Source organism: Streptomyces sp. V4I2 (genome assembly GCF_030817655.1).
In the GTDB taxonomy this organism is placed as follows: domain Bacteria; phylum Actinomycetota; class Actinomycetes; order Streptomycetales; family Streptomycetaceae; genus Streptomyces; species Streptomyces plumbiresistens.
This window is the reverse complement of the sequence record NZ_JAUSZM010000003.1, coordinates 6606862-6664089: the sequence shown is the minus strand read 5'-3', so window position 1 is coordinate 6664089 and position 57228 is coordinate 6606862. Positions and strand designations below refer to the sequence as shown.

Sequence of the window (57228 nt, the reverse complement as noted above, 5' to 3'; positions counted from 1 at the left end):
GCTCGCCCGCAAAGGACAGGACGCGCGCGGCGTTCGCGACGCGCGGGTCGCGGCCGTACGCCCGCAGCGCCGAAAGGATTCGGTGGTCGATGTCGTCGAGATCGTCCATGTGGACTCACTGTTCACGTCAGCGCCGCCGGGGCTCCGGCAATATAGGTCGACATCCCATTAATCACCCATTTCGGGTATGAGGTGAATGTTTCAAAACCAATCGCCCACAAAGGGGCGATACGGTCACCGACATGCCTGCCGACACCGCTTCCGTCACCGGCTGGGGACGCACCGCTCCCACCACCGCCCGCCTGATCCGCCCACGGACGTACGAGGAGGCCGCGGCCGCCGTCCGGGACTGCGGGGCCCGCGGAGGCATCCCGAGGGGCCTGGGGCGGGCCTACGGGGACGCGGCGCAGAACGCCGGCGGGTCCGTGCTCGACATGACGGGCCTCGACCGCATCCACGCGATCGACGCCGACGAGGGCATCGTGCTGTGCGACGCGGGCATCTCCCTGCACCGGCTGACGGAAGTGCTGCTGCCGCTCGGCTGGTTCGTGCCGGTGACACCCGGCACGCGCCATGTCACTGTCGGGGGCGCGATCGGCGCGGACATCCACGGCAAGAACCACCACGTGTCGGGTTCCTTCTCCCGGCACGTCCTCTCGCTCGAACTCCTCACCGCCGACGGCGGGGTCCGCGCGGTCGGCCCCGGCACGCCCCTGTTCGACGCGACGGCCGGCGGCATGGGACTGACCGGCGTGATCCTGACCGCGACGGTCCGGCTCCAGCCGGTCGAGACCTCGCTCATGTCCGTCGACACCGAGCGCGCGCGGGACCTCGACGACCTGATGGCCCGTCTGACGGCCACCGACCACCGGTACCGCTACTCGGTGGCGTGGATCGACCTCCTGGCGCGCGGTGCGGCGACGGGCCGCGCGATGCTGACCCGGGGCGACCACGCTCCCCTGGATGCGCTTCCGGAGCGCACGCGCGCGCGGAGGGACCCGCTGGCCTTCCGTACCTCCCGGCTCCCGGCCGCCCCCGCCTTCCTCCCCGAGGGCCTGCTCAGCCGGACGACCGTGGGCCTCTTCAACGAGCTCTGGTACCGGAAGGCCCCCCGCGCGCGTACCGGCGAACTTCAGAGGCTCTCCACCTTCTTCCACCCCCTGGACGGGGTGCCCCACTGGAACCGGGTCTACGGCCGCGGCGGTTTCGTGCAGTACCAGTTCGTCGTCGGACACGGCCAGGAGGACGCCGTACGCCGGATCGTGCGCCGTATCTCGCAGCGCCGGTGCCCGTCCTTCCTCGCCGTCCTCAAGCGCTTCGGGGACGCCGACCCGGGCTGGCTGTCCTTCCCCGTGCCGGGCTGGACGCTGGCCCTGGACATCCCGGCCCGCCTGCCCGGCCTCGGCGCCTTCCTCGACGAACTGGACGAGGAGGTCGCCGCGGCCGGCGGGCGCGTCTACCTCGCCAAGGACTCCCGTCTGCGGCCCGAACTGCTCACCGCGATGTACCCGCGCCTGGCCGACTTCCGCGCGCTGCGGGCGGAGCTGGACCCGCGCGGGGTGTTCGTGTCGGACCTGGCCCGCCGTCTCGGTCTCTAGGCAACCTCAGGCCCCCGGGCCTTCGTTAGGAGCTGTTCGTGAAGGACGCCTTCGGTACCCCCCAGTCCCTGCTCGTCCTCGGCGGCACGTCTCAGATCGCGCTCGCCACCGCACGCCGGCTGATCGCCCGCCGCACCCGCACGGTGTGGCTGGCCGGACGCCCCACACTCGCCCTGGAGACGGCCGCTTCGGAACTGCGCGCCCTGGGGGCCGACGTGCACACCGTCGCCTTCGACGCGCTCGACCCCGACTCCCACGAGACGGCCCTCGGCAAGGTCTTCTCCGAGGGCGACGTCGACATGGTGCTGCTCGCTTTCGGGATCCTCGGCGACCAGGCGCACGACGAGCGCGAACCGGCGAGCGCGGTGCGCGTCGCGCAGACCAACTACACGGGAGCGGTGTCTGCGGGCTTGGTCGCCGCGCGCGCCTTGCAGACCCAGGGCCACGGCTCGCTCGTGGTGCTCTCCTCCGTGGCCGGCGAACGCGCCCGCCGCTCCAACTTCATCTACGGCTCCAGCAAGGCCGGCCTCGACGCCTTCGCCCAGGGCCTGGGCGACGCCCTGCACGGCACCGGCGTGCACGTCATGGTCGTACGCCCCGGCTTCGTCCGCTCGAAGATGACCGCGGGCCTTGAGGAGACGCCCCTGGCGACCACGCCCGAAGCCGTCGCCACGGCCATCGAGCTGGGACTGCGCCGCCGCTCGCAGACGGTGTGGGTGCCGGGAGCGCTGCGGGTGGTGATGTCGGCACTGCGGCATGTGCCGCGAGGGGTCTTCCGGCGGCTGCCGGTCTAGGAGAACCGGGTCACGGGGATCGCGGCTGCCGGTCCAGGAGGCCGGTGTCAGGGGGCGGGGATCGGGCCGCGCTCCACGCGGGCCGCCTGCGGCGGCACGACCGCGCCCCCGAAGACGTACTCGCGCAGCTTGCGCCACTCGCCGTCGGCGCCCTGTTCGTAGAGCGCGAAACCGGTGCAGGGCCACTCGGCGTGGTAGTCGGCGAGTTCCTCGAAGGCGCGGTCCATGGCCTCGTCGTCGATGCCGTGGGCGACCGTGACGTGCGGGTGGTACGGGAACTGCAGGTCGCGCGCCACGGGGCCCGAGGCGTCCCGGACCTGCTTCTGCAGCCAGGTGCAGGCCTCGGCGCCCTCTGCGACCTGGACGTAGACGACGGGCGACAGCGGCCGGAACGTACCCGTGCCGGACAGCCGCATGGGGAACGGCCGGCCGGCCGCCGCGACCTCCGTCAGGTGCATCTCGACCGCCGGCAGCATGGCCTCGTCGATCTCCGTCGGCGGCAGCAGGGTGACGTGCGTGGGAATGCCGTGAGCCGCCGCGTCGCCGAAGCCCGCGCGCAGCTGTTGGAGCAGGCTGCCGTGAGGCTCCGGGACCGCGATCGACACGCCGATCGTTACGGTCCCCACGTCGTCTCCTGTCGTCCTGTTCGAGTTCGTTCCAGCCGTCCGGCTATCGACTGTACGGCCACGGCTGTGTTGGTGGGCAGGCGCAACCGTAGTGATGTGCAGCGCTCTGCGCAGTGGTACGCCTGTGCGGTGGTGCGCCTGTGGTGGTACGGCTCAGTGTTTGGCGGGCAGGAAGCCCACCCTGTCGTACGCCTGGGACAGGGTCTCCGCGGCGACGGCACGCGCCTTCTCCGCGCCCTTGGCGAGGATCGAGTCCAGCGTCTCCGGGTCGTCGAGGTACTGCTGGGTGCGTTCGCGGAACGGCGTCACGAACTCGACCATGATCTCGGCGAGGTCCGTCTTGAGCGCGCCGTAGCCCTTGCCCTCGTACTTCTGCTCGAGGTCGGCGATTCCCTCGCCCGTGAGAGTCGAGTAGATGGTGAGCAGGTTGCTGACGCCCGGCTTGCGCTCCGCGTCGAAGCGGATGACGGTGTCCGTGTCGGTGACCGCGCTCTTGACCTTCTTGGCGGTGGCCTTGGGCTCGTCCAGGAGGTTGATGAGCCCCTTCGGCGTGGACGCCGACTTGCTCATCTTGATCGACGGGTCCTGGAGGTCGTAGATCTTGGCCGTCTCCCTGAGGATGTACGGCTTGGGGATGGTGAAGGTCTCGCCGAAGCGGCCGTTGAAGCGCTCGGCGAGATCGCGGGTGAGCTCGATGTGCTGGCGCTGGTCCTCACCCACCGGGACCTCGTTCGCCTGGTACAGCAGGATGTCCGCGACCTGGAGGACCGGGTACGTGAACAGGCCGACGCTGGCGCGGTCGGCGCCCTGCTTGGCGGACTTGTCCTTGAACTGGGTCATGCGGGACGCCTCGCCGAAGCCGGTGAGGCAGTTCATGACCCAGGCGAGCTGGGCGTGCTCGGGGACATGGCTCTGGACGAAGAGCGTGCAGCGCTCCGGGTCGAGACCGGCCGCGAGGAGCTGGGCGGCGGCCAGGCGAGTGTTGGTCCGCAGGTCCGCGGGGTTCTGCGGGAGCGTGATCGCGTGCAGGTCGACGACCATGTAGAACGCGTCGTGGGACTCCTGCAGGGCCACCCACTGGCGGACGGCGCCGAGGTAGTTGCCGAGGTGGAACGAGCCTGCGGTGGGCTGGATTCCGGAGAGCACTCGGAATTTGGGCAGCGGCGCGGAGCGCCCCGCTTGAGGGCGGTGGTGGGCGACGGGTGGGCGGTCAGAGGCCATGCACACCATTCTCTCAGGTCCCGGGGGGCGATCCGGAACTGGTCGGAAACAGATGGGACACGGGTGGGAACCGATCCACGCCGAGCGGTGTACCAATCGTGTGAGGACGCGGGAGGGGGGCCGCATCGTCGATGAGGCCGCGGTGATCGCCCGCGTACGCGCCGGAGAGCCGGAGGCGTACGCGGAGCTGGTGCGAGCCCATACGGGCCTCGCGCTCAGAGCGGCCGCCGCGCTCGGGGCGGGTGCGGACGCGGAGGACGTGGTGCAGCAGGCCTTCGTCAAGGCGTACTGCGCGCTGGGCCGGTTCAAGGACGGCGCGTCGTTCAAGCCATGGCTGCTGTCGATCGTGGCCAATGAGACGAGGAACACAGTGCGGACGGCGGCCCGGCAGCGGACGCTCGCCGGTCGCGAGGCGGCCTTCGCGGAGGCGGAGCCGCTGATACCGGAATCGGCCGACCCGGCGGTGGCCACGCTGGAGACGGAGCGCCGCGCCGCCCTGCTGACCGCCCTGGAGAAGCTGAGCGAGGAACACCGCCTGGTTGTCACCTATCGCTATCTGCTGGAGATGGACGAGTCCGAGACGGCCCAGGCCCTGGGCTGGCCCCGGGGGACGGTGAAATCACGGCTCAACCGCGCCCTGCGAAAGATGAGCCGACTGTTGCCGGATTTTCAGCCTCGGGAAGGGGGTGATGAGCGTGAGTGAGGAGCCGGAGCGGGGTGCGTACGACGCGTACGACGGTGAGGGCGGCCCCGATGACGTGGCTGAGGGACGCCGTGGTGACAGTGACCTGGGTGCGGGGCGCCGCCGTGGCGAGCCCGCCCGGCTGCCGCAGGAGCTGCGGGCGCTGGGGCGTTCGCTGGACCCACCGGGCGGCGCCGGGTCCGACTCGATGGTCGAGCGGGTGTTGCAGCAGATAATCGCCGAGCACATCCCGGTCCCGGTGGCCGAGCCGACGGGGACCGGTGAGCGGCTGCGGGCGGCCCGGTACTGGACGCGGGCGCGGTGGCGGTCGCTGACCGCTGCGCTGTGCGGCTTGCTGACGGTCCTCGCGTTCACGCCCCCGGTGCGGGCCGCGGTCCTCGACTGGTTCGACTTCGGCGGGGTCGAGGTGCGGTACGACCCGTCGGCGGCGCCCTCGACCGGCGCCGAGGTGCCCGGCTGCGAGGGGTCGCTGTCGCTCCCGGGGGCGGAGCGCGAGGCCGGCTTCGAGCCGCTGGTTCCGCCGGCGCTGGGCGCGCCGGACGCGATGTCGGTGACCGACGAGCCGCAGGGGCGGTTCCTGGTCAGCCTGTGCTGGCGCGAGCAGGGGCGCACGATCCGGCTGGACCAGTACCCGGCCGGCCTGGACATCGGCTTCGCCAAGAGCGTGTCCGAGCAGCCCGTGTGGATCTCGCTGAGCACGGATCCCGCGGACGCCGGCACGCCGAGCAACACGGCCCTGTGGTTCCCCCGGCCGCACCTGCTCAGCTTCTGGCTGGTGGACGCGCACGGCTCCCGCTACACCCGCGAGGAGCGGACCGCCGGGCCGACGCTGCTGTGGATGCACGACTCCGGCGGTACGGACGTGACGCTGCGGCTGGAGGGGGTCGCGTCGGAGGGACGGGCGGTGGAGATCGCGAAGTCCCTCGACGGGGCGCCGGAGAAGTCCCCGAAATAGTGCGCGCGGGGTGGGAACCCCGGCGGGTCGGGCGGTGTACCAGAAGTGACAAGCGGCTCGCGGACGGGCCGCACGGGGATCGTCTGACTTTGTATGGGGGTTCGGATGCGCAGGCTCGGGGTCGGGTGGAGCGGCCGGTGTCGTGAACTGACGGCGCTGACAGGGGTGTTGGTGATGACGTCGGCGCTGATGCTGTGGGGGGCTTCCTCCGCGTCGGCGGGCGGACCGACGAGCGTGCTCGTGGTCTCGCCGCAGAGCACGGAGACGGCGGCGCTGTACTACTCCGACGAGGAGTACGGAGAACTGGAACAGCTGCTGGGCGCCCCCCGCACCGGCGTCCGCGACAAGCCGCCGGAGGCCAATCTGACGGCCGCCCGGCAGATCAACGTCACGTGGATGGTGCACGACGTGTCGCCCTGGCGCCTCGACCGGGTCTTCCCGCTGACGGACGGCGACGGCGTCTGGATACACACGGCCGCGAACCTCCCGGAAACGGTGAACGGCCAATGGCACCGCGCCCAGCACCCCGGCCAACTGCGTGAACTGCTCAAGGACCTTGGGGTGATGGGCAAGACGTCGGACGAGGGCCACTCCGCGATCTTCCCGGCACCTTGGGAGACGGGCGAGTCCGGCGTCGGCGGCGAGACCGGCACGGGCGCCGACGCCGACGCCGGCACCACGGACACAGCGACCGACGCGGCTGTCGCGCCGACTGCGCAAGCACGGCCAGGCGAGGACACCGACTGGTGGTGGGTGGTGCCCGGCGCGGCTGCCGGAGCCGCCCTGGCACTGGTGCTGCGGCCCTTCGCCACGCGGATGCGGTGGAGGCCGTGGGACCGACCGCGACGGGAGCCGGGGCCACGGCAGGAATTGCGGGACGTGTGAACGGCCGGGGGGCGACGGCTGCCAGGAGCGACATGTAGGGGGACGGATGGCGATCGGGAGCAAACGTGGGGGCTACGGATGATGGCGTGGCGAACGCGGGCGCGCGGGTGAGGACCCGGAGTACACGGGTGAGGGGGCACGGATGAGGGCCAGGATGAGGTCCGGCACACCGGCGGGGGCGCGAATGGCGGTCCAGAGCGCCGGCGGGGGCGTGCGGGTGGCGGCCCCCCGTGCGGATGTGCGGGCATGGGGGTGAGGGCCACGTGCAGACGTGCGGGCGCGCACGTGGCGGTCCGGTGCAGGCGTGCGGGCATGGGGGTGAGGACCACGTACAGACGTGCGGGCATTCGCGTGACGGCCCGGTGCAGACGTGCGGTTGTCCGGCTCGCAATCATCGTGCCGATGTCGGTGGCCGCCACCCTGTGCGGGATGCCGGCCGCGGACGCGGTCCCGCACGGGACGGGCCGGGACGCCCCGAATGTGGCGGTGGTCGTCGCGGGCGGTACGGGCCGGACGTCGGCGGTGCGCTCGGGCGAGCCGGACTTCGCCCGCCTCTGGCAACTGCTGGAGCCGATGTACGCGGGGACGGAGCGGGTGTCTCAGGCGTGGGACGAGGGCCGGTATCCACCGGTGCGGATCACCGTGATGTGGGGGCTGACGGGGATCGGGGGCTGGCCGCAGACAGACGCGGCGCCGGGTGGAGACGTGGCGATGGAGCGGCAGGACCAGCTGTTCCTGGCCGGGGACGGCACGCCGTGGGTGCGCTCGGATGCCGCGCCGGACGTGGATGACGACGACATCCGCTGGCATCGGGCTCCGCGCTCGGTCTTCGAGCGGATGAGCTGGGCCGCGTTGCTCGGCGAGGCCGACGAGAGGGCGGCGGCCGAGAGTCTGGGCGATGCCGGCGGGCCCGGCGGCAGGCACAGGTCTGCGGCGAGCGGCGTCTGGTGGGCGATACCGGGCCTCGCGGCCGGGTTCGCGGCCGGGGTGGGCGGCACCCTGCTGATACGCCGCGCGGCGGCCCGGCCGGGGACCGGACCGCCGCGGGAGGAACGACGACAGGAGCTGATCGATCTCTGATGCGGGCCGGGCGTCAGCCCAGGTCGATCTCCGGGTACAGCGGGAAACCGGCCACGAGGTCGGTGGCTCGGTGGGCGACCTCGTCCGCGATCTTCGGGTCGAGGACGTGCTGGGCCTTGGAGGGGGCGCCCTTGCCGGTGGTGCCGGGCTCGGTGGAGGTGAGCACGCGGTCGATGAGGGCCGCGACCTCGTCCATCTCGGCGGTGCCGAGACCCCGCGTGGTCAGGGCGGGGGTGCCGATGCGAATGCCGGAGGTGTACCAGGCGCCGTTGGGGTCGGCCGGGATGGAGTTGCGGTTGGTGACGATGCCCGAGTCGAGCAGGGCGGCCTCGGCCTGGCGGCCGGTGAGGCCGTAGGAGGAGGCGACGTCGATCAGGTTGAGGTGGTTGTCCGTGCCGCCGGTCACCAGGGTCGCTCCCCGGCGCATCAGGCCTTCGGCCAGTGCGCGGGAGTTGTCGACGATGCGCTGGGCGTAGTCCTGGAAGGAGGGCCGGCGGGCCTCGGCGAGGGCGACGGCCTTGGCGGCCATGACGTGCGGGAGCGGGCCGCCGAGGACCATCGGGCAGCCGCGGTCGACCTGGTCCTTGAGGGAGTCGTCGCACAGGACCATGCCGCCGCGCGGGCCGCGCAGCGACTTGTGGGTGGTGGTGGTGACGATCTGGGCGTGCGGGACCGGGTCGAAGTCGCCGGTGAGGACCTTGCCGGCGACGAGACCGGCGAAGTGGGCCATGTCCACCATGAGCGTGGCGCCGACCTCGTCGGCGATCTCGCGCATGATCCGGAAGTTCACGAGACGGGGGTAGGCGGAGTAGCCGGCCACGATGATCAGCGGCTTGAACTCGCGGGCCGTGGCACGCAGGGCCTCGTAGTCGAGGAGACCGGTGGTGGGGTCGGTGCCGTAGGAGCGCTGGTCGAACATCTTGCCGGAGATGTTCGGGCGGAAGCCGTGGGTGAGGTGACCGCCGGCGTCCAGGGACATGCCGAGCATGCGCTGGTTGCCGAAGGCCTGGCGGAGCTCGGCCCAGTCGGCCTCGGAGAGGTCGTTGACCTGGCGGACGCCGGCCTTCTCCAGGGCGGGGACCTCGACGCGCTGGGCGAGGACCGACCAGAAGGCGACGAGGTTGGCGTCGATGCCGGAGTGCGGCTGGACGTAGGCGTGGCGGGCGCCGAAGAGCTCGCGCGCGTGCTCGGCGGCGAGGGACTCGACGGTGTCGACGTTGCGACAGCCGGCGTAGAAGCGGCGGCCGATGGTGCCCTCGGCGTACTTGTCGCTGAACCAGTTGCCCATCGCGAGGAGGGTGGCCGGGGAGGCGTAGTTCTCGGAGGCGATCAGCTTGAGCATCTCGCGCTGGTCGGCGACCTCCTGGCCGATGGCGTCGGCCACGCGCGGCTCGACGGCGCGGATCACGTCGAGGGCGGCACGGAAGGCGGTGGACTCGTGGGAGAGGGGTTCGGCTGGCATGGGGACCTCCGGACGTCGTGTTCAGCGTTCACGGTACGGCCCAGGCGCACGGCACTCGGTGCTGGACACAGTCCAGGGGCCGCTCCCCGATGGTTCATCCCATCCCAGCGCGCCAGTCACGGCCCGCCGGTCAGCCTACCGGGCACGCCGCGTCGCCCAGGTCCCGCGTCCACCATCCGAGCGACGATAGGAAGGAGGCCACCGCCACCTCAGGGAGATCCCGTGAACGCTATGGAGGGGCTCGTCGCCGCGGCCGAAGCCCACAGTGCGCACACCTACCACCCGCTGCCGGTGGTGATCGCCACCGCGGACGGTGCCTGGATGACGGACGTGGAGGGGCGCCGGTATCTGGACCTGTTGGCCGGTTACTCGGCGCTCAACTTCGGGCACCGCAACCGGCGGCTCGTCGAGGCGGCGAAGGCGCAGTTGGAGCGGGTGACGCTGACGTCGCGGGCGTTCCATCACGACCGGTTCGCCGCGTTCTGCGAGGAACTCGCCGAGCTGTGCGGCATGGAGATGGTGCTGCCGATGAACACCGGTGCGGAGGCGGTGGAGACGGCGGTGAAGACGGCCCGGAAGTGGGGGTACCGGGTCAAGGGCGTGCCGTCGGAGATGGCGAAGATCGTGGTCGCCGGCAACAACTTCCACGGGCGCACGACGACGGTCATCAGCTTCTCCACGGACTCCGAGGCGCGGGCGGACTTCGGGCCGTACACGCCGGGCTTCGAGATCGTGCCCTACGGGGATCTGACGGCGATGCGCTCCGCGCTGACCGAGAACACGGTGGCGGTGTTGCTGGAGCCGATCCAGGGCGAGGCGGGGGTGCTGGTGCCGCCGGCCGGTTACCTGCCGGGGGTGCGGGAGCTGACGCGGGAGCGGAACGTGCTGTTCGTGGCGGACGAGATCCAGTCGGGGCTGGGGCGGACGGGGCGGACGTTCGCGTGCGAGCACGAGGGCGTGGTGCCGGACGTGTATGTGCTGGGGAAGGCGCTCGGCGGCGGGATCGTGCCGGTGTCGGCGGTGGTGTCGAGCGCGGCGGTGCTCGGGGTGTTCCGGGCCGGGGAGCACGGGTCGACGTTCGGCGGGAATCCGCTGGCCTGTGCGGTGGCGCTGGAGGTGATCGCGATGCTGCGGACGGGCGAGTACCAGGCGCGGGCGGCGGAGCTCGGCGAGCGGCTGCACCGGGAGTTGGGAGCGCTGGCCGGGACGGGGCGGGTGACGGGAGTGCGCGGGCGTGGGCTGTGGGCGGGCGTCGACATCGAGCCGTCGTACGGCACGGGACGGGAGGTGTCCGAGAGGCTGATGGACCTGGGGGTGCTGGTGAAGGACACGCATGGGGCGACGATCCGGATCGCGCCGCCCCTCGTCATCGGTGAGGAGGATCTGGACTGGGGGCTGGCCCAGCTGCGTGCGGTGCTGGGGCTGTAGGTAGTCCGCGGAGTGCAGGGGTTTCTCAGAGGATCACGTGCGGCAGGAAGCGGGCGTACTCGTCGGTGACCAGGCCGGAGGACTCGCGGATGCCGAGGCCCGCGGACTCGTTCTCCACGACCCAGGCGCCGAGGACGACACGGTTGCCGTCGAAGTCGGGAAGGGGGGCCAACTCCTGGTAGCAGCAGGCCTCTTGGCGTACCACGGGTATCGGGTCGGCGCCGGGCTCGTGGACCGTCACTCCCGCGCCCTCCCTGCCCAGCAGGGGCTTGGCGACGTAGCCGGTCGTCGTCGCCAGCTCCCGGGGGCCGTCCAGGTAGGCGGGGAGGAGGTTCGGGTGGCCGGGAAACAGCTCCCAGAGGATCGCCAGCAGGGCCTTGTTGCTGAGCAGCATCTTCCAGGCCGGTTCGATCCACAGGGTGCTGCCCGTGCCGCCGCCGTTGTCGAGGGTGCCGAGGACGTGGTCGGCGAAGCGGTCGGTGGTGAGCCATTCCCAGGGATAGAGCTTGAAGCAGCTGCGGATGAAGCGGAGTTGGTTGTCGACGAAACGGCCGGAGAGGCGGTCCCAGCCGATCTCCTCCATGGAGATCCAGTCGGTGTCGAGGCCGGCCTGGTCCGCGGTCTCCTTGAGGTAGGCGACCGTCATCAGGTCCTCGCCGAGTTCGTCGGCCGATGAGTGGGCGAAGTACAGGGGGCTGCCGGGCGGGAGGAGGGCGGCCTGGTTCTTCCAGGCGGCGACGAGGCGTTCGTGGAGGGAGTTCCACTGGTCGGCGCCGGGGAAGCGCTCCTCCATCCAGAACCACTGCGGGGAGGCGGCCTCGACGAGTGAGGTGGGGGTGTCGGCGTTGTACTCCAGGAGTTTCGCCGGGCCCGTGCCGTCGTGGCGGAGGTCGAAACGGCCGTAGACGGAGGGGAGTTCGGCGCGGCGGCGCCAGGCCTCGGCGACCGACTCGGCCACGCGGGGGTCGGTGATGCCGAGGTCGGCGAAGCGGTCGGTGGCGACGATGTGCTCGGCTGCCGTCAGGCACATCCGGTGAAGTTCCTCGACGACCTCCTCCAGGGCCTCGACCTCGGGGAGGGTGAAGGAGTAGTAGGCGCTCTCGTCCCAGTAGGGGCGCAGGGAGTCGTCGGGATAGCGGGTGAGCGGGTAGATGAGCCCCTGCTCCTCGACGGTCTGCTGCCAGCCGGGGCGGGGCTCGATGGTGTGGCGTTTCATGGGGGTCCTGAGGGCGGGGTTCCGGAGGGGTCGATTGGTCAGCCGCCGGAGCTGCCGCCCTTGCCGACGCTTCCGCTGTCGCCGCTTCCGAAGCCGCCCCGGTCGACGCCGCCACTGCTGCCACTGGTGCTGGTGCCACCCGTGCTACTGCCGCTGGTGCTCGAACTGCCGGAGCCCTTGCCGGACTTGGTGAAGGAGCCGCCCTTGACCCAGCTGGACTTCTTCTTGCCGCCGTAGTAGTAGGCGCCGTTGACGGAGGTGACGGACTTGCAGTTCTTGTCGGCGACGACCTCGTAGCCCTTGGAGGCGTTGTAGCTGTCGCGGTCGACGCAGCGCTTGTCCGGGTCCGAGGAGCAGGCGGTCAGGGCGGCGGCGAGCAGTCCCACGCCACCGAGTGCGACCGTGCCCGAGCGGAGTTGCCGACGCGCGTCTGCCATGTCCATGTCTCCCCGTTGGTCGGGCCGGTGGCCCGGTGTGCGTTGTCCGGCGGACAGCCTAGAGATCAGTGAGAGCGGGCGTGCGGGCGGCCCGCCCGTCATGACCTCACCTAGAGTCGCATTGTGCTCTTTGGATCGGTATGCGCCCTTGGTGGTCGAGGTGGTGGTACGACTGATCAACTAGGCCGCCCTCCCGGACCTGGTGCGAGATCCGGCGGCGTACGCCCTGCTGCCGGGCGGCGCGGGGGCGCTCCTGTCCCTGACCTCGGGGCTGCGCACGGGCTCGGTCACAGCCACCACCGCCGGCATGGTGACCGGCGAGACGGTCGGACCGGCGGCGGTGGGCGTGCTCTGGCTCGGCGAACCGCACCCGGGAGGCTTTGGCGTGGGTGGCGGTGCCGGGGTTCCTCATCGCGGGGGTCGGGGCGTTGGCCCTGACCGGCTTCGGGGAGGCACTGGCACCGATGGCCGCCGATGCGGGGTGAGGGGGCAGGGGACATACCGGGGCGAAGACCGCCCCCCCGTCAACGGAACCGGAAGTCCCGCCCCGCCCCCACTCCGAGCCCCCTCCTCCCTCTCCTCCCCTCTCCGTCTCCCTCTCACCTCACCTCGTCCATCGCCGCCGTGATCCCGTCCCACAGCCGGACCCTGGCCTCCAACGCGAGGTTCGCCGTCTCGATCGCCTCCTGCCAGCGGATGTCGTCCGTGCCGCAGAGGTCGGCGACCATCTGCATGGCCATGGGGGTGTGCTCCTCGCCGTCGACCTCGATGTGGCGGGCCAGATAGTCGCAGAAGAGGGGGAACCGGTCGGTGCCCTCCTTCTTGATGACCTGGTCGAACATGTCGGGGATGAGGTCTTCGCGGGAGAAGGCAAAGGCGGCGGCGCGGCAGTGCAGCGGCCGGCCAGCGATGATCGTGAAGGTCGTGCGGACGAACTCGGCCGCGGGAGCGGGGACTTGGGCGACCCTTAGCGCCGAGGGAACGTCGTGGCCCTCCGCGATCAGCGCGAGGACCGTGTCGATCGGGGCGGTGTCGGCCGAGGCCTCGGCCATGGCGGCGCGGTACAGCTCGAAGTGGCTGGTGAAGCCGCCGTTCAGCTCGTCGCTCTCCTCGACCAGCACGATGTCGTTGATCAGGCGTCGGCTCACGTCGGAGCCGCGCGGCACCCAGGGGACGTCGACACAGGTCAGTTCGCGTTGCAGGGACTTGAGCAGGGACATGAAGTCCCACACCGCGAACACGTGGTGCGTCATGAACGTCGCCATGCGTTCCCGGCTGCTTATCCGCTGGTAAAGGGGATGAGCGGTGACTTCTTTTCGTGCGGGTTCGATATCGGCCCGAGCCCGGTCGATTCCCTCGTGATGCATGTTCCAGTCGTACCTGGACATGGAACTCCTTAGATCGGGGAAGGCGATGGTGCAACTTTTACCAACTCCCCGGCAAGCGCTTCCGTGAATTCGATCAAAGTTACCCGCAGTACCCCCGGACGCACGAGCCCAAGGATGCCGAAAGGCACACAAAGAGCCACGTTCCGGACAGCCCAAAAACTTCGTTGAATATTTGAACGGCCCCGCTCTTATGCGCGTACTCGACTGAGTGACCAGTAATCCCGTCACCGTCACCGTGGCCTATCACGTGGCGCCGGGCCACGAAGGAGACTTCCGCTCCTGGGGGTGGGCCATGCTGGGCGCGAGTGCGGAGCAGCCAGGTTTCCTGGGGGGTGGTGTCCTTGTCGACGGAGAGGCGGAGTGGCATGTCGTCTATCGCTTCGTCAGTGAGGGAGCTGCCCTGGCCTGGGAGAACTCCACCACCCGCAGACAGTGGGACCTTCGCGCGGAGTCGATCGCCCGGCAGACGGGCCGCCGGAGCGTCCGGGGTGCGAAGGCGTGGTTCGACGCCCAGACCGACCGGCCCCCCGCGCCGCCGGCCCCTCCGTCGAAATGGAAACTATGGTTTGTGAATATGAGCGCCGTGTTCCCGCCGGTGCTTCTGTTCAACCTGATTGTGTTGCCCTATCTCGGCGACCTCAATCCGTTCATCCGTACGCTGCTGTTGTGTCTGTGCGTGACGGCTGTCGTCACCTGGATTCTGATGCCGCGCCTTCAGCGTTTCTTCAAGAAATGGCTGTATCCACCGCTCCGGGCGCTCCGCGGACGGCACAAAAGGACCGCGTAGACCAGAGAACAACGCAAGGGAGGTGGGCCGGTGAAGACCCTGCTCATCGACAATTACGACTCGTACACGTACAACCTGTTCCAGCTGATCGCCGAGGTGAACGGCGAGGAGCCGGTGGTGATCCTCAATGACACCCCCGGCGACTCGATTCCGGATCTTGCGGAATTCGACAACGTGCTGGTGTCGCCGGGCCCTGGGCACCCGGCGCAGGGCCGCGACTTCGGCATCAGCGCCCGCCTGCTGGCCGAGTCCCAGGTGCCCGTGCTGGGCGTCTGCCTGGGCCACCAGGGCATCGCCCTCGCGGAGCGCGCCCGGGTGGGACCGGCCCCGAAGCCCCGGCACGGGCACCTGACCTCCGTACGGCACGACGGCCAGGACCTGTTCGAGGGGGTGCCGCAGGGCTTCACCGCGGTCCGCTACCACTCGCTGGCCGTGCGCGAGCCGCTGCCCGACACGCTGGAGGCCACCGCGTGGGCCGAGGACGGTGTACTGATGGGGCTGCGACACCGCACCCGCCCGCTGTGGGGCGTGCAGTTCCACCCGGAGTCCATTCTGACCGAGCACGGCCACCGCATGCTCGTGAACTTCCGCAATCTCACGGCGGAACGGGCCCGCAAGCCGCGCACGAAGAACACGGCCGTACCCCCGACCGAGGCGGCGATCCCCCGCCCGCCGGCCACCGCGGCACCGGCGGCCACCACCACGCCGTCCGCCACGGACACACCGCCGCCCTCCCGTGTGTCCATCCCGCGCCCCCGACGTTCCGGCGGCCCCTCCTACCGGCTGCACACCCGCCGCATCGCCGGCGCGGTCGACACGGAGGCGGCCTTCACACGGATGTACGCCGCCGCCGAGCGGGCGTTCTGGCTGGACAGTTCGCTGGTCGAGCCGGGCCGGTCGCGGTTCTCGTTCCTCGGGGACGACAGCGGGCCACTCAGCGAGTTCGTGCGGTACGACGTCGGCACCGGACGCTGTGAGATCGAACGGGCGGGGCGACCGCCGCGCAAGGTCACGGCGAGCGTCTTCGACTATCTGAAGCGGCAGTTGGCCAGCCGGCGGGTGGACGCCACCGGTCTGCCCTTCGACTTCACCGGCGGCTACGTCGGCTACTTCGGCTACGAGACGAAGGCCGACTGCGGCTCGCCGAACCGACACTCCTCCGACACACCGGACGCCTGCTGGCTGTTCGCCGACCGACTGATCGCGGTCGACCATCAGGAGGACTTCACCTACGCGGTCTGCCTGGCGGAGGACACCCCGCAGGCCGGGCGGGAGGCCACGGACTGGCTGGACGGCACGCTTGCCCGACTCGCCTGTGTCGGGGCCGACATGAGCCCCGCAGTCGAGGCGCCGTCCCGGTCCGCGCCGGTCCCCGAGCCCGACCTCCTCGCCGCCGAGCCCTGGCTGGTGCGCGACCGGGCGACCTACCTCGCGGACATCGAGGCCTGCCGACGGGAGCTGCGGGCGGGCACCAGCTACGAGGTCTGTCTGACCGACGCCGCCCGCTTGCCCGCCCCGCCCGACGCCTACGACTTCTACCGGGTCCTGCGGCGCGTCAACCCGGCACCGTACGCGGCCTTCCTGCGGTTCAAGGACCTCGACGTGGCCGGCTCCTCCCCCGAGCGTTTCCTGCGGATCAGCCGGGACGGCGTCGCCGAGGCCAGACCCGTCAAGGGCACCGCGCCCCGCGGGGACGGGCCGGAGGAGGACGCCCGGCTCAGGGACGCGCTCGCGACGGACGCCAAGACCCGCGCCGAGAACCTGATGATCGTCGACCTGCTCCGCAATGATCTGGGCCGGGTCTGCCGGACCGGGACGGTACGGGTCCCCCGGCTGATGGCCACCGAGACGTACGCCACCGTCCACCAGCTGGTCTCCACCGTCGAGGGCCGGCTGCGCGAGGGCACGGACGCGGTGGACTGCGTGCGCGCCTGTTTTCCCGGCGGCTCCATGACCGGCGCGCCGAAGCTGCGCACGATGGAGATCATCGACTCGTTGGAGACCGAGGCCCGCGGCGTCTACTCCGGAGCCCTCGGCTACCTGGGGTGCGGCGGCGGCGCGGATCTCAGCATCGTGATCCGTACGGCCGTACTCACCGACGGGCTGATGCGGTTGGGCGCGGGCGGGGCGATAGTCCTCGACTCGGATCCGGTCGCGGAGTACGACGAGATGCTGCTGAAGACGGCCGCGCAGATGCGGGCGCACCGGGAGCACGCGGTCGCCCGGATCCGGGAGCAACGGGAGCGGACCGACACCCGGATGCCGAAGACCGTCACCGAGGAGCCGGCCCGATGACGACCGCCGCCGACCGTCACGGACAAACCGGCCCCACGACAACCGCTGCCGACCATCACGGACAAACCGGCCCGACGACGAGCCCCCGTCCCACGCCGCCCTCGGCCGGTCCCGTGCCCTCCCCGCTCGACGCGGACGCCCCCGGCAACCTCGCCGCGCAGCTCGCCGGCCTCGCCGAGCGGCGCGGGTGGACCGGACGGGCCGCCTTCCACCAGGGCCACCGGGTCTGGACGCACGGCGAGGTACACGCTCTCGCGGCCCGCGCGGCCGGTGTGCTCGCCGGGCACGGTGTGCGCCCCGGTGACCGGGTGCTGCTCGCCCTGCCCGACGGGATCGCCTGGGTGACGGCCTTCCTCGCCACCGCCCGGCTCGGGGCCGTGGCGGTCCTGGTCAATCCCGAACTCTTCGCGGCCGACCACACGTTCATGGCCGGGGACACCGAGGCCGTGCTGTGCGTGACCGGACCTGGCCTGGAGGACCGCTTCAGCGGCCGGGCATGCCTCGGCGCCGACCAGTTCCTCGCGCTCAGCCCGGCCACCGACCCGGCACCGGCGCATCCGGTCGACGCGCATACCCCGCTCTACGTCCAGTACACCTCCGGCACAACGGGACGCCCCAAGGGTGTCGTGCACACGCACGGCGACCCGAGGACGTACCACGACCTGATCGGGCGGCGGGTGCTGCGGATCACCCAGGACGACGTCACGCTGTCGGTGTCGAAGCTGTACTTCGCGTACGGCTTCGGCAACGCCTTCGTCTTCCCGCTCTTCTCGGGTTCGTCGGCCGTGCTGGTTGACCGCCGACCGACCCCGGCCGCCGTCGACGAGCTGATCGCCCGGCACCGGGTGACGCTGCTGTACTCCGTGCCGTCGGCGTACGCCGCGCTGACGGCCGACCGGGGCAGCGGCCACGCGGCCTGCTTCGCCTCGGTACGCGCCGCGGTGTCGGCCGGCGAGAGCATGCCGACCGAGCTCGGGAGGCAGGTCGCCGAACTGCTCGGCGCGCCGGTGCTGGAGCAGATCGGCTCCACTGAGGCGGGGCACGCGTTCTGCGCCAACAGCTACGAGTACAACCGTCCCGGCACCGTCGGCCGTCCCGTGCCCGGCTTCGAAGTGGAGCTGCGGGACCGTGGCGGGCGACCGGTGCCGGACGGGGCGGAGGGCGAACTGTGGGTGCGCGGGCCGACGGTGACGCCCGGCTATCTGAACCGGCCCGAGGAGACGGCCCGCGCCCTGTCCGGCGGCTGGCTCGCCACCCGGGACCGGGCGCGCCGTGAACCGGACGGCAGCTACCGGCATCTGGGCCGCAGCGACGACATGGAGATGGTCGGCGGTATCACTGTCTCCCCGCTGGAGGTGGAGGCCGTACTGCGGACGCATCCGGCGGTGCGGGAGGTCGCGGTCGCGGCCGTGCGGGACGGGCGCGGTTTCAGCAGGCTGCGTGCCTTCGCCGTGCCCGTGGCAGCGCCGCCGACCGGTCTGGAGGACGACTTGATCCGGCTGGCGCGGGAGCACCTGGCCGCCTTCAAGGTTCCCCGCAGCGTCAGCCTCGTCCCGTCCCTGCCTCGTACCCCAACCGGAAAGCTCCGCCGTCACCTGGTCCGCAAGGGCGCCTGGTGACCATGGCAGACAGGAAGAGCCTCATGACCGAACAACTCCTGCTCACCGACCGCGCGTTCTGTCTCGGACCGCTGTTCCGGCGGGCGGCCGACCGCCACGGGGACGTCTTCGTCACCCTGGACCGGCCGCTGGACGTCGACCCGTCGCTCGGGGTCGACCTGAGCTATCCGGTGCTCGCCGAGGTCGTCGAGGAACTGTCGGGCCGGCTGTGGGAGGCGGGGGTACGCCCGTCGGAACAGGTGGTCGTGCACAAGACGGACAACGTCGACATCGTGCTGCTGACCTGCGCGGTCTCCCGGATCGGAGCGGTGCCGGTGCTGCTCTCCCCCGCCCTGGCCGGTCCCGTCGTGGGGCAGTTGCTGGCGCGGTTGCAGCGGCCCTGGCTGATCACCGACCGGGCGAAGCTGGACGGCCCGCTCAAGGACGTCGACCTGTCCGGGCTCGTGCGGGACACCCTCTCCGTGGACGACGCTCCCGGCGCCGTGCCCCTGGAGAAGTACGCCGGGACCGAGCCGCCCTCGCCGGTACGGCTCCACCCCCGGGAACCCGCGCTGATCACCCACAGCTCGGGCACCACCGGCGTTCCCAAGCTCGCCGTGCACTGCGCACGGACCATGTGGAACCGGCTGGTACCGCAGCAGGCGATGGGCTGGCCCACCCGGGGCGAGACCGCGGCCCTGCACATGTCGTTCGTGCACTCGCGCTTCTACCATCTGCTCGGTGTGCTGCTGCACTTCGGCAGTCCGCTGGTGCTGATCACCGACCCGGACCCGGCGAGCGTGGGGCCGCTGCTGGTGCGGCACCGGCCCGGGATCGTGGAGACGCATCCCAACACCTTCGTACTGTGGGAGGAGTTGGCCGACGCACCGGGGGCACCGCTGTCACGGGTCAAGGCGTACGGCTCCACGTTCGACGCGATCCATCCGCGGACCGTCCGGCGCCTGCTGGGCGCCTCGAGACGGCGTACGCCCTGGCTGGTCCAGCTGTACGGGCAGAGCGAGACGGGGCCGGTCGCGTTCCAGTGGTTCACCCGGCGCGGTGCCGCTCGCTCGGACGGCCGCCGGGTCGGCATCGGGATACCGGGGTTCACCCGGGTCCGGGTCACCGACGCCGACGGCAGGCGGGCGGCGCCCGGGACGGCAGGCCGGATCGAGGCCCGTACCAGGGGGCTGATCCTCACCTATCTCGGGGCGCGGGAGCAGTACGAGCGCCAACTCGACCGGGGCTGGTGGCAGATGGGCGACATGGGGTACCGCAGCCGTCTGGGTGTCCTGCATCTGATCGACCGTGAGATCGACCGGATCGACTCGGTGAACAGCAATCTGGAGGTCGAGGACGTGCTGATGTCCCGGCTGGAGGAACTGCGGGAGGTCGTCATCGTGCCCGGCGCGGGCCGGGAGCCGGTGCCGGTGGTGTGCGTGCGGGGCGAGCGGACGCTGGACGCGGAGCGCTGGCGGGAGGCCACGGCCGATCTGCCGGCGATGGCCGAGCCGCGGCAGTGGCGGTTCGAGGAACTGCCGATGACCGCCACGTGGAAGGTGAAGCGGGTGGAGATCACCCGCATGCTGGCCGAGAGCGCGGGCACGTGAACCGGGTGCTGGTCGTCGGCGCCGGCCCCGTCGGTCTGTCGGCGGCGCTCGCCCTGCGGGCGCACGGGCTGCCGGTCGTCCTCCTGGAGGCCGACCCGAAGGACCGTGAACGGCCGGGCAGCCGAGCCCTGTTCGTACACCGGGAGACGCTGCGTCTCCTCGACGGGATGCGGCCCGGGCTCGCCGACGAGATCACGTCGTACGGACGGACCTGGCGGACCCGGCGCACCCTCTACCGGGGCCGCGAGGTGTACTCCCGGACCTATCCGCCCGCTTCGGGCACCCCACCCTTCACCAGCCTGCGCCAGGTGGACACCGAACGCTTCCTGCGGACCGCCTGCGAGCGAGCCGGGGTGGAGTTCGAGTGGGACTGCCGCGTGACGGACGTCCGCACCACGGCGACCGGGGTCCGGCTGACCGACGAGGACGGGCGGGTGTGGAGCGGCGGCTACGCGATCGCCGCCGACGGCGCCCGCTCCACGCTCCGCAGCGGACTGGGCATCGCCATGGAAGGCGGTCACGGGGAGGGCTTCCACGTCGTCGTCGACGTCGCCGACATCCCCGGCGCCGAACTCCCGTTGGAGCGGGTCTTCCACTACGAGCATCCGGGCGTGGGCGGCCGCAGCGTGATGCGGGTGCCGTTCACCGGGGGCTTCCAGGTCGACCTGCAGTGCCGGGACGACGACCGGCAGGAGACGTACGGCAGTGAGGAGGCCGTACGCCGGTGGCTGCCCTCGGTCGTGGCGGACGGGTACGCCGAGCGGATCCTGTGGGTGTCGACGTACCGCTTCCTGCGCAAGGTCGCGGCCGCGTTCACCGACCCGCACGGGAGGGTGCTGCTCGTCGGGGAGGCGGCGCATCTCTTTCCGCCGTTCGGGGCGCGCGGCATGAACAGCGGGATCGCGGACGCGGCAGCGGCGGCGGCCGCCATCGCGGGGACGGCGGGGACGGTCGCCGAGTTCGCCGCGGTGCGGCGCGCTGCGGCCCTGTTCAACAGCGCGGCCGCCGGGAAGGCGCTGGACCATCTGCGGCCTCGGCGGCGGATCGTCCGGGTCAAGCAGCAGGCCGCAGCGGCCCTCGCACCGGTGCTGCCGTGGTGCGGTTCATGGCTGGAGCACGCGCCCTACGGGCCGCGGGGCGGGGCGCCCGTGGTGGCCGGCGGAAAGTACTGAGGAGGGGATCGCGGTGACCCAACTGCCGGTTGCGGAAGGACTGTTGAGGTGGACACCGGGCGACGGCCCGGTGGCGGCGGACACGGGCCCGGACACGGGGGTGGCGGCCGGGGGGTGGTCGGCGGCAGGGGCCGCGCCGGGTCTGCGGCCGGAGACGGGTGCGGCCGTCGGGGGGCGGTTGCTCGTCGCGGACTCCTGGCTGGTGCGGGACGGTCGGGTGCGTGGCTTCGAGCGGCACCGGGAGAGGTTCCTGCGGGCGTGCGGCGAGTGCGGTGGTCCGCCGTCGCGCCGGCTCATGGAGTTCTGGCAGGACATGACAGCGGCGCTGCCGCGTACCGGTGAGTGGTTTCCCCGAGTGGAACTCGCCGCCGGTTCGCTGGAGTTGCGAGTGCTGTTGCGGCACGCGCCGCCACTCGGCTCCGGTGTACGGGTGTGGGCGGCGGGGCAGTCCGATCCGCGGACCGTTCCCCGCCGCAAGGGCCCGGACCTGGATGCCCTGGCCCGGATCCGGCGGCGGGCGTCCGGCGAGGGCGCGGAGGAGGCGGTGCTGATCGCGCCGTCCGGAGTGGTGCTGGAGGCGGCCACCGCCAGCGTGCTGTGGTGGGAGGACGACACCCTGTGCCTGCCCCCGCCACGGCTGCCCGTCCTGCCCGGGGTGACCGTCGGACTCCTCCAGGAGCAGGCCTGGCGCACCGGGACCCGCGTCGCCCACCGCGAGCGGACCCTGGCCGAGCTGGACGGGCGTGAGGTGTGGCTGGTGAACGCGCTGCACGGAATCCGGCCCGTGACGGGCTGGACGGCCCGGCCGATGCGGGCGGCACCGGCGGTGCGGGCACCCGAATGGCGGACATGGCTGGACGACGTCATGGAGCCGCTGCCGGAGCGCTGAATTCTTGCGGCCCGGCGACATGCGCCGGGGCGAATGAGATCCCGTATTCCTGAATCCCATTCGCCCCGGCGCGATCAAGGCTGCTTGAATTGAATTACTTTTCCGTCCTTCTTCAGTTGTTCTTCTGTGCAGGCTGATAAGCCCCCGGCACCATCCTGGTCGCGATGGCGATCCGGTTGTAGGCGTTGATGACGGTGGCCGTCCAGATCAGTGCGGCGATCTGCTCCTGGTCGAAGACCGCCGCGGCCTCGGCGTAGACCGCGTCCCGGACGTGACCGTCCTGCACCAGGGTCACGGCCTCGGTCAACGCCAGTGCGGCGCGCTCTCGCCCGCTGAAGAAGGGCGTCTCCCGCCAGGCGTTCAGCGCGTAGATCCGCTGTTCTGTCTCGCCCTGGGCCCGGGCGTCCTTGGTGTGCATGTCGAGGCAGAACGCGCAGCCGTTGAGCTGCGAGGCACGGATCCTGATCAGTTCCAGGAGTTCCGGTTCGACCTTGGCGTCCTGCGCCGCGGAAACGGCGGCGCCATGCAGGGAGCCCATTGCGGCGGAGACACCTGGGGTAACCTTCTTCAGGGCCACGCGGGATATCGCATCGATATTACTCATGGGGTGACCCTATCCGCCGAACCGCATTCCGGACCAGAAAACCTCCGATTATCCGGGAAGTACCGCACACAATGCGTCCAGGGCCCCCGACCATGCGTGGTCCGGCGGTGTCCCGTACCCGACGACCAGTGCGTCCATGGGCTGCTCGGCGATCGCGTGGGGGTGGCGGTAGCAGGTGAGGCCGTCGACCGCCAGGCCCTGCCAGGCGGCCGCCTGGACGACCGACCGCTCGCTGGCGGGCGGCAGCCGCAGGACGGCGTGCAGACCGGCCGCTATGCCGGTGGCCTGCACCTCGGGGGCGTGAGCAGCGAGGGCGGCCACGAGGGCGTCGCGTCGACGACGGTAGCGAAGGCGCGCCGAGCGCACATGGCGGTCGTATGCGCCGGAGGTGAGGAACTCGGCCAGGGTCAGCTGGTCGAGGACGCCGCAGGTGTCGATGCCGCCCTTCGCGGCGGCCGCCGCCTCCGCGAGGGCCGGCGGCAGCACCATCCAGGCCAGACGCAGGCCGGGGGCCAGGGACTTGCTCGCCGTGCCGAGGTAGACCACGTGGTCCGGGTCGAGGCCCTGGAGGGCGCCGACGGGCTGGCGGTCGTAGCGGAACTCGCCGTCGTAGTCGTCCTCCAGGACCAGTCCGCCGGTGCGCCGCGCCCAGTCCAGGACGACCGCCCGCCGGTCCCGGTGCAGGGGGACGCCCATGGGGAACTGGTGGGCGGGGGTCAGGAGTACCGCGTCCTCGTCGGTCAGGTGCGCCGGGTCGGTGCCCAGTTCGTCGAACGGGAGGGGCGGGGTGTGCAGGCCGGCCGCCTTCAGCTGGTCCTCGTGGACCCTCAGGCCGTACGACTCGACGGCGACCGTCCGTACCCCGCGCGCCCGCAGCACCGCACCCAGCACCTTCAGGCCGTGCACGAACCCGGCGACCACGACGATCCGGTCGGGATCCGTGCGCACGCCCCGGGAGCGGGCGAGGTAGCCGGCGAGGGCGGTGCGCAGTTCGACGCGGCCGCGGGGGTCGCCGTAGCCGAGGGCGTCGTTCGGGGCGGCGGTGAAGGCCCGGCGGGCGGCCTTGAGCCACTCGGCGCGGGGGAAGGAGGCGAGGTCGGGGGTGCCGGGGCGGAGGTCGTACGTCGGGCGGTGGCGCTCCCGGCGGGGCGGGGCCGCGCCGACCGGGGGGACGGCAGCACTCCCCCACTGCCTCAAGGGCGTGGGAAGTGCCCCCATGGCCACCCTGGTGCCCGACCCCTGCCGGGCGGTCAGCCAGCCCTCGGCGACCAGGTCGGCGTAGGCGTCGGCGACCGTGTTGCGGGCGATGCCCAGGTCGGCGGCGAGCGTGCGGGAGGAGGGCAGCCGGGTGCCGGGGGCGAGCCGGCCGGACCGTACGGCTTCGCGCAGCGCGTCGGTGAGGCCGCCGCGGACGCCCGGGCCGGTCGGTTCGAGGTGGAGGTCGATGCCCAAAGTGGCCCATGGTTTCGCCATGGAAATGGACCATACCCCTGGGCTGCCTTCCTTCTAGGGTCGATGCCATGACCAACGACACCACCGCCACGACCGTGGAGTACGCCCCCGAACACACCCCTCGACTGCACTGGACCGAGCACGCCCCCGAGGTCTTCAAGGCGATGGTCCGGCTGGACGCCGCCGCCCGTAAGGGCCTCGACCCGAGGCTGCTGGAGCTGGTGAAGATCCGCGCCTCGCAGATCAACCACTGCGCGCTCTGCGTCGACATGCACAGCAAGGACGCGCTCGCCGGGGGCGAGAGCGTCGAGCGGATCGTCCAGCTCAGCGCGTGGGAGGAGTCGGAGCACTTCTACACCGAGAAGGAGCTCGCGGCGCTGGCGCTGACGGAGGCGGTCACCGTACTGACGGAAGGGTTCGTGCCGGACGCGGTGTACGAACAGGCCGCCAAGCACTTCGAGGAGGCCGAGCTGGCGCAGCTGATCGCCGCGATCGCGGTGATCAACGCGTGGAACCGGTTCGGGGTGACCTGCCGGCTGGTGCCCGGGCACTACCGGCCGGGGCAGTACAAATGAGCCGTACCACGCTCCTGGAACCTCGCGATCGCCCGTGAGCACGGGGCGAGCCGGCAGCAGCTCGACCTGCCGGCCGCCTGGGAGAAGGCCGAGGGCGGCTACGACGAACGGGAGCGGGCCGCGCTCGCGCTGACGGAAGCGGTCACCGTCCTGACCGGGGGCACCTCCCCGGCGTTCGGCTCCGGGGGAGGGTTTGTGCCGGACGACGTGTACGAACGGGCCGCCGAGCACTTCGACGACACGCGACTGGCCCATCCGGTCGCGCTGATCGCCGCCATCGACAACTGGAACCGGGTGATGGTGGAACGCCGGATCCCGCCGGGGGGACACACACCGTGAGCAAGGTCGAGGTCTTCCGCAGGCTCCACCGAGGCCGGACCCCCGAGGATCCTCTCGTCCTGCCCGGGCCCTGGGACGCGGCCAGTGCGCGCGCCCTGGAGGAGGCCGGCTTCCCCGCGCTCGCCACGCCCAGCGCGGGTGTCGCCGCCTCCCTCGGCTACGAGGACGGGGCGACCCCGGCGGACGAGATGTTCGCGGCGGTCGCGCGGATCGTACGGGCGGTGGACGTGCCGGTGTCCGCCGACATCGAGGACGGGTACGGGCTCGCGCCGAAGGAGCTGGTGGAACGGCTGTTGGAGGGGGGCGCCGTGGGCTGCAACCTTGAGGACTCCACCGCTGGCGTCCTCAAGGACCCGCGCGAGCACGCCGACCGGCTCGCCCAGGTGCGGTACGCCGCCGGGGACTCGCTCTTCGTCAACGCCCGCGTCGACACCTTCATCAGAGGCGTCGCCGATCCCGAACAGGCCATCCGCCGCGCCGCGTTGTACGTCGCCGCGGGCGCCGACTGCGTCTATCCGATCGGCGCCCCGACGACCGTACTGCCGTTGCTGCGGTCCGGGATCGAGGGACCGGTCAACGTGTTCGCGACGGTGGGCGAGGGCCCCTCGCCCACCGAACTCGGTGAACTCGGGGCCACTCGCGTGACGTTCGGGCCGGGGCTGCAACGCCGGGCCACCGCCGCCCTGCGGGAGATCACCGCAGAGCTGAAGTGAGCATCAGGACAGCCATGCCTTCCACGTCGACGCGTGGCTGTCCACCCACTTCTTCGCCGCCTCCTCAGGCGACAGCTTCTGGTCGGCGATCATCAGGGAGACCTCGTCCTGGTCCTCGGTCGTCCACTTGAACTTCTTCAGGAAGGCCGCCGCTTCACCGCCGGACCGGGCGAAGTCCGTGTTGAGGTACTTCTGCAGCGGGGTGTGCGGATAGGCGCAGGCCACCTTCTCCGGGTCCGCGTCGCAGCCCTCCTTGTACGCCGGCAGCTTCACCTCGGTCATCGGGACCTTCTTGAAGAGCCACTGCGGGGTGTACCAGTAGGTGAGGAAGGGCTTCTTCTCCTTGGCGAACTGCTGCATCTGCGTGATCTGGGCGGCCTCCGAACCGGCGAAGACGACCTGGTAGTCGAGCTTCAGGTTCTTCACCAGCGCCTTGTCGTTGGTGACGTAGGAGGGCGAGCCGTCCATGAGCTGGCCCTTGGCTCCGCTCTCCGGCGTGCGCATCTGCGAGGCGTACTTGTCGAGGTTCTTCCAGTTCGTGACGTCCGGGTGCTGCTTGGCGAAGTACGTCGGGACGTACCAGCCGATGTGCCCGGTCACGCCGAGGTCGCCGCCCCGCGTGATCGTCTTCTTGTCCTGGACGTACCGCTGTTCCTCCTCCGGGTGGCCCCAGTCCTCCAGGATCGCGTCGACGCGGCCCTGGCCGAGCGCGTCCCAGGCGGGCACCTCGTCGATCTGGACGGTGTCGACGCGGTAGCCGAGCTGGTGCTCGAGGAGGTACTGGGCCACGGCGACGTTCGCCTGCGCTCCCACCCAGGACTGGGTGGACAGGGTCACCGTCTTCGCGCCCGCGTTGGCGAAGGGCGAGGCCTGCTTGGTCATGTCGGCGGCGCCGCAGCCGGTCACGGTCAGCAGCAGAAGAGAGCCCACTACGGCAGTCGTACGAAGTCGCATGTCACGCTCCCTTCTTGGTGCGGCGTTCGGTCGGCTGGGTCACCCGGTCGAGCATCAGGCCGAGGCAGACGATCGCCGCGCCCGCCACCAGACCGGTCGCGAGGTCGCCCTGGGCGAGGCCGAAGACGACGTCGTAGCCGAGGGCTCCGCCGCCGACCAGGCCGCCGATGATGACGACGGCGAGGACCAGGACCACGCCCTGGTTGACGGCCAGCAGCAGGGCGGGCCGGGCGAGCGGGAGTTGGACCTGCCGGATCTGCTGGCCGCTGGTCGCGCCCAGCGAACGGGCGGACTCCAGGGAGGCCTGGTCGACCTGGCGCAGGCCCTGGGCGGTGATGCGGACGACGGCGGGCAGCGCGTAGACGACCGCCGCGGCGACAGCCGGTGCGCGGCCGACGCCGAACAGCGCGACGACCGGGATCAGGTACACGAACTGCGGCATGGTCTGGAAGACGTCCAGGACGGGCCGCAGCATCCGCTCGACGCGGTCGCTGCGGGCGGCCGCGATACCGATGGCGAAGCCCAGCACGAGGGTGACGGCGACCGCCGCGAGGACCTGCGAGAGCGTGTCCAGCGACGGCTGCCACACGCCGAGTACGCCGATCGCGGCCATGGCGAGGACCGCGGTGAGCGCGGTCTGCCAGGTGCCGATCAGCCAGGCGAGCGCCGCGACGATGAGCAGCACCGACCACCAGGGCAGCCCCTGCAGACCGTCCCGCACCGGGTCGAGGACCCAGGTGGTGAAGTGGCCCGCCCACTCGGCGGTGCCACCGACGACGGGCACGCCGGAGTAGAGGTGGTCCGTCATCCAGCCGACGGCCCGGTTGACCGGCTCGGCGATGTCCAGCGTCCAGGCGTCGGGCCAGTCGAGACGGCCCAGGAGACGTCCGGCCACCGCGACGGCCACGGCGGCGAGGAGCGCGTACGCCCATCCCGCGCGGCCCGACCCCTCGGTACCGTCGCCCGCCGCGCCGGTGACGCGGTCCAGTACGACGGCCAGGAGCACGATCGGGATACCGGCGGCCAGCGCCGCACCCACGTCGACCGAGCCCAGCGCCTGGTAGACGCGGTCACCGAGGCCGCCCGCGCCGATCACCGACGCGATGACCGCCATGGACAGCGCCATCATGATCGTCTGGTTGAGGCCGAGGAGGAGTTCCTTGCGGGCCAGCGGGATGCGCGCGGTCAGCAGCCGCTGCCGGGCGGTGGACCCCAGCGACTCGACGGCCTCCAGCACCTCCTTGTCGGCGCCGCGCAGGCCGAGCGAGGTGAGGCGGGCCATGGGCGGGGCGGCGTACACGAGCGTGGCGAGGACGGCCGCGGGGACGCCGTTGCCGAAGACCAGGACCATCGGGAGCAGGTAGGCGTAGGCGGGCATCACCTGCATGGTGTCCAGGATCGGGCGCAGGATCCGGTCCATCCGGTCGGACAGCCCGGCGGCGAGCCCCAGCAGGGCGCCCACGACGACCGACGCCAGCACCGCCACGACCATCAGCGCGAGCGTCTGCATGGTCGGGATCCACATGCCGAGCAGACCGCAGGCGAGGAAGGCGGCGGCGGTGCCCAGGGCCAGCTTCACTCCGGCGACCCGCCAGGCGACGAGCCCGGCGAAGGCGGTGACGCCGGCCCACCCGACGGCGAGAAGCACCAGGTACACGGCCCGTACGGAGAGCACGACCGCGTTGCTGACGTGGCCGAAGAAGTAGAGGAACAGCGGGTGGGTGTCGCGGTTGTCGATGATCCAGTCGCTGGTCCTCGTCAGCGGCTCGGTGAGGTCGACGGTGAGCGCGCTCGGCCAACTGCCGCTGGCCCAGCGGGCGTTCGCCAGGGGGACGAGAATCGCCGCGGCGACGGCGAGCAGCAGGAGCTTGTGGACGGCCCGGTGCCTGAGGAGGCCGGGGAGGGCGATCCGGGGAGCGGGTGCGGTGACCGTTGCCATCAGACCGCCTCCTTGCGGAGCTCCGTTCCGGCTACGACATCCAGGAGCCGTTCGTGATCGACGACCCCCAGACACCGGCCGTCCTCCACGACACACGCGGGCTTGCGGCTGCGGGAGACGACCTTGATCGCCTCGGCGACCACCGCGTCGGCGGCGATCGCACCCGGGTGCTCCGGGCCCTCGCAGTCCCCGGCGCGCATGGCGGTGCGAACCGTCATGACCTGCTCGCGCGGGACGTCGCGGACGAACTCGCGGACGTAGTCGTCGGCGGGCGAGCCCACGATCTCCTCCGGCGTGCCCAGCTGCACCACGCGGCCGTCGCGCATCAGCGCGATGCGGTCGCCCAGCTTCAGGGCCTCGCTGAGGTCGTGCGTGATGAAGACCATCGTGCGGCCCTCCTCGCGGTGCATCCGGACGACCTCCTCCTGCATGTCGCGCCGGATCAGCGGGTCGAGCGCGCTGAACGGCTCGTCGAAGAGCAGGACTTCGGGGTCGACGGCGAGCGCCCGGGCCAGCCCGACGCGCTGCTGCTGGCCGCCGGACAGCTGGCCGGGCCTGCGCTGCTCCATGCCCTCCAGGCCGACCTTCTCGACGACCTTCCTGGCCCGCTCGCGGCGCTCGGCCTTGCCCATGCCCTGGATCTCCAGGCCGTAGGCGACGTTGTCGAGGACCGTGCGGTGCGGGAGCAGGCCGAAGTGCTGGAAGACCATCGCGGCGCGGTGGCGGCGCAGTTCGCGCAGCCGGGACTTGTCCATGGCGCGGACATCCTCGCCGTCGATGACGATCGTGCCGGCGGTCGGTTCGATCAGCCGGGTCAGACAGCGCACCAGCGTGGACTTGCCGGAGCCGGACAGGCCCATGACGACGAAGACCTCACCCTTGCGCACGTCGAAGGAGACGTCCTGGACGGCGGCGGTGCAGCCGGTGCGGGCGCGCAGTTCGGCGGGCGGCAGGGCGGCCAGCTCGGGGTCGGCGGGGACGCTGTCGGCCTTGGGGCCGAAGACCTTCCACAGGCCCTCGACGGAGAACACGGGAGCCGTGGTCGCACTGTCAGTCGTGGTCGTACTCATCACGCACCACCTCCAAGGAGGTCGACGGCCCGTTCCCCGACCATCAACACCCCGATCATCGGGTTCACGGCCGGCATGGTCGGGAAGACGGACGCGTCGGCGATACGGATGCCGTCCAGTCCACGGATCCGCAACTCGGGGTCGACGACGGCCGATGGGTCGTCCGCGGCGCCCATCCGGCAGGTCCCCGCCGGGTGGTACACGGTGTGCGCGACCTTGCGGGCGTACTCGCCCAGCTCCTCGTCCCCGGTGACCTGCGGCCCGGGGGCCACCTCGCGCTTGAGCCAGCCCGCGAGCGGCTCGGCCTTGGCTATCTCGCGGGCGATCTTGATGCCGTCGACGAGGGTACGGCCGTCGTAGTCGTCCTCGTCGGTGAAGTAGCGGAAGTCGAGGGCCGGCTTGACCGAGGGGTCGGCGCTGGTCAGGAACAGCCGGCCGCGGCTCTTCGGCTTGGGGATGTTCGGGGTCATCGAGACGCCGAAGGGCGGGCGTTCGTAGCCCAGGCGCTCCGGATTGTCCGTGAACGGGATCTGGTAGAAGTGGAACATCAGGTCGGGGCCCGCGTGTTCGGGGTCGCGGCGCACGAACAGGCCCGCGTCGGAGTCCATCGCGGAGTTCTCCGGAATGGGTCCGTTGGTCTCCCAGACGATCACCGACTCGGGGTGGTCGAGCAGGTTCTCGCCGACGCCCGGCAGGTCGTGCACGACGGGGATGCCGAGCGCCTCCAGGTCGGCCTTCGGGCCGATGCCGGAGTGCAGGAGCAGTCGGGGCGAGTCGACGGCGCCCGCGCACAGCAGGACCTCGTTGCGGGCCCGTACGAGGAGCTCCTCGCCGTCCTTCGTGCGGACGTGCACGCCCTCGGCGCGGGTGCCGTCGAGCTCCAGCCGGTACGCCCAGGTCTCCAGCAGGATGCGGAGGCCCGGCCGCTCGTCCATCACCGGGTGCAGGTACGCCACCGACGCCGAGGAGCGCTTGTTGTTCTCGGGGTGGTAGGCGAGGTCGAAGAAGCCGACGCCGTCGTCGAACGGCCTCTTGTTGAAGCCCTCGACGCGGGGGACGTCGAGCGCCTTCTGCGCGGCGTCGACGAAGTCGCGGGCGATGGCGTTCCGGTCCTTCTCGTCGACCGGGACGATGTTGTTCTTCAGCCGCGCGAAATAGGCCTCCATCGGGACCGCGCCCCAGCCCTTGGCGCCGGCCGCCTCCCACTCGTCCCAGTCGGACGGCAGCGGCTTGAAGGCGATCAGGGTGTTGTGGGAGGAACACCCGCCGAGGACGCGGGCCCGGCTGTGCCGGATGTGGGAGTTGCCGCGTGGCTGCTCGGTGGTCGGGTAGTCGTAGTCGAGATCGCCGCCGAGCAGGCCCATCCAGCGGCGCAGGGTCAGGACGTCGTCTCTGTCCACGTCGCTGGGGCCGCCTTCGATGACGGCGACGGTGACGTCGGGGTTCTCGGTGAGGCGGGAGGCGATGACTGATCCCGCGGTGCCGCCGCCTATCACGACGTAGTCGTACTCGTGCTGGTGCATGGGAGGTACTCCAGGGGCTTGCGAGGGAGGGAGGTCAGCCGGCGAACCAGCGGACGGGCTTGGGCGCGAGGTTCTGGTAGACGTGCTTGGTCTCGCGGTACTCGGCGAGGCCGGCGGGGCCCAGTTCGCGGCCCGTCCCGCTCTTGCCGAAGCCGCCCCACTCCGCCTGGGGGAGGTAGGGGTGGAAGTCGTTGATCCAGACCGTGCCGTGCCGCAGTCGGCCCGCGACCCTGCGGGCCCGGCCGGCGTCGGTGGTCCAGACGCCGCCGGCGAGGCCGTACTCGGTGTCGTTGGCGAGGGCGACCGCCTCGTCCTCGGTGCGGAAGGTCTCGACGGTGAGCACGGGTCCGAAGACCTCCTCCCGTACGACCCTCATCTCGCGGTGGCAGTGGTCGAGGACGGTCGGCTCGTAGAAGTAGCCGGCGGCGGGGCGTTCGGCCGACGGCGCGGGCCGCTTGCCGCCGGAGCGCAGCACCGCGCCCTCGGCGAGCGCGGATTCGACGTACGACTCCACCTTGGCGCGCTGCTGTTCGGAGACGAGCGGGCCGCACTCGACGCCGTCCTCCGTGCCGCGGCCGAGGCGGATACGTTCCGCCCTGCGGGCGAGTTCGGCGACGAAGCGGTCCCGGACCGACTCCTCGACGATGAGGCGGGCGCCCGCGGAGCAGACCTGGCCGCTGTGGATGAAGGCCGCGTTGAGGGCCTGGTCGACGGCGGTGTCGAAGGCCTCCTCGGTGGCGCAGGCGTCGGCGAAGACGACGTTGGGGTTCTTGCCGCCGAGTTCGAGGGCGACCTTCTTGACCCCCGGGGCGGCGGCCTGGGCCACCTTCGTGCCGCTGACCAGGCCGCCGGTGAAGGAGACCAGGTCGACGTCGGGGTGCTCGGCGAGGCGGGCGCCGACCGAGTGGCCCGGACCCGTGACGATGTTGGCGACGCCGGCGGGGAGTCCGGCCTCGGTGAGGAGGTCGATGAGGGCGACCGTTGTCAGCGGGGTGATCTCGCTCGGCTTGACCACGAAGGTGTTGCCGGCCGCGAGCGCCGGGGCGATCTTCCAACTGGCCTGGAGCAGCGGGTAGTTCCAGGGCGTGATCAGCGCGCACACGCCGAGGGGCTCGTGCACGACCACGCTGTGGATGTCGGGCGAGCCCGCGTCGACGACCCGGCCCGGGGCCTCGGCGGCGACGAGGTCGGCGAAGTAACGGAAGGCGTCCGCGACACAGTCGATGTCGACGCGGCCCTCCTCGAGGGTCTTGCCCGCGTCACGGCTCTCCAGCAGGCCGAGCTCTTCACGGTCGCGTATGAGGAGATCGGCGACGCGGCGCAGCAGTGCGGCGCGTTCGGCGGCGGGGGTGCGCGGCCAGTCGCCGTGGTCGAAGGCCCGCCGGGCGGCCGCGACCGCCAGGTCGGTGTCCTTCTCGTCGCCCTCCGCGACCAGGGCGAACGGCAGGGCGTCCGCGGGGTCGATGATCTCGCGCGTGGCGCCGGAGACGGCTTCGAGCCACTCCCCGTCCGCGTGGATGGTCTTCCGCACCTGGAGTTCTGGTGTGTCCGCCATGATCGGTTTTGCCTTCCGTTCCTGTTCAGTGCCCCTGTGTCACTCACGTGTCACTCACCGGGACCGTTGGCGCATGCCCGAACCCCTCCATTGCATGCGCAATCCATGGCCGAAAGTGCGCCGTATCACTGGGCCATCCGCCAAAGTTTGACTAAAGTCAAAGAAATATGGAGCCAGTGTCGATGGATCAGGTGACGGCCCTCCGCCGCTTCAACCGCTACTTCACGCGCCGCATCGGCGTCCTGGACGACCACTACCTCGGCCAGGACCGCCCGCTCGGCGAGGCCCGGCTGCTGTTCGAGATCCACGAGAGCGCGTCGGAGGCGTCCGGCACCGGCGCGTCCCTGCGGGAGCTCAGGACGCGGCTCGGTCTCGACGCCGGATACCTGAGCCGGATGGCGAAGGCCCTGGAGGCTCAGGGCCTGGTCCGCACGAGCGTGCACCCCGGTGACAACCGGCTGCGCCGGGTGGCACTGACGCCCGCCGGACGCGCCGAGGTCACGGAGCAGAACCGCCGGGCGGGCGCCCTCGCCGCCGGCCTGCTCGAAGGCCTCGCCCCGGGACAGCGCACCGACCTGACCGGCGCGCTCGCCACCGCACAGCGCCTGCTGCGCCTGGCCGCCATCACCGTCACCCTCGTCCCCGGCGCCTCCCCGGACGCCCGCGCCTGCCTGGAGGCGTACGCCGCCGACCTCGACGTCCGGTTCCCGGAGGGCTTCGACGAGTCCGCCCTGGTACGGCCCGAGGAGGTGTCCGGCGACGCCGGCGCCTTCTTCGTCGCGTACGAGGAGAGCCGCCCGGTGGGCTGCGGGGCGCTGCGCCGGCTGGAACCGCGGGTCGGCGAGATCCGGCATGTGTGGGTGCACCGGGAGGCCCGCCGCCTGGGCCTCGCCCGACGCCTGCTCGCTGCACTGGAGGGCGAGGCCGCCGCGCGCGGCTTCGACGTCGTACGGCTGGACACGCACGCGGCGCTCACGGAGGCGCAGGCGATGTACCGGGCGTGCGGGTACCGGGAGATCCCGCGCTACGACGACAACGTCTACGCCGCCCACTGGTTCGAGAAGCGCCTGGAGTGACGCTCAGGGCTCGAACGACCCCACCGCCCTGGTGAGCGGCTCACGCACCGACGCCGCCGCGAGGCTCTCCGGGCCGCTGGAGCGGATCGCGTACCGGGTGCCGTCGGCCGACTCGAAGCGGTGGTCGACGACCTGGCGCGGGCCGGTGTCCGAGTCGTCGTAGCGGTAGGAGAGTTCGGACCAGGTGGCGCCGGAGGCCCGGTCGAGGGGCCGGTAGCCGGGCTGCCGGGCGAAGCCGTAGCCGGGGTGGGTCTCGGCGAGGGCGAGGGACTCGGCCGCGGTGGCCTCCGCCAGCCGGAAGATCTGCAGCCGGCGTCCGTCGGCCGGGGCGTCGTAGGAGACGACGGGGGCGAGCCGGCCCTGTTTCTGGGTGCGGGTCCAGCCCGCGGGGACGTCGACGGAGTAGCCGACGGGGTCCAGGGCGCGCCGGTAGCCGGGGGCGACGGCCGACGGGCTCGCGGTGACGCTCACCGCCGGATCGCGTCCGGCTCCGGGGACCGTCGAGGTGTCGCGGATCGTCGAGGTGTCGCGGATCAGGAACCAGACGCCGACGCCCACCCCCGTGCCCACGGCGACCGCCAGGACGAGGGCGAGCAGCAGGCGCCGCACCGCGTGGCAGGGCGGCGGAGCGGGCGCGTACACCAGGGCCGTCTGTGTCGGCGCCCAGGCCCAGGGCGCCTGCCCGCGCTCCTCGCTCGGCTCGTGTTCCGCTCCGGAGCCGGAGCCGGAGCCGGAGCTGTAGCCATAGCCGTACCGTCCGCCGCTCATCACGACCCCCCGAAAACCCCGTCCCCTGGTGATATTCCGACGGTAGGGGCGGAAAGGGGCACGGGCCCCGTTCCGGTCGGAACCGGAACAGAGCCCGTGCGGGGTCGTGACAGAGCCGTCGAGAAGGCGGCCGCCGTGAGGGCTCAGATGAGGCCGAGACCGCGGACCGCGTCGCGCTCCTCCGCCAGCTCCTGCACCGAGGCGTCGATGCGGGCGCGGGAGAACTCGTTGATGTCCAGGCCCTGGACGATCTCGTACTTGCCGTCCTTGGTGGTGACCGGGAAGGAGGAGATCAGGCCCTCCGGGACGCCGTAGGAGCCGTCCGACGGGATGCCCATGGAGGTCCAGTCGCCCTCGGCGGTGCCGTTGACCCAGGTGTGCACGTGGTCGATGGCGGCGTTGGCGGCGGAGGCCGCGGAGGACGCGCCACGGGCCTCGATGATCGCGGCGCCGCGCTTGGCGACGGTCGGGATGAAGTCCTCGGCCAGCCACTTCTCGTCGCTGACGGCCTCGGCGGCGTTCTTGCCGGCGATGGTGGCGTGGAAGATGTCCGGGTACTGGGTGGCGGAGTGGTTGCCCCAGATGGTCAGGCGCTTGATGTCGGCGACCGTGGAGCCCGTCTTCTTCGCGAGCTGGGTCAGCGCGCGGTTGTGGTCCAGGCGGGTCATCGCGGTGAAGCGCTCGGCCGGTACGTCCGGGGCGGCGGCCTGGGCGATCAGGGCGTTGGTGTTGGCCGGGTTGCCGACGACGAGGACCTTGATGTCGTCCGCGGCGTTGTCGTTGATGGCCTTGCCCTGCGGCTTGAAGATGCCGCCGTTGGCCGAGAGGAGGTCACCGCGCTCCATGCCCTTGGTGCGGGGGCGGGCGCCCACGAGGAGGGCGACGTTGGCGCCGGCGAAGGCGACGTTCGGGTCGTCCGTGATGTCGATGCCCTGCAGGAGCGGGAACGCGCAGTCGTCCAGCTCCATGGCGGTGCCCTCGGCGGCCTTCAGCGCGGGGGTGATCTCCAGGAGGCGCAGCTTGACCGGCACGTCCGCGCCGAGCAGCTGGCCGGAGGCGATGCGGAAGAGCAGGGCGTAACCGATCTGGCCGGCCGCGCCGGTGACGGTGACGTTCACGGGAGTGCGGGTCATGGCGTTCTCCGTATGACAGCTGGCGGTGGGGCGTCCCTGCCCCGGACGTTTGATCGATCTCTTGGCGTCAAGAGAGATCAGCGGTCAGGCTATCGCGCATCCGGGATGCCGGACGTCCGGGGTTGTGTGGCCCAGCCCACAGAGCCCCGCCACAGAGCCCCGCCACAGAGCCCCGCCCCTCCGGATGCCCGCTCTCACGAACCCCACAAGCGCGTGCCACAAAGACGCGTGCCACAAAAAGAGGCGGCCGCCCGTCCGGGAGAGGGGGGACGAAGGCGGCCGCCGTTCGGGGGTACCGATTGCCGGACTCCCGTGGGGGTAACGTTCGCGTGCCCGCGATTCAGGTGGGCATGCGCGTCTCCCCCGGATTCTTTTCCGTTACTTCGTGCAGCCCTCCTGGCCCGAGGCCAGCGTCACGCAGGCCTCCGCCTCTCCCGCGTCCTTCACCGCCACCATCGGCGTGTACGCGATCGTGTCCCCGGCCACCGTGATGTTCCCGGTCTGCTCGGCCTTCCCCACGGTCACCCGCACCTCGTCGCCCTGCGCGGCCTGCGTGATGCGCCCCCATGCCGCGCCGCAGGTCTCGCTGTAGCGGACCTCGACGACGGTCGTGGCGACGGTCGCCGTCTTGGCGGTGGTCACGAGGTCGCCGCTGCACCCCATGCTCTCCGCGTCCTTGCCGGTGCAGGAGTCACCGCTGCACTTCACTCCGGCCGGCAGGTCGGGGTTCGTACTGGCCGACGGCGACGCCGAGGCGGCGGTGTCCTCCTTCTTGCCGCCGTCCCCGCCCTGGGTGAGGAAGTAGGCGGCCACGACCACCACGAGCACGCCGAAGACGCCCGCGAGGAACATCGTCAGCCGCCGCTTGCCGCCCGACCCGCCGGAGGACCCGCCGCCCGGACGGGGACCCTGCGGGGGTTCGCCGTACGGGGTCGAAGGCGCCGCAGTCAGCACGGGACCGTCGGCCGAAGCCGAAGCCGAAGCCGAAGCGGAGGCCGGAGACCCCGCACTGGCACCGGACCCCCGCCCGCCGGTCGGCGCCGGCCGCTGGTACCCCGCCAGCCCCCACGAGTTGCCGCCCGAGGCGCCACCCGAAGAAGCACCCGAGGAGCCCCCCGAAGACCCGCCGGACGAACCGCCCGAGGACCCACTCGAAGGGAGTACCTCCCGTACGTCGCCCGCCGAGTCCCGTACCTCCGGTGCCGTCGGCTGCGGCGGCACCGACGGGACCACACCGGCCGGTCCGGCGATTCCGGGCGTGGCGGTGGCGCTGCCGCTCTTGCGGGCCGTCCTGCTGCTGCCCTTGACGTCCGCCGCGGGCGCGCCGAACTCGCCCAGTGCGGCACGCGCCTGGGAGATCCGGATGGCCTCCATGGTCATGTCGTGGCGCATCTCCGAGCGGCTCCAGGCGCGCTCGGCGAGCTCCCACATGGTCGTCAGATGAATGGGATTGGTGCCGGTGACCTCGGCCAGGGCGACGATCGCGCCCTTGGGTGCGAGCAGTCGGCCGTTGAGATAACGCTCCCAGGACGTCTTGCTGTAGCCCGTGCGGTCGGCCACCGCTGCGACGCTCAGACCGCTGCGGTCCACGAGCCGCCGTACTTGGCTCGCGAACTCTCTGACCTGCGGATCGAGCTCGTCGGGCAAGTCCTTCCAACGAGGCATTGCTACCCCCCTCTTCCCCCGGGTTGTGCTGGTTGTTCCCCGCTATTCCCCATGCGTGGTGCCCTCTGCCGAGTCCCCGTTGTGGCTACCCACAGGGATGCGCCCAGTCAGGATCTCAGTTCCCGGGGTGGGGGCGCACGGGTGCATCGTGGCCGCGGGCATGCACCGTTGCACGCCCACCGGTCGGAGGTCCAGTACGCCGACGGCAGAAGGAGACACGTTAGCGCCCATGTCGAACGACTTCGGCTCAAATCCGCGAACGTCTCAATACATCGACACGAGTGTCACACACCGGAAATACCGCCTGCCACGCAGGTGTTCGGCTCACCCGAACGCAACGGTCCCCACGACGCCGATCAGCAGCGTCACAAGGAGCAGCAGCACGGCCGACAGCAACAGCCGTCCGCTCCGCCCGCGACCGCTCTGCTCGGGGGGCGCGTCCCACCACGGCAGGGTGGGATCGTCCTCGTACGCGCCGCTCCCGCCGTGCTCGCCACTCCCGCCGTGCTCGCCGCTCCCCCTGCCGCCCGCGTCGCTCCCGGCGGACGGGGCCGGCACCGTCGCGGGGCGGGGCCACGCCTGGACCGCCAGTTCCCAGCGCACGCCGAAGCGCTCGGCGTCCGTGCCGCCGAGGCCCGCGATCCGGCACAGCGCGGCGACGGCCTGCCGGGGCGGGGGCTGGGTGGCGTTGAGATAGCGGTGCCAGGAGGACTTGCTGTAGGCGGTCCGGGCGCCGAGGGCGACCAGACTGAGTCCCGTGCGGTCCTTCAGGAGCCGCAACTGTTCCACGAAGTGCCGCACCTCCGGCGGCAGATCGTCCGGCAACGGCTGCCAGCCGCCCATCGGCCACCTCCCCTTGGGACCCCTGGGGCCCTCTTGGGACCTCGCTTCTGAGCGAGTGACGACGTCAGAGGGCTGATCGGTTCCCGCGACGGGCGCGACTGTGGCACAGCGCGGACACCGTGCCGGAACGGTCACCTCCGTGCCACAGCGCACTGACAGCCATTGAACAGGCGGCTCACCGTGCAGGAGTCTGGTGCCCGGCGGCGGCCCGTCCTTGCTCGGGGGAGGGGACGGGCCGCAGCCGTACGAAACCGGTCAACCGCTGAACCCGGTCAACTGCTGAACCCGGTCAGCTGCTGACCGTGAAGTGCAGCGTGTCCTTCAGGAACGGGATCACCAGCCAAGGCTTCGGCTGCACCATCAGCGCCAGCAGGACGATCACGAGTCCGAGCCCGCCGTACGTGACGATGTCGGTGAAGCGGGAGCGCACCGCGAGCATGCCGACGTCCGGCAGCAGCCAGCGCAGCACACCGCCGACGAGCAGGGCCACGCCGAGCAGGAGAATGCCGACGCGGAACAGGTCCAAGGCGGTCAGCAGCAGTCCGAGCCCGGCCATCGCCAGGACGGCGAGGACCGGCCACTGCCGGGCGGGTGCCGGGGCGTCGCTCGGTGCGGCCCGGCCGCCGCCCTCGGGGCGCGCGGTGTCCCGCGTGAACAGCGGGAAGCGACGAGTCGTCCGGCGCGGCCTGCCCTCGGCGTCGGGCGCGCTGACGGGGTCGCGCACCTCGATCTCGTCGATGTCGTCGACGCCCTTCACGCTCTCGATGTCCTCGGCCTTGCCGGAGGTGCCGTCAGCCGACACTGCGCTCCGCCGCCTCGACCACGTTGACGAGCAGCTGGGCCCGGGTCATGGGGCCGACGCCGCCCGGGTTGGGGGAGATGAAGCCGGCCACCTCGGCGACGTCCGGGTGGACGTCGCCCACGATCTTGCCCTCGGCGCTGCGGGAGACACCGACGTCGAGGACGGCGGCGCCCGGCTTCACGTCCTCGGCGCGGATCAGGTGGGCGGAACCGGCGGCGGCGACGATGATGTCGGCGCGCTTCAAGTGCGAGGCGAGATCACGCGTCCCCGTGTGGCACTGGGTCACCGTCGCGTTCTCGCTGCGCCGGGTCAGCAGCAGCGGCATCGGCCGGCCGATGGTCACGCCCCGGCCGACGACGACGACCTCGGCGCCCTTGATCTCGACGCCGTAGCGGCGCAGCAGGGTCAGCACGCCGTTCGGGGTGCAGGGCAGCGGGGCCGGCTCGTTCAGGACGAGGCGGCCGAGGTTCATCGGGTGCAGGCCGTCGGCGTCCTTGTCCGGGTCCATGAGCTCCAGGATCCGGTTCTCGTCGATGCCCTTGGGGAGCGGCAGCTGGACGATGTAGCCGGTGCAGGCCGGGTCCTCGTTCAGTTCGCGGACGACCGCCTCGATCTCCTCCTGCGTCGCCGTGGCCGGCAGTTGGCGCTGGATGGAGGCGATGCCCACCTGGGCGCAGTCGCGGTGCTTGCCGGCGACGTACTTCTGGCTGCCGGGGTCCTCCCCGACGAGGATCGTGCCGAGGCCGGGCGTGACGCCCTTCTCCTTCAGCGCCGCCACGCGGGCGGTCAGATCGGACTTGATCGCGGCTGCGGTGGCCTTGCCATCGAGAATCTGGGCGGTCATACCCCCATCCTCGCGGATGACCCGGTCCCGGTTCCAATCCGGGGGCCACCGGACAGCACGGCGCCCGTCCGCCGCAACCCGCCCATGATCAGCTGTGTTGCACTTGCACAACGCATACGGACTGCGGCTGGACAACGACTCGGCTCTCCTAGAACGATGTGGGGCGCAGTCTCGCGGTTGATGTTCGGGGGGAGAACCGCTCAGATCATGACGTTCCTCCGCACAGTCCGCGGTGTCCCCAGTTTGCGCAACGGAGGAATCCCGCCATGAGTTTCGGCTCGCCCAACAACCCCTATGGTCAGCCGCAGAACCCCCAGCAGCCGCCGCAGCAGCCGCAGCAGCCGCAGCAGCCGGGTTACGGCTATCCCCAGCAGGGCGGCCAGCAGCAGCCCTACGGCTACCCGCAGCAGGCCCCGCAGGGCGTCCCGCCGCAGCAGGGCTACGGCTACCCGCAGGCGCCGCAGGCCCCGGCCGGTTACGGCTACCCGCAGCAGCCGGGTTACGGCATGCCGCCGTCGTACGCGAACTGGGGACAGCGGTTCCTCGGCACCCTGGTGGATGGCCTCATCCTCATGGTCCCGTACATCCTCGTCGCCATCGACGTCAGCGCGCAGACCGTGATCCTTTCGATCATCGGCATCCTCGGCGTCTTCGGTATCGCGATCTGGATGCTGATCCAGGAGGGCCGCACCGGCCAGACGATCGGCAAGAAGGCGCTGGGCATCCGCCTGGTGCGGGAGAGCGATGGGCAGCCCCTCGGCGTCGGCATGGCCTTCGTGCGCCGGCTCGCGCACTTCCTGGACAGCCTGGCGTGCTACCTCGGCTGGCTGTGGCCGGCCTGGGACGCCAAGCGTCAGACGTTCGCCGACAAGGTCTGCTCGTCCATCGTGATCCGCTCGAATTGAGCACGGATTCACCACAACTGACGGCGGATCGCTACGGCGCCTTCTCGCCAACCTTTCCCAGGGGCCGTGTCACGTCGTGACACGGCCCCTGGGCGTCGCCCACCCTGACTCGTAGACACGCGGGGACGGGGAGACGCACCGTGTACAGCATCATCGTGGTACCTCCGCCGACCACGGAGGACGAGCCGGACCGCACGCAGCTGCGGCTGGCGCCCGGCGAACGGCTGGCCTTCGGCCGCGCCCCGGGCGACAACGACCTGGTCGTTCCGCACGACGGGGTGTCCCGCAGGGCGGGCGCCATCACCGCGCAGAGCACCTTCTGGCTGCTGAGCAACCTCAGCGCCCACCAGACGTACGTCGTGGAGAACCCGGAGGGCGCGGGCGAGCACATCAAAGTCGGGCCGGGCCGGCTGGACGCGCCGGTGCCGTTCGAGTTCTCGCGGATCGTGCTGCCGGCCGCGGGCGACCTGCTCGCCTTCGACGTCTGGGCGCCGCGCCACGACCATCTGCGCGCCGAGGCCGGACTCGACGGCGACACGACCGCGCCCGCCTTCTCCGTCGACCGCACCAAGCGCTACTTCTCGGTGCTGGCCGCCCTGTGCGAACCGCGGCTGCGCGGCGAGCCGCACGCCGCGCTGCCCACGGTCGACCAGGTCGCGGACCGGCTGCGCCCCAACTGGCCGGCCGCGTCCCGCACCTCCGTCCAGTGGAACATCGACTACCTGGCCGTGAAGCTGCGCCTCAAGCCCGGCCCGGAGACGGCGGACACCGGCCCGCGCCTCAACGGCAAGAAGGAGTCGCTGGTCTCGCTGGCGCTCCGCTTCGACCTGGTCCGGGAGGAAGACCTGGTGGTCCTCGCGGCCCCGGCCGCCCGGGAGGCACGGTGACGGAGCCCTACGCCGTGCAGGTCCCCCGCGGGTACCGGCTCGGCGTCTGGGAGGTGCGCGAGCCGATCGCGACGGGGGCGTTCGGGAGCGTGTACGAGGCGCGGCGCACGGACGGCGGCGAGGAGCTGCCGAGGACGGCGGCCCTGAAGTTCCTGCCCACCGGCACCGGCACCCCCCGCCAGCTCGCGCACCTGAGGGAACTGATCGACCGGGAAGTGGAGTTGCACCGCAGACTCAGGCGGCCGCGGCTGATCCGGATGTACGACACCCTCGTCGTCGACGACCCCGACCGGCCCCGTCTCGACGGCGCCACCGTCCTCGTACTGGAGAAGGCGGAAGGCTCGCTGTCCGCCCTGCTCGCCTCCTCTCCCCGCCCGCCCGCGGGTCCCGCGCTGCTCGCGCAGATCTGCGAGGGGCTGGCCCAGCTGCACCGGGCGGGCTGGGTGCACGGTGATCTCAAACCCGCCAACGTCCTGCTGATGAAGGACGGTTCGGCCCGGCTCGCCGACTTCAACATGGCCGCGGAGCTGGAGGGCACCCACGCCTACACGCCCGCCTTCTCCACCCCGGACTACACCCCGCCGGAGCTCCTGTGGTCGGAGATCGGCGAACGGGGCCGCAGGATCCGTCCGTCGGCCGACGTCTGGGCGTTCGGCGTGCTCGCGCATCTCCTGCTCACCGACTCCTTCCCACTGCCCGGCGGCACCCCGACGGCCCGCCGAGACGCGGCCGCCGCCTACGCCCGCGGCACCGACGAGCTGCGGCTGTCGCCCGAACTGCCGGACGGCTGGCGGGAGATCGTCCGGCAGTGCCTGACCCGCACGCACGAGGACCGCATCGCCACCGACGACCTGCTGAGGCGGGTCGAGGCGGCCGCGGGCACCGGCCGCTCGCCCCGGCTGCCCCGGGTCCTGCTCCCCCGCCGCCGCTCCCGCCGTACGACGGTCCTGGCCGCCACGGCCGCCACCGCCGCGGTCGCGGTCCTCGGCTACGGCATCAGCAGCTGGGCCGGCTCCGGCGCGGACGGCAAGGGCACGGCCGGCGCCGGGACCGAGAAGGTCACGTCCGCCACGTACGGCGCCTCCGAACTCCGTACCGACAAGGGCGTCCCGGTGGCCTACCGCCGGCTGATCGTCGACTCGGCCCACGACTGCGTCCAGCCGGAGGTCACGCCCGCGCTGATCGCCGCGCTGCTGAAGGCGGAGAGCAACTTCGACCCCGACCTGTCCGACCCCACCGCGGGCGAGGAGGGCGAGTACGGCATCGCCCGCTGGACCCCGAGCCTCCTGCGCTGGTACATCCGCGCGGACGGCGTCCCCGCGACCGAGACGCCACGGCCTCCCCTCACCCCCGCCGAGTCCATCCCGGCCGTGGGCCGCTACCTCTGCTTCATGGAACCGCGCCTGGAACAGACCGGGTTGACCGGCGACCGCCGGGTGCTGCTGGCGGCCGCCTACCGGACCTCGACCAAGGTCGTGAACGCCGCGGGTGGCGTTCCCCCGAAGTACCGTGCCTACGCCACCCGCGTCGCCCACTACCTCAAGGAGTACACGCCGCCGGGGAAGACGTGACCCTGGGAGTTCTGAGGTACCGCGGCCGGCACGGTCGCCCGCACACTCCCCGACGTCTGCTTCTTCAGCGAGTACAACGGCAACGACGTGGCCTACTGGCGCGCCGCCGACTTCGAACCCGCGGGCGCCGACCGCCGGCGCATGGCCCAGCGCAGCGGCTGGCTGAGCCGTCGTCCGCTCACGTGGAAGTCCGGGCGCCCGCGCCGGACTTCCGCACGGCGGCCCGGAGCACGGACGCCCCCACCGGGGTGAGGGTGTGCAGTACGGTCGCGCCGTGCCGTTGGCTGGTGATGAATCCCGCGTCCCGTAACGCGGTGGCGTGCCGGCTGGCCGAGGACGCGGACACGCCCGCCGCACGGGCGATCTCGCCGGTCGTGGCGCCGACGGCGACGGCGCTCAGGGCGGCGGCCCGGGCCCGCCCGAGCAGGACGGTCAGCGGTGAGGCGGCCGAACCGCCCTCGTCCGCCACGGCCGGTTCGTGGAGCAGCGGATAGACCAGCACCGGCGGCAGGGTGGGATCGGCGAAGGTGATCGGACGCTCCAGGAGGAAGTACGACGGCACGAGGAGCATGCCGCGGCCGTCCAGCCGCAAGTCCCGGTCCACGCAGGGGTGGTAGTCGGCCTGCAGAACGGGCCGCTCCCAGCGCATCGAGGGGCCGAGCCCCGCGAGCATGGCCTCGACGCCCCCGTCCATGAGCCCGCGGCAGCGCGCCGCGCGCTCGGCCTCGACGCGGGCGTGGATCCGTTCGCCGTACGGGGCGATGGCGGCGTCGTGATAGGCGCGCAGCACCCGCACCAACTCCTTGCGGGCCGGCAGCTCGGCCAGCCGCGGGGCCCACGGGGGCGCTCCGACGACCCGGTCGAGGGTGGCGACCTCCTCGCGGACCCGGCGGGACGGGGTCGCCAGGATGGCCTCCAGCCCGGCGTCCAGCCCGCCGGCGGCCTGGAAGGGCGTCAGGAAGTCCGGAAAGTAGGCGGCCCTCGGAAAGAGCGGCAGCAACACACTCCGCACCGCACGCTCCAGTCCCCGCTCCCGCAACCGCCCGCGGGTGGTGCGGTACCACTCCGCGTACGCCGAGCGGCCCTGCCGGGTCTGCAGGCGGTGCAGGCTGACGGCGATGTCCCAGAGCGGATCCGGTGCGGGACACAGCCGGGTGCGGGCAAGGTCGGTTTCGCTGAAGTGGACGCGGAGCATCTCGTTCTCCCCCGTTGAGCTCAGCTTTTGCGTTCAGCCGCAACAGGATGGCCGGACGCGGCCCCGGTGGGCAACAGTTGGCGTACCGGGCATGGCGCGTATGCGCCATGCCGCTCGAAGGGTTTCGGGTTCCCGCCGCTCTCCGCCTCCGCCACTGTGGCCGCAGGCACCACCCGGAGAACGGCGGGGCTCCGCCGACCTGGAGGAAGAGGCTGTACGGGGGTTTCACCCCGGAGCGCGGGCCGGCTGGATCGGCGGGGATGACAGTGCTGCTGAAGTGGGGCATCTTCTGCGGAGTGTTCGGCGTCCTGACCGCCCTGGTCTTCGCCGACCGGTCGCAACGCGAGCGGCGCCTGCGCAGACACGGCCGCCGCACGACCGCGATCTGCCGCGACCACCTCAACGCCGAGGGCGACGGCCCGATACGGGTCCGGTGCGGCTTCCGCCTCTCCCCCGAGCACAAGGGGGAGTACACCGTCGTCGTCCAGACACGCGAGCGCATCCCCCGGATCGGCGAGGAGATCGGGATCGTCTACGACCCGCAGGACCCGAGCAACGCGGAGAACGCGGAACTCGCGTCCATGCCGTCGTTCGGCCGGCACGACATCATCGTCCTGCTCGGGTGGGTCGGCATCTACCTCGTGTCCGTGTCCTGCATGGCCGCCGCCGACTAGCGACCCAACGGACAAGCGCCTTGCGCGGTGCGCCGCGGCGGCTTCGGCCGACACGGACACGCCACTCCTGGCTCGTTCGCACGGTGCCGCTTCCGGGCCCTCTCCCCGCCCCGGCACGATAGCCTCGCGAGAACTGGAGTGGTGCACAAGGACCTTGAGGCTGACCAGCACACGGGGGATCGGATCCATGACAGACGAACGGCACCCCACGCCGTCGTACACCCCGGCGTCCGGTGACGCCGCGCTGAAGCAGGCAGGGGCGACACCGCTGCAGCCCGCCGATCCCGGGCGCATCGGACCGTACTTCGCGCTCGGGCGGCTCGGCAGCGGCGGTATGGGCCGGGTCTACCTGGCCCGCCCCGCCGACGACAGCCCGGGGCTCGCCGCCGTGAAGGTGATCCGCCCCGAGTACGCCGAGAACGCCGATTTCCGGCGGCGGTTCGAGCGGGAGGCCGCGGTGCACGGGCGGGTCGGTGCGCCGCACGCTCCGCGGCTGCTCGGCAGCGGCTTCGAGGACTCGCTGCTGTGGATGGCCACCGAGTACCTGCCCGGCCTCAACCTCGCCGACGCCGTCCGCGAGTGCGGTCCGCTGGAACCGCCCGGGATGTGGCGGCTGGTGGCCGAGCTCGGGCAGGCGCTGTCGGCGCTGGCCGCCGCCGGGGTCGTACACCGGGATCTCAAGCCGTCCAACGTGATCCTGTCGTCGCAGGGCGCCCAGGTCATCGACTTCGGCATCTCGCAGGCCGCCGACAGCAGCGCGATCACCACGACCGGGAACCGGGTCGGCACCCCCGCGTTCATGTCGCCCGAGTACCTGCGCGAGGGCCGCTGCGACACCATCTCCGACGTCTTCTCGCTCGCGGGGTCGCTCGTGTACGCCGCCACCGGACACGCGCCCTTCGGGGACGGGACGGGCGTCGACGTGATGCACCGGGTCGCCTTCGAACAGCCCAAGGCCGAGATCATGACCGAACTCTCGGCCGCCGACCCCGCGTTGGCCGCGCTGCTGGCCGCCTGCCTCGAAAAGGACCCCGCCGGGCGGCCGACCCCGCAGCAGCTGATCGACGCGGCCACGGCCGCCGGGTACGACCGCGCCGCTCCTTGGCAGGAACCGCTGGCCACCCGTCTGCTCTCCCGGCAGCAGGGCTGTGAGCTGCTGGAAGACGCGTCCGCCGAGGACACCGGGCACTTCCGTCCGCCGACGTGGGGCGTGGCGGCTCCCGCGCCCGGCCCGGCGTACGGGGCGCCGACGCCACCGACGCCACCGGGGCCACCGGGGCAGCACGGCGGTCCGGGGACGCCCGTGCAGTACGCCCCCTCAGCACACCTGTCCGGCGAGCACGGCGGCCGACGCAGGCGAAAGGCGCGTCTCCTCGCCCTCACAGCCGGCCTCGCGGTGGTCGCCGTGGCCGCGGGCGCCTTCTTCCTCACCCGCCCCGACCTCGACGAAGCCGCCTCCGCCTCTCCCACGGCCTCCACGGCGTCCTCCGCCGACGCCGAAGCGGCCTCGGCTCCCCCCACTTCCTCCGGCTCGCCTTCCGCGACCAAGGGGACGGAGACCACCGGCGAGAAGGGGGAGGTGACTGACGAGGAGTCGGAGAAGGCCGACAACGCCCCGCCCGGATCCACCGGCGGAGCACAACCCGCCCCCGACGACGACCCGACCGCCACCTCCGGCAGCGGCGGCAGCGGGAGCGACAACGGCGGGGGCAGCACCCCGACCCCCACGCCCACCAAGACCGCGGCCAAGCCCGCCACCCCGCCCTGGATCTCCCAGTGCACCTACTACTCCGGCACCGAACTCACCACCTTCGGCGACAAGGGCCAACGCGTCGTCCAGGTGCAGTGCATGCTCACCAAGCGCGGCTACAGCGTCGGCGGCGCGGGCGTGGACGGCCAGTTCGGCGAGGACACCGTGTCGGCGGTCAGGCTGTTCCAGAGCGACAAGGGACTGGAGGTCGACGGCGACGTGGGGCCCAACACCTGGGCGGGACTGCGCAGTTCGACATGACCAGGACCAGGGCCCGCCGGTCACCGACCGGCGGGCCCTCGCTCGTTCACGTCCGGCACCTCAGTGGAAGAAGTGCCGCGTCCCCGTGAAGTACATCGTGATGCCCGCCTTCTCCGCGGCCTCGACGACGAGTTCGTCACGGACCGAGCCGCCGGGCTGGACGATCGCCTTGACCCCGGCCTCGCTCAGGACGTCGATGTTGTCGGGGAAGGGGAAGAAGGCGTCGGAGGCGACGTACGAGCCCCGCGCCCGCTCCTCGCCCGCCCGCTCGACCGCCAGCTTGCAGGAGTCGACGCGGTTGACCTGGCCCATGCCGACGCCGACCGAGGCGCCGTCCTTGGCGAGGAGGATGGCGTTGGACTTCACCGCACGGCAGGCCTTCCACGCGAAGGCGAGGTCGGACAGCTCCTCCGCGCTCAGCGCCTCGCCCGTCGCCAGGGTCCAGTCTGCCGGGTCGTCGCCGTCGGCCTGGAGGCGGTCGGTGACCTGGAGGAGGACGCCGCCGTCGACCGGCTTGAGCTCGACCGGGTTGGACGGGCCGTCGGGGGCCTTCAGGACGCGGATGTTCTTCTTCTTGGCGAGGGCCTCGAGCGCGCCGTCCTCGTAGTCGGGCGCCACGATGACCTCGGTGAAGATCTCGGCGACCTGCTCGGCCATCTCCTTCGACACCGGACGGTTGACGGCGATCACGCCGCCGAACGCCGACAGCGGGTCGCAGGCGTGCGCCTTGCGGTGCGCCTCGGCGACGTCCGTACCGATCGCGATACCGCAGGGGTTGGCGTGCTTGATGATCGCGACGCAGGGCTCGTCGTGGTCGTACGCGGCACGGCGGGCGGCGTCCGTGTCCGTGTAGTTGTTGTACGACATCTCCTTGCCGTGCAGCTGCTCGGCCTCGGCCAGGCCGCCACCCGTGCCGTTGACATAGAGGGCGGCCGGCTGGTGCGGGTTCTCGCCGTAGCGGAGGGTGTTCTTGCGCTCCCAGGTCGCGCCCAGGAAGTCGGGGAACTGCGAGTCGTCCACGGGGGCGTAGGAGGAGGCGAACCAGGACGCCACCGCCACGTCGTACGACGCCGTGTGCTGGAAGGCCTCCGCCGCCAGGCGCCTGCGGGTCGGCAGGTCGAAGCCGCCGTCCTTGACCGCCCCGAGGACGTCCGCGTACCGCGCCGGGCTGGTGACGACCGCCACCGACGGGTGGTTCTTCGCCGCCGCGCGCACCATCGACGGACCGCCGATGTCGATCTGCTCCACGCACTCGTCGGGGGAGGCGCCGGAGGCGACCGTCTCACGGAAGGGGTAGAGGTTGACCACGACCAGGTCGAACGGCTCCACGCCCAGCTCGTCGAGCTGGCGCCGGTGGTCCTCCAGACGGAGGTCCGCGAGGATGCCCGCGTGGACCTTGGGGTGCAGCGTCTTGACGCGCCCGTCCAGGCACTCGGGGAAGCCGGTGAGCTCCTCGACCTTGGTGACGGGGACGCCGGCGGCGGCGATGCGGGAGGCGGTCGACCCGGTGGAGACGAGCTCCACGCCCGCCTCGTGCAGGCCGCGCGCGAGGTCTTCGAGGCCCGTCTTGTCGTAGACGCTGACGAGCGCCCGTCGGATGGCCCGCTTGTTGCTCTCGGCGGTCACTGGATAACTACCTTTCGTCCCTCAATGCGATAGCCGTTGCGGCAGAGCCGCCCCACGACATCGACGAGCAGGCTTCGCTCGACTTCCTTGATGCGCTCGTGCAGAGCGGCACCCTCGTCCTCGTAGTCCTCGTCCCGGACCTCGACCACGCCCTGAGCGATGATCGGCCCGGTGTCGACCCCGTCGTCGACGAAGTGGACGGTGCAGCCGGTGACCTTGGCGCCGTACGCGAGAGCGTCGCGGACGCCGTGGGCGCCGGGAAAACTGGGCAGGAGGGCGGGGTGGGTGTTCACGAACCGCCCCCCGAAGCGGGCCAGGAACTCCTTGCCCACGATCTTCATGAACCCGGCGGACACGACGAGGTCGGGCTCGTGCGCGGCCACCGCCCCGGCGAGGGCCGCGTCCCACTCGTCGCGGGTGGCGTGGTCCTTCACCCGGCAGACGAAGGTGGGGATCCCCGCGCGCTCGGCGCGGGCCAGTCCTTCGATGCCCGTGCGGTCCGCACCGACGGCCACGATCTCGGCGCCGTAGGCCTCGGCGCCGGCGGCCGCGATGGCGTCGATGAGCGCCTGCAGGTTCGTACCGGAACCGGAGACCAGCACGACGAGGCGCTTGGCCACGGGCTTGGCGGCCACGGTGGGGCCCTTTCTCGGGGGAGCGGCTTGTGCGGGCGGCTCGTGTGTTCATACGAATGCTTCGCGCCCCGGGATACGGGGAAGTCTACGAAGCGGCCGACCGTCAGCAACGATACCGGCACACCGGGCGGCCCCCACGGGACGGGGGCGTGGCCGGAAGGTAGCGTCTGGGACGAGCAGGCTCGGGAACGCGGTCGTCGTGCGGTGCGTTCTCTCTGTGACAGCTCAGGACAGACAGCCGTATCACCTAGGGGAAGACGCTCACTTGATGCCGGACCGCAGTCTGCGACTCCTTACGCTCCCCCCGCAGTCATCGCAGGGAGGGGAGCGTAGCGGTGTGCTTCTGCGGGAGCGCCCCGCCTCACCGCCCGACGCGCCCTCGGGCGACGCGGGCAAGCAGAACGGGGAGGGGCAGGGCGGCTCGGCCCCGGCCCCTGGCTCGGCTCCGGCTCCGGCTCCGGACGACAACCCGTTCGCACCGCCGCCGGAGGGCACCCCGGACCGGCCGTGGCAGCCGCGCCACCACCCGGCGGGCCAAGAGGGCAAAGAGGGCGGCGACGGTTCGCAGGGTGAGGGTGCCGACGGTGGCGCCCCGGCCCCGTGGGGCGGTCAGTGGAGCGACCAGCAGCCCGGCCGTTCCCCCGGTGGCTTCGGCGAGCGCCCCGGGGCCGGTCCCGAGGGCCCGGCGGGCGGCGGCGGGCAGGGCCAGGGACCGCGCTGGGACCCGACGGACCCGGCCCAGCGGCGCGCGCGGTACGCCTTGCTGTCCGGCATGTGGGCCTTCTTCTTCGCCCTGTTCAGCTGGCCCTACGTGGCGCTGATGCTCGGTGCGCTGGCCCTGTACTGGGGCATCACAGCCCTCCGCGCCAAGCCCCCCGCCGCCCCCGACCCGAACATCCCGGCGCACGCGCAGGGCGGCCGCCCGCAGCGGACCGCCGCGGTGAGCGGCCTGGTCACGGCGTCCCTGGCCATCGCCCTGGTCGCCGCGGGCTTCACCGTGAAGCTGGTCTACAGCGACTACTACACCTGCACGAACGACGCCCTCACCAACGAGTCGAAGCAGGCCTGCGCGGAGCTTCTGCCGAAGGAGCTGCGGGGAGTGCTGGGCGCCAACAGCTGACGGTGACGGTGGCCCGTCAGGGTGCGTCGGGGGACGCGGATGGCTGTGGCGCCGATGGCTGTGACGCCGATGGCTGTGACGGCGACGGTTGCGACTTCGCCGGTCGTGACTCCGGTGGTTCCGGCTCCGCCGACGCCTCTTTCAGCGCCGCCCAGCGCGCCTCGCGTGCCGCGTCGTCGTCGTGCCACAGCGGCTGCGCGGCCTCGGTGGGCAGGAAGTCGTACGGCTCGAAGGTGCTGTCGTCGGCCATCGGCACCGCCGCCCTCGGCTTCCCGATCGTCGCCTCCCGTTCCTCGCCCTGCGCGCCTTCCTGCCGGACCCCTCCCTCCTTGCGCCCCCGGCACCGCCACGCCCGCAGCCCCAACGCCGTAGGGACTCCCAGCACCGAGGTCCACACCAGGGCCGCCGCCCCCGTCTGCCACCACACCGGCCCGAACCGGGCCAGCGTGCCGACGCCGAGCGGCCCGCCCGCGAACGCCGCGAGGACGCCGACCTGGGCCGCGCACAGTACGGCCGCCAGCCCGGCGGTCCCGGCGGTCCGACCCGGTGACCAGGCATCCGCGCTTCCTCCTCCCCCCTCAGCCGCCCGGCCCACGAACCACCCCACCGTCACGCCGACCACCACCGGCACCACCCCCGCCGCCCAGTGCAGCGGCGTCCCGGTGCCGGTATCCGGTACCGCCGCCAGCAGCGGAAACGGCGGGAGCAACGGGGTGGGGGCGGACGCGAGCGGCGTCACGGCGTGGCCGACGCCGAGGGTGAAGCCGGGGCCGAGGGCGTACGACCCCGCCCACACCACCGCGTTCGGGACCAGGGTGAGGCAGAGCAGCAGGACCGCGAACCGGCCCGACCAGCCCTCCGTGAGCCGGAGGAACGACTCCCGGGCCGCCTCGCCGTGCCACACCAGCGACGCCGCCAGCAGCACCGCCCCGCCCCCGACGAGCACCGCCGTCCCCGCGCCCGCGGCCCGCGCGGCCGTGCCGAGGCGGGCTCGCGCGTCCGGGCCGAGGACGAGCCGTCGCAGGCCCGTCGGCAGCAGGATCAGCACCTCGTCCAGCACCGCGCGCGGGCGGCCGTACGCCGTCCACACCCCCGTGCCCGCGGCCACCGTCACGACCAGCGGCATGCTCACGCCCGTCCACAGCCACGACGGCCGCAGCTCGCCGCCCGTCGCGTAGAGCGCGGCGGCGGCGCCGACGGCGAGATAGCCGAGGACGACGCCCGCCCAGACTGTCCGCCCGGAGACAGCCGTCCGCGCCGGGACGGAGATCCGCCGCGGGACGCCCGTCGGCCCGTCGTCCTCCTCCTCACCCCCGTCGGTCGCGTCCCGAGCCGCCCGGTGCACCAGCCAGAGCGGCAGCGCGAGGAGGAGCAGCGGGCTGACGCCGACGGGTGCGGAGGTGCCGGAGAGCGTGTCGGTGCGGACCAGTTCGGCGCCGTGGGCCAGCAGCCACAGCGCCGCGGCGACGTGCAGCGCGCCGTCGGGCCCGCTGTCGGGGTACGGCGAGCTGATCCACAGCACCATCACCAGCACGGCGAACGAGCCGAGCCCCAGCCCGGCCGCGACCGCACCGCCGAGGAGGCCGGCGGCCAGTCCGGGCGACCGGTCACGCAACCGGGTGGGCAGGGAGGTCAACGGCGATCGGCGTTCGGTCATCTGGATCACGCCCGTCATGCTCCCAACGACACGCGCTTTCTCGTCGTAACAGGCGAACCTCCGAAGTGTCGCTCAATATACGGTTATGTACCTTTTCGCACGAAGGGGCGCCCGGTGACGCAGAGTCCTGCAACCCCGCTCCCCCCGCCGAAGGAGCGCCGACGCCTGCGGGAGGCCGGGTCGTTGACGCAGGCTCAGGTCGCGGCACGGGTGGGCGTCACCCGCGAGACGGTGCGTAAGTGGGAGAACGGCCGTACGACACCGCTCGGCCGGAGACGGGAGGCGTACGCGAGGCTGCTCGCCGAGCTGGCGAGGGACGCCGCCGACAGCCCCGTACGGACGAAGACCCCTCCGGCACCGGAACCGGCACCGGCATCGGCACCCGAGGTGCCCCCTGCACCGAGCCCCGCGCCCGCGCCCGAACCGGACGTCCCCGCACCTCCCCTGACGCCCGCTCAGGCCTTCGACGCCCTGTACGCGTTCTGCGCCCCCGCCCTCGTACGGCAGGCCTTTCTGCTCACCGGCCGGCGTGAACTCGCCCGCGAGTCGGTCGAGCGGGCCTTTCAACTCGCCTGGCAGTGCTGGCCCGAGGTGGCGGTCGACCGGGATCCGGCGGGCTGGGTGCGGGCGACCGCGTACGAGTACGCCCTCTCCCCCTGGCACCGCTTCCGCCCCCGCCACCGGCACCCCGAGGCGCCGCCCGCGGACGCGTCCGACCGCGCACTGATGGACGTACTGCTGCACCTCCCGCCGCCGCACCGCCGCACGCTCCTGCTCTACGACGGTGTCGGCCTCGACCTGCCGGAGACGGCGGCGGAGACGGAGGCGAGCACACCGGCGGCCGCGAACCGGCTGCTGCGCGCGCGGGAGGCGGTCGCCGCGCGGCTGCCGGAGCTGTCCGACCCCGCGGAGCTCACCCGGCGGCTGGCCGAACTGGCCGCCGCGGAGCGGCTGCGGGCCGCCAGGCCGCCGGTGGTGCGGACGAGCAGCGAGCGCAGGGCCCGCTTCTGGACGCGGGCCGCCATCGCCTTCACGGTCGCCCTGATCGGGACGACGGCGCTGACGCTGCGGACGGCGCCCAGGCAGTACGAGCCGCCGGTGCCGTCGGGCGAGACGGTGCAGGGAGTGCCGCCACGGGTGGCGCCGGGGCCGCTGTCGGAGGCAGAACGGGAACTGCGGTCGAAGCTGCGGGAGGAGACGGTGAGCGGGCCGCAGCGGCTGGTGCCGCAAGGAGGCTGAGCATGCCTGTGCATGAGGAAGGGCCCGCGTCCTCGATCGAGGACGCGGGCCCTTCTCTGTCACGCGTCGGTTCAGCCGGCGGCGAGGATCTCGCGGGCAAGCTTCGCCGTCTCGGTCGGCGTCTTGCCGACCTTGACGCCGGCGGCCTCGAGGGCCTCCTTCTTGGCGGCGGCCGTGCCGGAGGAGCCGGAGACGATGGCGCCGGCGTGGCCCATGGTCTTGCCCTCGGGCGCGGTGAAGCCGGCGACGTAACCGACGACCGGCTTCGTCACGTTCTTCGCGATGTAGTCCGCCGCACGCTCCTCGGCGTCGCCGCCGATCTCGCCGATCATGACGATCAGGTCGGTGTCGGGGTCGGCCTCGAACGCGGCGAGCGCGTCGATGTGGGTCGTACCGATGACCGGGTCGCCACCGATGCCGACGGCGGACGAGAAGCCGATGTCACGCAGCTCGTACATCATCTGGTACGTCAGCGTGCCGGACTTCGAGACCAGGCCGATGCGGCCCGGCTTCGTGATGTCGCCCGGGATGATGCCGGCGTTGGACTGGCCCGGGGTGATGAGACCGGGGCAGTTCGGGCCGATGATCCGCGTCTTGTTGCCCTTCGACACGGCGTACGCGTAGAACGCGGCCGAGTCGTGGACCGCGATGCCCTCGGTGATGACGACCGCGAGGGGGATCTCGGCGTCGATCGCCTCGACGACGGCGGCCTTGGAGAAGGCCGGCGGCACGAAGAGGACGGACACGTTGGCGCCCGTCTTCTCGATCGCCTCGGCGACCGTGCCGAAGACCGGGATCTCGGTGCCGTCGATGTCGACGGACGTGCCCGCCTTGCGCGGGTTCACACCGCCGACGATGTTGGAGCCGTCCGCCAGCATGAGCTTGGTGTGCTTCATGCCCGTGGCACCGGTCATGCCCTGGACGATGATCTTGCTGTCTTTGTCGAGGAAGATAGCCATGGCTGTGTCTGTCCCTCTTCCTTACTTCGCAGCCGCGAGCTCGGCGGCCTTGTCGGCCGCGCCGTCCATGGTGTCCACGCGCTGGACCAGCGGGTGGTTGGCGTCGGAGAGGATCTTGCGACCCAGCTCGGCGTTGTTGCCGTCGAGGCGGACGACGAGGGGCTTGGTGACTTCCTCGCCCTTGTCCTTGAGCAGCTGCAGCGCCTGCACGATGCCGTTGGCGACCTCGTCGCAGGCGGTGATGCCGCCGAAGACGTTGACGAACACGGACTTGACGTCCGGGTCGCCGAGGATGATCTCCAGGCCGTTCGCCATGACCGCGGCGGAGGCGCCGCCGCCGATGTCGAGGAAGTTGGCGGGCTTGACGCCGCCGTGGGCCTCACCGGCGTACGCGACGACGTCGAGGGTGCTCATCACGAGACCCGCGCCGTTGCCGATGATGCCGACCTCGCCGTCGAGCTTGACGTAGTTGAGGTTCTTCTCCTTGGCCGCGGCCTCGAGGGGGTTGGCCGCGGCGTGGTCGACGAGCTCCTCGTGGTCGGGGTGGCGGAAGTCCGCGTTCTCGTCCAGGGAGACCTTGCCGTCGAGGGCGATGACGTCACCGGAGGCGACCTTCGCCAGCGGGTTGACCTCGACGAGGAGCGCGTCCTCCTCGATGAACGTCTTCCACAGCGTGACAAGGACGTTGACGATCTTGTCGGCGACCTCGGCCGGGAACCTCGCCGCCTCGACGATCTCGCGGGCCTTCTCGGGGGTCACGCCCTCGTTGGCGTCGATCGGCGTCTTGGCCACGGCCTCGGGGCGCTCGGCCGCCACCTCCTCGATCTCCATGCCGCCCTCGACGGACGCGATGGAGAGGAAGGTGCGGTTGGTGCGGTCCAGGAGGAAGGAGACGTAGTACTCCTCCAGGATCTCCGGGGCCGTCTCGGCGATCATCACCTTGTGGACCGTGTGGCCCTTGATGTCCATGCCGAGGATGTCCGTCGCACGGGCGACGGCCTCGTCCGGGCTGGCGGCCAGCTTCACGCCACCGGCCTTGCCACGGCCGCCGACCTTCACCTGGGCCTTGACGACGGACTTGCCACCAAGACGCTCAGTGGCTGCGCGGGCCGCCTCAGGCGTGTCGATGACTTCACCGGCCAGCACCGGTACATCGTGCTTGGCGAAGAGGTCCCTCGCCTGGTACTCGAACAGGTCCACGCGCTTCCGTCCCTATCAGTGTTCTCGCCGCTCTACGGTCAGCTGTCTGCGTGGGCGTGCCGCGAGGGCAACGTGACGTCCGCCGTCTGTCAGTCACAAGGGAGGCGCACACGGTGTCCGAGCGCGCGGCATGTCCGTCTCGCAGGTTATCGCTGCTTGCCGGGGGCCTCTAAATCGCGGGTCACACCTGAGCGGTGATACCTGTCACATGATGCCGCGCTCACTGGCACGGCGTGCCGCATGTGAGGCACTGAGCGGGGGTTGGGGAAGGGCCGGGGAAGGGCCGGGGAAGGGCCTCACCGGGTTGGGGTTGGCCCGGTGAGGCCCCTTGAGCAGCCCCTGAGGGGCGCAGGGCGGGTGATCCCCACCCCAATGGGGATCGCCCCGCCCCGTCCGAGAGGATTCGGCCGGACGGACCGACGGCTTTCGGCCGTCCGGGTCCTGCGACCTCACGGAGTCGGGTGGTGGGCGCCGTACGGCGGCTCCATCGAGGGCCGCCGCGGGCGCCGGTCACGGCAGGGTCAGACGGTGTACGTGGTGTACGTGCTGCCGTAGTGCAGGTTCTGTGCAGCCTGCGTGTTCTGTACGGCCTGCGGGTTCTGTACGTCCCGCGCGTAACCCGGGGTGACCGACTCGGCGACGCCTCCGACGCCGGTGACGGCGTGGCCGGCGAGCGGGCCGGCGGTGGCCCGGACGGTCCCGGTCAGGTCCTCCGCGAAGGACCCGGCCTGACCGGCGACGTCGTACGCGAACGGGGCGACCTCGCCGGCGACGCCGTACACGAAGGGGTGGACGTCCTGGGTGACGCCGTACGCCAGCGTGGTTGCGCTGCCGCCGACGCCCTGCGCGACCGGCCGGACGGTCTCCACGACGGTGTCGAGGACCGGCTGGACGGCACCGGTGACGCCCTGCGCGAACTGCGGCACCTGACCGGCCACGCCGTACCCGAGGTCGCTCACGTGCCCGCCCACGCCCTGCGCGAGGGGCGGTACGGCACCGGCGACGCCGTACGCGAAGGGCTGGACCTCCTCAGTGACGCCGTACGCCACCGTGGTCGCGTCCACGACAGCCTGCCCGGCGACGGGCGCCACGCCGTGCACGCCGGTGTTCGCGACGGGGGGCAGCACGGCGTCCGAGGTGTCGCCGGCGACCTGGCCGACGAGGCCGGTGGCGTAGGGCGGGACGTCGCTGGCGACCCCGTTCACGACCGACCGGGCGTCGGCGGCCGTGGCCGCGGCGTACTGGGGTACGTCCGCGACGACCCCGCCGGCGACCGGCCGCACGCCCTGGACCACACCCTCGGCGACCGGCTGCGCGCCCCACACGACACCGCCCGCGACGGGCTGGACATCGGCCACGACGCCGTACGCCAGCGCGGTCGCGGCGTCGACGGTGTGCCCGGCGGTCTGCTCGACCCCGGCCACGGCGCCGCCCACGAGCGGCGTCACGCCGTTGACCGTGCCGGTGACGACCGGGTGCACGCCATCGAGCGCGTGACCGGCGACGGGGGCGACCCCGGCGACGGCGTGCTCGGCCGTCGGCCCGACACC

50 protein-coding genes and 1 pseudogene (2 of these 51 cut by a window edge) are annotated in these 57228 nt (G+C 71.9%); 24 read left to right on the top strand and 27 right to left on the bottom strand.

Annotation, left to right across the window (positions count from 1 at the left end; all coding sequences use genetic code 11):
• A protein-coding gene (locus QFZ76_RS31635; protein WP_307676886.1) for a phosphatase PAP2 family protein crosses the window boundary here: on the bottom strand, positions 1–109 show its start. Its footprint begins 401 nt before the window's first position; the window shows 109 of its 510 coding nt (coding positions 1–109); it begins with the start codon at positions 107–109; the stop codon falls past the left edge of the window.
• Positions 110–242: 133 nt separating this feature from the next.
• Between QFZ76_RS31635 and QFZ76_RS31630 the strand changes: the two genes are divergently transcribed.
• Together QFZ76_RS31630 and QFZ76_RS31625 are read left to right on the top strand one after the other, a co-directional pair.
• Positions 243–1598, top strand: a complete 1356-nt coding sequence (locus QFZ76_RS31630; RefSeq protein WP_307676885.1) for an FAD-binding protein — start codon at positions 243–245, stop codon at positions 1596–1598.
• A 38-nt stretch (positions 1599–1636) separates the two neighbouring features.
• Complete coding sequence (locus QFZ76_RS31625) at positions 1637–2392, top strand: decaprenylphospho-beta-D-erythro-pentofuranosid-2-ulose 2-reductase (RefSeq protein WP_307676884.1); 756 nt, start codon at positions 1637–1639, stop codon at positions 2390–2392.
• Positions 2393–2439: 47 nt separating this feature from the next.
• On the opposite strand, the gene QFZ76_RS31620 is transcribed toward QFZ76_RS31625, so the two are convergent.
• On the bottom strand, positions 2440–3018 hold the full coding sequence (locus tag QFZ76_RS31620) for a 2'-5' RNA ligase family protein (protein ID WP_307676883.1): 579 nt from the start codon (positions 3016–3018) through the stop codon (positions 2440–2442).
• A gap of 153 nt (positions 3019–3171) precedes the next feature.
• Positions 3172–4164, bottom strand: a complete 993-nt coding sequence (trpS, locus tag QFZ76_RS31615) for a tryptophan--tRNA ligase (RefSeq protein ID WP_307680187.1) — start codon at positions 4162–4164, stop codon at positions 3172–3174.
• 217 nt (positions 4165–4381) lie between these two features.
• On the opposite strand from trpS, the gene QFZ76_RS31610 reads away from it, so the two are divergent.
• The 4 genes from QFZ76_RS31610 to QFZ76_RS31595 all read left to right on the top strand — a co-directional run bounded on the left by QFZ76_RS31610 (position 4382) and on the right by QFZ76_RS31595 (position 7862).
• On the top strand, positions 4382–4942 hold the full coding sequence (locus QFZ76_RS31610; protein WP_307680186.1) for an RNA polymerase sigma factor: 561 nt from the start codon (positions 4382–4384) through the stop codon (positions 4940–4942).
• Positions 4929–5897 carry a hypothetical protein gene (locus tag QFZ76_RS31605; RefSeq protein ID WP_307676882.1) on the top strand — a complete coding sequence of 323 codons (969 nt, stop codon included), beginning with the start codon at positions 4929–4931 and terminating at the stop codon, positions 5895–5897. The genes QFZ76_RS31610 and QFZ76_RS31605 overlap by 14 nt, the downstream gene beginning before the upstream one ends.
• A 174-nt stretch (positions 5898–6071) precedes the next feature.
• Positions 6072–6782 (top strand): hypothetical protein, encoded by a 711-nt coding sequence (locus tag QFZ76_RS31600; RefSeq protein WP_307676881.1) that lies wholly within the window; start codon positions 6072–6074, stop codon positions 6780–6782.
• A gap of 402 nt (positions 6783–7184) precedes the next feature.
• On the top strand, positions 7185–7862 hold the full coding sequence (locus QFZ76_RS31595; protein WP_373464377.1) for a hypothetical protein: 678 nt from the start codon (positions 7185–7187) through the stop codon (positions 7860–7862).
• Between the two features lie 13 nt (positions 7863–7875).
• Here the strand turns inward: QFZ76_RS31595 and QFZ76_RS31590 are convergent, their stop codons facing one another.
• Positions 7876–9324 carry a glycine hydroxymethyltransferase gene (locus tag QFZ76_RS31590; protein WP_307676880.1) on the bottom strand — a complete coding sequence of 483 codons (1449 nt, stop codon included), beginning with the start codon at positions 9322–9324 and terminating at the stop codon, positions 7876–7878.
• A gap of 231 nt (positions 9325–9555) precedes the next feature.
• Between QFZ76_RS31590 and rocD the strand changes: the two genes are divergently transcribed.
• Complete coding sequence (rocD, locus tag QFZ76_RS31585; protein WP_307680184.1) at positions 9556–10752, top strand: ornithine--oxo-acid transaminase; 1197 nt, start codon at positions 9556–9558, stop codon at positions 10750–10752.
• 25 nt (positions 10753–10777) lie between these two features.
• On the opposite strand, the gene QFZ76_RS31580 is transcribed toward rocD, so the two are convergent.
• The 3 genes from QFZ76_RS31580 to QFZ76_RS31565 all read right to left on the bottom strand — a co-directional run bounded on the left by QFZ76_RS31580 (position 10778) and on the right by QFZ76_RS31565 (position 13772).
• Positions 10778–11968, bottom strand: coding sequence for a glutathionylspermidine synthase family protein (locus tag QFZ76_RS31580; protein WP_307676879.1), 1191 nt, complete (start codon positions 11966–11968; stop codon positions 10778–10780).
• Positions 11969–12006: 38 nt separating this feature from the next.
• Complete coding sequence (locus tag QFZ76_RS31575; RefSeq protein ID WP_307676878.1) at positions 12007–12405, bottom strand: hypothetical protein; 399 nt, start codon at positions 12403–12405, stop codon at positions 12007–12009.
• A 599-nt stretch (positions 12406–13004) separates the two neighbouring features.
• Entirely contained in the window at positions 13005–13772 is a 768-nt protein-coding gene (locus QFZ76_RS31565; RefSeq protein WP_307680183.1) for a DUF3050 domain-containing protein, read from the bottom strand.
• 229 nt (positions 13773–14001) lie between these two features.
• On the opposite strand from QFZ76_RS31565, the gene QFZ76_RS31560 reads away from it, so the two are divergent.
• The 6 genes from QFZ76_RS31560 to QFZ76_RS31535 all read left to right on the top strand — a co-directional run bounded on the left by QFZ76_RS31560 (position 14002) and on the right by QFZ76_RS31535 (position 22144).
• Positions 14002–14580 (top strand): antibiotic biosynthesis monooxygenase, encoded by a 579-nt coding sequence (locus QFZ76_RS31560; RefSeq protein ID WP_307676877.1) that lies wholly within the window; start codon positions 14002–14004, stop codon positions 14578–14580.
• A 30-nt stretch (positions 14581–14610) separates the two neighbouring features.
• A complete protein-coding gene (gene pabB / locus QFZ76_RS31555) occupies positions 14611–16875 on the top strand; it encodes an aminodeoxychorismate synthase component I (RefSeq protein WP_307676876.1) in 2265 nt (754 codons plus the stop codon).
• Between the two features lie 113 nt (positions 16876–16988).
• Positions 16989–18494 carry an AMP-binding protein gene (locus QFZ76_RS31550; protein ID WP_307676875.1) on the top strand — a complete coding sequence of 502 codons (1506 nt, stop codon included), beginning with the start codon at positions 16989–16991 and terminating at the stop codon, positions 18492–18494.
• Positions 18495–18517: 23 nt separating this feature from the next.
• Positions 18518–20083, top strand: coding sequence for a class I adenylate-forming enzyme family protein (locus QFZ76_RS31545; RefSeq protein ID WP_307676874.1), 1566 nt, complete (start codon positions 18518–18520; stop codon positions 20081–20083).
• A complete protein-coding gene (locus QFZ76_RS31540; RefSeq protein WP_307676873.1) occupies positions 20080–21255 on the top strand; it encodes an FAD-dependent monooxygenase in 1176 nt (391 codons plus the stop codon). Before QFZ76_RS31545 ends, QFZ76_RS31540 begins: the two co-directional genes overlap by 4 nt.
• Before the next feature lie 13 nt (positions 21256–21268).
• Entirely contained in the window at positions 21269–22144 is an 876-nt protein-coding gene (locus QFZ76_RS31535; RefSeq protein ID WP_373464376.1) for an aminotransferase class IV, read from the top strand.
• A 112-nt stretch (positions 22145–22256) separates the two neighbouring features.
• Here the strand turns inward: QFZ76_RS31535 and QFZ76_RS31530 are convergent, their stop codons facing one another.
• Both QFZ76_RS31530 and QFZ76_RS31525 read right to left on the bottom strand, forming a co-directional pair.
• The gene (locus QFZ76_RS31530; RefSeq protein WP_307676872.1) at positions 22257–22748 is read right to left on the bottom strand and encodes a carboxymuconolactone decarboxylase family protein; all 492 of its coding nucleotides are present in this window, start codon (positions 22746–22748) and stop codon (positions 22257–22259) included.
• 48 nt (positions 22749–22796) lie between these two features.
• On the bottom strand, positions 22797–24221 hold the full coding sequence (locus QFZ76_RS31525) for a PLP-dependent aminotransferase family protein (protein WP_307676871.1): 1425 nt from the start codon (positions 24219–24221) through the stop codon (positions 22797–22799).
• Between the two features lie 47 nt (positions 24222–24268).
• Here QFZ76_RS31525 and QFZ76_RS31520 point away from each other — a divergent pair, with 47 nt between their 5' ends.
• From QFZ76_RS31520 to QFZ76_RS31510, 3 genes and pseudogenes are all read left to right on the top strand, one after another.
• Positions 24269–24775, top strand: coding sequence for a carboxymuconolactone decarboxylase family protein (locus tag QFZ76_RS31520; RefSeq protein WP_307676870.1), 507 nt, complete (start codon positions 24269–24271; stop codon positions 24773–24775).
• A gap of 18 nt (positions 24776–24793) precedes the next feature.
• Positions 24794–25114: pseudogene (locus QFZ76_RS31515) on the top strand (carboxymuconolactone decarboxylase family protein); the annotation flags it as partial.
• Complete coding sequence (locus QFZ76_RS31510; protein ID WP_307676869.1) at positions 25111–25827, top strand: isocitrate lyase/phosphoenolpyruvate mutase family protein; 717 nt, start codon at positions 25111–25113, stop codon at positions 25825–25827. The pseudogene QFZ76_RS31515 and the gene QFZ76_RS31510, both read left to right, overlap by 4 nt.
• A 3-nt stretch (positions 25828–25830) precedes the next feature.
• Here QFZ76_RS31510 and QFZ76_RS31505 read toward each other — a convergent pair whose 3' ends face one another.
• Genes QFZ76_RS31505 through QFZ76_RS31485 form a run of 5 tightly spaced genes read right to left on the bottom strand, consistent with a single transcriptional unit; the run spans position 25831 to position 32868 of the window.
• Positions 25831–26781, bottom strand: coding sequence for an ABC transporter substrate-binding protein (locus QFZ76_RS31505; protein WP_307676868.1), 951 nt, complete (start codon positions 26779–26781; stop codon positions 25831–25833).
• A 1-nt stretch (position 26782) separates the two neighbouring features.
• On the bottom strand, positions 26783–28720 hold the full coding sequence (locus tag QFZ76_RS31500) for a proline/glycine betaine ABC transporter permease (RefSeq protein WP_307676867.1): 1938 nt from the start codon (positions 28718–28720) through the stop codon (positions 26783–26785).
• Positions 28720–29790, bottom strand: coding sequence for a glycine betaine/L-proline ABC transporter ATP-binding protein (locus QFZ76_RS31495; protein WP_307676866.1), 1071 nt, complete (start codon positions 29788–29790; stop codon positions 28720–28722). Before QFZ76_RS31495 ends, QFZ76_RS31500 begins: the two co-directional genes overlap by 1 nt.
• Entirely contained in the window at positions 29790–31313 is a 1524-nt protein-coding gene (locus QFZ76_RS31490; RefSeq protein ID WP_307676865.1) for a GMC family oxidoreductase, read from the bottom strand. The genes QFZ76_RS31495 and QFZ76_RS31490 overlap by 1 nt, the downstream gene beginning before the upstream one ends.
• Before the next feature lie 34 nt (positions 31314–31347).
• Positions 31348–32868, bottom strand: coding sequence for an aldehyde dehydrogenase family protein (locus QFZ76_RS31485; protein ID WP_307676864.1), 1521 nt, complete (start codon positions 32866–32868; stop codon positions 31348–31350).
• A gap of 182 nt (positions 32869–33050) precedes the next feature.
• Here QFZ76_RS31485 and QFZ76_RS31480 point away from each other — a divergent pair, with 182 nt between their 5' ends.
• Positions 33051–33944, top strand: a complete 894-nt coding sequence (locus QFZ76_RS31480) for a GNAT family N-acetyltransferase (RefSeq protein WP_373464375.1) — start codon at positions 33051–33053, stop codon at positions 33942–33944.
• Between the two features lie 3 nt (positions 33945–33947).
• Here QFZ76_RS31480 and QFZ76_RS31475 read toward each other — a convergent pair whose 3' ends face one another.
• The 6 genes from QFZ76_RS31475 to QFZ76_RS31450 all read right to left on the bottom strand — a co-directional run bounded on the left by QFZ76_RS31475 (position 33948) and on the right by QFZ76_RS31450 (position 39999).
• The gene (locus QFZ76_RS31475; RefSeq protein WP_307676862.1) at positions 33948–34712 is read right to left on the bottom strand and encodes a hypothetical protein; all 765 of its coding nucleotides are present in this window, start codon (positions 34710–34712) and stop codon (positions 33948–33950) included.
• A gap of 143 nt (positions 34713–34855) precedes the next feature.
• The gene (locus tag QFZ76_RS31470; RefSeq protein WP_307676861.1) at positions 34856–35845 is read right to left on the bottom strand and encodes a malate dehydrogenase; all 990 of its coding nucleotides are present in this window, start codon (positions 35843–35845) and stop codon (positions 34856–34858) included.
• A gap of 378 nt (positions 35846–36223) precedes the next feature.
• Positions 36224–37510, bottom strand: a complete 1287-nt coding sequence (locus QFZ76_RS31465) for an XRE family transcriptional regulator (RefSeq protein ID WP_307676860.1) — start codon at positions 37508–37510, stop codon at positions 36224–36226.
• A 324-nt stretch (positions 37511–37834) separates the two neighbouring features.
• Entirely contained in the window at positions 37835–38353 is a 519-nt protein-coding gene (locus QFZ76_RS31460; RefSeq protein WP_307676859.1) for a helix-turn-helix transcriptional regulator, read from the bottom strand.
• A gap of 289 nt (positions 38354–38642) precedes the next feature.
• A complete protein-coding gene (locus tag QFZ76_RS31455) occupies positions 38643–39119 on the bottom strand; it encodes a DUF3017 domain-containing protein (protein WP_307680181.1) in 477 nt (158 codons plus the stop codon).
• A 25-nt stretch (positions 39120–39144) separates the two neighbouring features.
• The gene (locus tag QFZ76_RS31450; protein WP_307676858.1) at positions 39145–39999 is read right to left on the bottom strand and encodes a bifunctional methylenetetrahydrofolate dehydrogenase/methenyltetrahydrofolate cyclohydrolase; all 855 of its coding nucleotides are present in this window, start codon (positions 39997–39999) and stop codon (positions 39145–39147) included.
• Positions 40000–40265: 266 nt separating this feature from the next.
• On the opposite strand from QFZ76_RS31450, the gene QFZ76_RS31445 reads away from it, so the two are divergent.
• From QFZ76_RS31445 to QFZ76_RS31435, 3 genes are all read left to right on the top strand, one after another.
• Entirely contained in the window at positions 40266–40904 is a 639-nt protein-coding gene (locus QFZ76_RS31445; RefSeq protein ID WP_307676857.1) for an RDD family protein, read from the top strand.
• 140 nt (positions 40905–41044) lie between these two features.
• A complete protein-coding gene (locus QFZ76_RS31440) occupies positions 41045–41791 on the top strand; it encodes an FHA domain-containing protein (RefSeq protein ID WP_307676856.1) in 747 nt (248 codons plus the stop codon).
• Positions 41788–43362 (top strand): protein kinase, encoded by a 1575-nt coding sequence (locus QFZ76_RS31435; RefSeq protein WP_307676855.1) that lies wholly within the window; start codon positions 41788–41790, stop codon positions 43360–43362. Before QFZ76_RS31440 ends, QFZ76_RS31435 begins: the two co-directional genes overlap by 4 nt.
• Positions 43363–43540: 178 nt before the next feature.
• On the opposite strand, the gene QFZ76_RS31430 is transcribed toward QFZ76_RS31435, so the two are convergent.
• The gene (locus QFZ76_RS31430) at positions 43541–44557 is read right to left on the bottom strand and encodes a helix-turn-helix domain-containing protein (protein WP_307676854.1); all 1017 of its coding nucleotides are present in this window, start codon (positions 44555–44557) and stop codon (positions 43541–43543) included.
• A 260-nt stretch (positions 44558–44817) separates the two neighbouring features.
• Between QFZ76_RS31430 and QFZ76_RS31425 the strand changes: the two genes are divergently transcribed.
• Together QFZ76_RS31425 and QFZ76_RS31420 are read left to right on the top strand one after the other, a co-directional pair.
• Positions 44818–45231, top strand: a complete 414-nt coding sequence (locus tag QFZ76_RS31425; RefSeq protein WP_307676853.1) for a hypothetical protein — start codon at positions 44818–44820, stop codon at positions 45229–45231.
• Between the two features lie 187 nt (positions 45232–45418).
• Positions 45419–47242 (top strand): serine/threonine-protein kinase, encoded by a 1824-nt coding sequence (locus tag QFZ76_RS31420; RefSeq protein ID WP_307676852.1) that lies wholly within the window; start codon positions 45419–45421, stop codon positions 47240–47242.
• Positions 47243–47302: 60 nt separating this feature from the next.
• Here QFZ76_RS31420 and purH read toward each other — a convergent pair whose 3' ends face one another.
• Both purH and purN read right to left on the bottom strand, forming a co-directional pair.
• Positions 47303–48868: a bifunctional phosphoribosylaminoimidazolecarboxamide formyltransferase/IMP cyclohydrolase gene (gene purH / locus QFZ76_RS31415; RefSeq protein WP_307676851.1), complete on the bottom strand. Its 1566-nt coding sequence runs from the start codon at positions 48866–48868 to the stop codon at positions 47303–47305.
• Entirely contained in the window at positions 48865–49503 is a 639-nt protein-coding gene (gene purN, locus QFZ76_RS31410; RefSeq protein ID WP_307676850.1) for a phosphoribosylglycinamide formyltransferase, read from the bottom strand. The genes purH and purN overlap by 4 nt, the downstream gene beginning before the upstream one ends.
• Before the next feature lie 268 nt (positions 49504–49771).
• Here purN and QFZ76_RS31405 point away from each other — a divergent pair, with 268 nt between their 5' ends.
• Positions 49772–50623, top strand: a complete 852-nt coding sequence (locus QFZ76_RS31405; RefSeq protein ID WP_307676849.1) for a hypothetical protein — start codon at positions 49772–49774, stop codon at positions 50621–50623.
• 16 nt (positions 50624–50639) lie between these two features.
• On the opposite strand, the gene QFZ76_RS31400 is transcribed toward QFZ76_RS31405, so the two are convergent.
• Positions 50640–52298: a DUF6350 family protein gene (locus tag QFZ76_RS31400; RefSeq protein WP_307676848.1), complete on the bottom strand. Its 1659-nt coding sequence runs from the start codon at positions 52296–52298 to the stop codon at positions 50640–50642.
• Between the two features lie 96 nt (positions 52299–52394).
• On the opposite strand from QFZ76_RS31400, the gene QFZ76_RS31395 reads away from it, so the two are divergent.
• Positions 52395–53519, top strand: coding sequence for a helix-turn-helix domain-containing protein (locus QFZ76_RS31395; protein WP_307676847.1), 1125 nt, complete (start codon positions 52395–52397; stop codon positions 53517–53519).
• A 71-nt stretch (positions 53520–53590) separates the two neighbouring features.
• Here QFZ76_RS31395 and sucD read toward each other — a convergent pair whose 3' ends face one another.
• From sucD to QFZ76_RS31380, 3 genes are all read right to left on the bottom strand, one after another.
• Positions 53591–54478 (bottom strand): succinate--CoA ligase subunit alpha, encoded by an 888-nt coding sequence (sucD, locus tag QFZ76_RS31390; protein ID WP_307676846.1) that lies wholly within the window; start codon positions 54476–54478, stop codon positions 53591–53593.
• A gap of 21 nt (positions 54479–54499) precedes the next feature.
• Entirely contained in the window at positions 54500–55678 is a 1179-nt protein-coding gene (gene sucC / locus QFZ76_RS31385) for an ADP-forming succinate--CoA ligase subunit beta (RefSeq protein ID WP_307676845.1), read from the bottom strand.
• Between the two features lie 521 nt (positions 55679–56199).
• On the bottom strand, positions 56200–57228 hold the 3' portion of the coding sequence (locus QFZ76_RS31380; protein ID WP_307676844.1) for a hypothetical protein. 990 nt of this gene lie beyond the right edge of the window; 1029 of the gene's 2019 nt are visible here — the last part of the coding sequence; the start codon falls outside the window, past its right edge — the gene reads right to left on this strand; it ends in the stop codon at positions 56200–56202.

Bases quoted from the DNA above. Each gene is read 5' to 3' on its own strand.
- QFZ76_RS31495 (WP_307676866.1), bottom strand. From the start codon at position 29,790: ATGAGTACGACCACGACTGACAGTGCGACCACGGCTCCCGTGTTCTCC.
- QFZ76_RS31605 (WP_307676882.1), top strand. From the start codon at position 4,929: ATGAGCGTGAGTGAGGAGCCGGAGCGGGGTGCGTACGACGCGTACGAC.
- QFZ76_RS31630 (WP_307676885.1), top strand. From the start codon at position 243: ATGCCTGCCGACACCGCTTCCGTCACCGGCTGGGGACGCACCGCTCCC.
- QFZ76_RS31400 (WP_307676848.1), bottom strand. From the start codon at position 52,298: ATGACGGGCGTGATCCAGATGACCGAACGCCGATCGCCGTTGACCTCC.
- QFZ76_RS31525 (WP_307676871.1), bottom strand. From the start codon at position 24,221: ATGGCGAAACCATGGGCCACTTTGGGCATCGACCTCCACCTCGAACCG.
- QFZ76_RS31465 (WP_307676860.1), bottom strand. From the start codon at position 37,510: ATGCCTCGTTGGAAGGACTTGCCCGACGAGCTCGATCCGCAGGTCAGA.
- QFZ76_RS31475 (WP_307676862.1), bottom strand. From the start codon at position 34,712: ATGAGCGGCGGACGGTACGGCTATGGCTACAGCTCCGGCTCCGGCTCC.
- QFZ76_RS31600 (WP_307676881.1), top strand. From the start codon at position 6,072: ATGACGTCGGCGCTGATGCTGTGGGGGGCTTCCTCCGCGTCGGCGGGC.
- QFZ76_RS31575 (WP_307676878.1), bottom strand. From the start codon at position 12,405: ATGGCAGACGCGCGTCGGCAACTCCGCTCGGGCACGGTCGCACTCGGT.
- QFZ76_RS31470 (WP_307676861.1), bottom strand. From the start codon at position 35,845: ATGACCCGCACTCCCGTGAACGTCACCGTCACCGGCGCGGCCGGCCAG.
- rocD (WP_307680184.1), top strand. From the start codon at position 9,556: ATGGAGGGGCTCGTCGCCGCGGCCGAAGCCCACAGTGCGCACACCTAC.
- QFZ76_RS31405 (WP_307676849.1), top strand. From the start codon at position 49,772: ATGCCGGACCGCAGTCTGCGACTCCTTACGCTCCCCCCGCAGTCATCG.
- QFZ76_RS31500 (WP_307676867.1), bottom strand. From the start codon at position 28,720: ATGGCAACGGTCACCGCACCCGCTCCCCGGATCGCCCTCCCCGGCCTC.
- QFZ76_RS31505 (WP_307676868.1), bottom strand. From the start codon at position 26,781: ATGCGACTTCGTACGACTGCCGTAGTGGGCTCTCTTCTGCTGCTGACC.
- QFZ76_RS31430 (WP_307676854.1), bottom strand. From the start codon at position 44,557: ATGCTCCGCGTCCACTTCAGCGAAACCGACCTTGCCCGCACCCGGCTG.
- QFZ76_RS31580 (WP_307676879.1), bottom strand. From the start codon at position 11,968: ATGAAACGCCACACCATCGAGCCCCGCCCCGGCTGGCAGCAGACCGTC.
- QFZ76_RS31530 (WP_307676872.1), bottom strand. From the start codon at position 22,748: ATGAGTAATATCGATGCGATATCCCGCGTGGCCCTGAAGAAGGTTACC.
- QFZ76_RS31425 (WP_307676853.1), top strand. From the start codon at position 44,818: ATGACAGTGCTGCTGAAGTGGGGCATCTTCTGCGGAGTGTTCGGCGTC.
- QFZ76_RS31460 (WP_307676859.1), bottom strand. From the start codon at position 38,353: ATGGGCGGCTGGCAGCCGTTGCCGGACGATCTGCCGCCGGAGGTGCGG.
- QFZ76_RS31520 (WP_307676870.1), top strand. From the start codon at position 24,269: ATGACCAACGACACCACCGCCACGACCGTGGAGTACGCCCCCGAACAC.
- QFZ76_RS31590 (WP_307676880.1), bottom strand. From the start codon at position 9,324: ATGCCAGCCGAACCCCTCTCCCACGAGTCCACCGCCTTCCGTGCCGCC.
- QFZ76_RS31565 (WP_307680183.1), bottom strand. From the start codon at position 13,772: ATGCATCACGAGGGAATCGACCGGGCTCGGGCCGATATCGAACCCGCA.
- QFZ76_RS31445 (WP_307676857.1), top strand. From the start codon at position 40,266: ATGAGTTTCGGCTCGCCCAACAACCCCTATGGTCAGCCGCAGAACCCC.
- QFZ76_RS31595 (WP_373464377.1), top strand. From the start codon at position 7,185: ATGTCGGTGGCCGCCACCCTGTGCGGGATGCCGGCCGCGGACGCGGTC.
- QFZ76_RS31545 (WP_307676874.1), top strand. From the start codon at position 18,518: ATGACCGAACAACTCCTGCTCACCGACCGCGCGTTCTGTCTCGGACCG.
- QFZ76_RS31490 (WP_307676865.1), bottom strand. From the start codon at position 31,313: ATGCACCAGCACGAGTACGACTACGTCGTGATAGGCGGCGGCACCGCG.
- QFZ76_RS31450 (WP_307676858.1), bottom strand. From the start codon at position 39,999: ATGACCGCCCAGATTCTCGATGGCAAGGCCACCGCAGCCGCGATCAAG.
- QFZ76_RS31480 (WP_373464375.1), top strand. From the start codon at position 33,051: ATGGATCAGGTGACGGCCCTCCGCCGCTTCAACCGCTACTTCACGCGC.
- sucD (WP_307676846.1), bottom strand. From the start codon at position 54,478: ATGGCTATCTTCCTCGACAAAGACAGCAAGATCATCGTCCAGGGCATG.
- QFZ76_RS31420 (WP_307676852.1), top strand. From the start codon at position 45,419: ATGACAGACGAACGGCACCCCACGCCGTCGTACACCCCGGCGTCCGGT.
- QFZ76_RS31485 (WP_307676864.1), bottom strand. From the start codon at position 32,868: ATGGCGGACACACCAGAACTCCAGGTGCGGAAGACCATCCACGCGGAC.